The 57,671-nt window shown below is 71.4% G+C and carries 46 protein-coding genes (1 of these 46 running past the window's edge); 34 read left to right on the top strand and 12 right to left on the bottom strand.

Annotated elements, in window-relative coordinates; all coding sequences use genetic code 11:
- Nucleotides 1–140, bottom strand: the 5' end (the start) of a protein-coding gene (locus ACFT9I_RS28560) for a TetR/AcrR family transcriptional regulator (RefSeq protein WP_382568895.1). 577 nt of this gene lie to the left of the window's left edge; 140 of the gene's 717 nt are visible here — the first part of the coding sequence; the start codon lies at nucleotides 138–140; its stop codon lies off the left edge, out of view.
- Nucleotides 141–468: 328 nt separating this feature from the next.
- Here ACFT9I_RS28560 and ACFT9I_RS28555 point away from each other — a divergent pair, with 328 nt between their 5' ends.
- The 3 genes from ACFT9I_RS28555 to ACFT9I_RS28545 are packed head-to-tail and all read left to right on the top strand — an operon-like array spanning nucleotide 469 to nucleotide 3,094.
- Nucleotides 469–1,140 carry a trimeric intracellular cation channel family protein gene (locus tag ACFT9I_RS28555; protein ID WP_382568893.1) on the top strand — a complete coding sequence of 224 codons (672 nt, stop codon included), beginning with the start codon at nucleotides 469–471 and terminating at the stop codon, nucleotides 1,138–1,140.
- A gap of 38 nt (nucleotides 1,141–1,178) precedes the next feature.
- Complete coding sequence (locus ACFT9I_RS28550) at nucleotides 1,179–2,054, top strand: thioesterase family protein (protein WP_382568891.1); 876 nt, start codon at nucleotides 1,179–1,181, stop codon at nucleotides 2,052–2,054.
- Between the two features lie 59 nt (nucleotides 2,055–2,113).
- Nucleotides 2,114–3,094, top strand: a complete 981-nt coding sequence (locus ACFT9I_RS28545; protein ID WP_382568889.1) for a helix-turn-helix transcriptional regulator — start codon at nucleotides 2,114–2,116, stop codon at nucleotides 3,092–3,094.
- Here the strand turns inward: ACFT9I_RS28545 and ACFT9I_RS28540 are convergent.
- Together ACFT9I_RS28540 and ACFT9I_RS28535 are read right to left on the bottom strand one after the other, a co-directional pair.
- Entirely contained in the window at nucleotides 3,054–3,890 is an 837-nt protein-coding gene (locus ACFT9I_RS28540; protein ID WP_382568887.1) for an alpha/beta fold hydrolase, read from the bottom strand. The two genes, ACFT9I_RS28545 and ACFT9I_RS28540, sit on opposite strands and share 41 nt — an antisense overlap.
- A gap of 75 nt (nucleotides 3,891–3,965) precedes the next feature.
- Nucleotides 3,966–4,517 (bottom strand): DinB family protein, encoded by a 552-nt coding sequence (locus ACFT9I_RS28535; protein ID WP_382568885.1) that lies wholly within the window; start codon nucleotides 4,515–4,517, stop codon nucleotides 3,966–3,968.
- Nucleotides 4,518–4,678: 161 nt separating this feature from the next.
- On the opposite strand from ACFT9I_RS28535, the gene ACFT9I_RS28530 reads away from it, so the two are divergent.
- Nucleotides 4,679–5,842 carry a cysteine desulfurase family protein gene (locus tag ACFT9I_RS28530; protein ID WP_382568884.1) on the top strand — a complete coding sequence of 388 codons (1,164 nt, stop codon included), beginning with the start codon at nucleotides 4,679–4,681 and terminating at the stop codon, nucleotides 5,840–5,842.
- A 571-nt stretch (nucleotides 5,843–6,413) separates the two neighbouring features.
- Here the strand turns inward: ACFT9I_RS28530 and ACFT9I_RS28525 are convergent.
- Nucleotides 6,414–7,184, bottom strand: coding sequence for an N-acetylmuramoyl-L-alanine amidase (locus tag ACFT9I_RS28525; protein WP_382568882.1), 771 nt, complete (start codon nucleotides 7,182–7,184; stop codon nucleotides 6,414–6,416).
- 60 nt (nucleotides 7,185–7,244) lie between these two features.
- Here ACFT9I_RS28525 and mnmA point away from each other — a divergent pair, with 60 nt between their 5' ends.
- The 3 genes from mnmA (at nucleotide 7,245) to ACFT9I_RS28510 (ending at nucleotide 12,268) form a co-directional block, all read left to right on the top strand.
- Nucleotides 7,245–8,375, top strand: coding sequence for a tRNA 2-thiouridine(34) synthase MnmA (gene mnmA, locus ACFT9I_RS28520; RefSeq protein WP_382568880.1), 1,131 nt, complete (start codon nucleotides 7,245–7,247; stop codon nucleotides 8,373–8,375).
- A 237-nt stretch (nucleotides 8,376–8,612) separates the two neighbouring features.
- Nucleotides 8,613–11,171, top strand: coding sequence for a beta-galactosidase (locus ACFT9I_RS28515; RefSeq protein ID WP_382568878.1), 2,559 nt, complete (start codon nucleotides 8,613–8,615; stop codon nucleotides 11,169–11,171).
- A 173-nt stretch (nucleotides 11,172–11,344) separates the two neighbouring features.
- Nucleotides 11,345–12,268 (top strand): acetamidase/formamidase family protein, encoded by a 924-nt coding sequence (locus tag ACFT9I_RS28510; protein ID WP_382568876.1) that lies wholly within the window; start codon nucleotides 11,345–11,347, stop codon nucleotides 12,266–12,268.
- 141 nt (nucleotides 12,269–12,409) lie between these two features.
- Here ACFT9I_RS28510 and ACFT9I_RS28505 read toward each other — a convergent pair whose 3' ends face one another.
- Together ACFT9I_RS28505 and ACFT9I_RS28500 are read right to left on the bottom strand one after the other, a co-directional pair.
- Complete coding sequence (locus ACFT9I_RS28505; RefSeq protein ID WP_382568874.1) at nucleotides 12,410–13,195, bottom strand: alpha/beta fold hydrolase; 786 nt, start codon at nucleotides 13,193–13,195, stop codon at nucleotides 12,410–12,412.
- A 97-nt stretch (nucleotides 13,196–13,292) separates the two neighbouring features.
- Nucleotides 13,293–13,622, bottom strand: coding sequence for a DUF427 domain-containing protein (locus ACFT9I_RS28500; protein ID WP_382568872.1), 330 nt, complete (start codon nucleotides 13,620–13,622; stop codon nucleotides 13,293–13,295).
- Nucleotides 13,623–13,734: 112 nt separating this feature from the next.
- Here ACFT9I_RS28500 and ACFT9I_RS28495 point away from each other — a divergent pair, with 112 nt between their 5' ends.
- From ACFT9I_RS28495 to ACFT9I_RS28440, 12 genes are all read left to right on the top strand, one after another.
- The gene (locus ACFT9I_RS28495) at nucleotides 13,735–14,274 is read left to right on the top strand and encodes a TIGR00730 family Rossman fold protein (RefSeq protein ID WP_382568870.1); all 540 of its coding nucleotides are present in this window, start codon (nucleotides 13,735–13,737) and stop codon (nucleotides 14,272–14,274) included.
- A gap of 108 nt (nucleotides 14,275–14,382) precedes the next feature.
- Nucleotides 14,383–15,072 (top strand): SDR family oxidoreductase, encoded by a 690-nt coding sequence (locus ACFT9I_RS28490; RefSeq protein WP_382568868.1) that lies wholly within the window; start codon nucleotides 14,383–14,385, stop codon nucleotides 15,070–15,072.
- Nucleotides 15,069–16,100, top strand: a complete 1,032-nt coding sequence (locus tag ACFT9I_RS28485) for a methionine synthase (RefSeq protein WP_382568866.1) — start codon at nucleotides 15,069–15,071, stop codon at nucleotides 16,098–16,100. Before ACFT9I_RS28490 ends, ACFT9I_RS28485 begins: the two co-directional genes overlap by 4 nt.
- 69 nt (nucleotides 16,101–16,169) lie before the next feature.
- Entirely contained in the window at nucleotides 16,170–18,434 is a 2,265-nt protein-coding gene (ligA, locus tag ACFT9I_RS28480; RefSeq protein ID WP_382568864.1) for an NAD-dependent DNA ligase LigA, read from the top strand.
- Nucleotides 18,435–18,668: 234 nt separating this feature from the next.
- A complete protein-coding gene (locus tag ACFT9I_RS28475) occupies nucleotides 18,669–20,795 on the top strand; it encodes a putative bifunctional diguanylate cyclase/phosphodiesterase (protein ID WP_382568863.1) in 2,127 nt (708 codons plus the stop codon).
- 141 nt (nucleotides 20,796–20,936) lie between these two features.
- Entirely contained in the window at nucleotides 20,937–21,233 is a 297-nt protein-coding gene (gene gatC / locus ACFT9I_RS28470; RefSeq protein ID WP_015036350.1) for an Asp-tRNA(Asn)/Glu-tRNA(Gln) amidotransferase subunit GatC, read from the top strand.
- A gap of 5 nt (nucleotides 21,234–21,238) precedes the next feature.
- Nucleotides 21,239–22,744 (top strand): Asp-tRNA(Asn)/Glu-tRNA(Gln) amidotransferase subunit GatA, encoded by a 1,506-nt coding sequence (gene gatA, locus ACFT9I_RS28465; protein WP_382568861.1) that lies wholly within the window; start codon nucleotides 21,239–21,241, stop codon nucleotides 22,742–22,744.
- Nucleotides 22,741–22,983, top strand: coding sequence for a hypothetical protein (locus ACFT9I_RS28460; RefSeq protein WP_382568860.1), 243 nt, complete (start codon nucleotides 22,741–22,743; stop codon nucleotides 22,981–22,983). The genes gatA and ACFT9I_RS28460 overlap by 4 nt, the downstream gene beginning before the upstream one ends.
- Before the next feature lie 25 nt (nucleotides 22,984–23,008).
- Nucleotides 23,009–24,526 (top strand): Asp-tRNA(Asn)/Glu-tRNA(Gln) amidotransferase subunit GatB, encoded by a 1,518-nt coding sequence (gatB, locus tag ACFT9I_RS28455; RefSeq protein ID WP_382568858.1) that lies wholly within the window; start codon nucleotides 23,009–23,011, stop codon nucleotides 24,524–24,526.
- A gap of 711 nt (nucleotides 24,527–25,237) precedes the next feature.
- Nucleotides 25,238–26,485 (top strand): SLC13 family permease, encoded by a 1,248-nt coding sequence (locus ACFT9I_RS28450; protein WP_382568856.1) that lies wholly within the window; start codon nucleotides 25,238–25,240, stop codon nucleotides 26,483–26,485.
- Nucleotides 26,482–26,946, top strand: a complete 465-nt coding sequence (locus tag ACFT9I_RS28445; protein ID WP_382568855.1) for a universal stress protein — start codon at nucleotides 26,482–26,484, stop codon at nucleotides 26,944–26,946. The genes ACFT9I_RS28450 and ACFT9I_RS28445 overlap by 4 nt, the downstream gene beginning before the upstream one ends.
- Before the next feature lie 58 nt (nucleotides 26,947–27,004).
- Nucleotides 27,005–27,517 (top strand): tetratricopeptide repeat protein, encoded by a 513-nt coding sequence (locus ACFT9I_RS28440; protein WP_382568853.1) that lies wholly within the window; start codon nucleotides 27,005–27,007, stop codon nucleotides 27,515–27,517.
- 16 nt (nucleotides 27,518–27,533) lie between these two features.
- Here ACFT9I_RS28440 and ACFT9I_RS28435 read toward each other — a convergent pair whose 3' ends face one another.
- Nucleotides 27,534–28,151 carry an NAD(P)-dependent oxidoreductase gene (locus ACFT9I_RS28435; RefSeq protein WP_382568851.1) on the bottom strand — a complete coding sequence of 206 codons (618 nt, stop codon included), beginning with the start codon at nucleotides 28,149–28,151 and terminating at the stop codon, nucleotides 27,534–27,536.
- 307 nt (nucleotides 28,152–28,458) lie between these two features.
- Between ACFT9I_RS28435 and ACFT9I_RS28430 the strand changes: the two genes are divergently transcribed.
- The 6 genes from ACFT9I_RS28430 to ACFT9I_RS28405 all read left to right on the top strand — a co-directional run bounded on the left by ACFT9I_RS28430 (nucleotide 28,459) and on the right by ACFT9I_RS28405 (nucleotide 37,858).
- Nucleotides 28,459–30,594, top strand: coding sequence for a phosphocholine-specific phospholipase C (locus ACFT9I_RS28430; protein ID WP_382568849.1), 2,136 nt, complete (start codon nucleotides 28,459–28,461; stop codon nucleotides 30,592–30,594).
- A 128-nt stretch (nucleotides 30,595–30,722) separates the two neighbouring features.
- On the top strand, nucleotides 30,723–32,990 hold the full coding sequence (locus ACFT9I_RS28425; RefSeq protein WP_382568847.1) for an MMPL family transporter: 2,268 nt from the start codon (nucleotides 30,723–30,725) through the stop codon (nucleotides 32,988–32,990).
- A 38-nt stretch (nucleotides 32,991–33,028) separates the two neighbouring features.
- Nucleotides 33,029–33,592 carry a GNAT family N-acetyltransferase gene (locus ACFT9I_RS28420; RefSeq protein WP_382568846.1) on the top strand — a complete coding sequence of 188 codons (564 nt, stop codon included), beginning with the start codon at nucleotides 33,029–33,031 and terminating at the stop codon, nucleotides 33,590–33,592.
- 46 nt (nucleotides 33,593–33,638) lie between these two features.
- Nucleotides 33,639–34,319 (top strand): hypothetical protein, encoded by a 681-nt coding sequence (locus ACFT9I_RS28415; RefSeq protein WP_382568844.1) that lies wholly within the window; start codon nucleotides 33,639–33,641, stop codon nucleotides 34,317–34,319.
- Nucleotides 34,320–34,515: 196 nt separating this feature from the next.
- Nucleotides 34,516–34,689: a hypothetical protein gene (locus ACFT9I_RS28410; protein WP_382568842.1), complete on the top strand. Its 174-nt coding sequence runs from the start codon at nucleotides 34,516–34,518 to the stop codon at nucleotides 34,687–34,689.
- A gap of 124 nt (nucleotides 34,690–34,813) precedes the next feature.
- Nucleotides 34,814–37,858, top strand: a complete 3,045-nt coding sequence (locus ACFT9I_RS28405) for an AAA family ATPase (RefSeq protein WP_382568840.1) — start codon at nucleotides 34,814–34,816, stop codon at nucleotides 37,856–37,858.
- 80 nt (nucleotides 37,859–37,938) lie between these two features.
- Here the strand turns inward: ACFT9I_RS28405 and ACFT9I_RS28400 are convergent, their stop codons facing one another.
- Both ACFT9I_RS28400 and ACFT9I_RS28395 read right to left on the bottom strand, forming a co-directional pair.
- Complete coding sequence (locus ACFT9I_RS28400) at nucleotides 37,939–39,147, bottom strand: PQQ-dependent sugar dehydrogenase (RefSeq protein WP_382568839.1); 1,209 nt, start codon at nucleotides 39,145–39,147, stop codon at nucleotides 37,939–37,941.
- A 38-nt stretch (nucleotides 39,148–39,185) separates the two neighbouring features.
- Complete coding sequence (locus ACFT9I_RS28395) at nucleotides 39,186–40,178, bottom strand: aldo/keto reductase (RefSeq protein WP_382568907.1); 993 nt, start codon at nucleotides 40,176–40,178, stop codon at nucleotides 39,186–39,188.
- Nucleotides 40,179–40,363: 185 nt separating this feature from the next.
- Here ACFT9I_RS28395 and ACFT9I_RS28390 point away from each other — a divergent pair, with 185 nt between their 5' ends.
- The 6 genes from ACFT9I_RS28390 (at nucleotide 40,364) to serA (ending at nucleotide 50,384) form a co-directional block, all read left to right on the top strand.
- Nucleotides 40,364–41,302: a 2-hydroxyacid dehydrogenase gene (locus ACFT9I_RS28390; RefSeq protein WP_382568837.1), complete on the top strand. Its 939-nt coding sequence runs from the start codon at nucleotides 40,364–40,366 to the stop codon at nucleotides 41,300–41,302.
- A gap of 428 nt (nucleotides 41,303–41,730) precedes the next feature.
- Complete coding sequence (locus ACFT9I_RS28385; RefSeq protein ID WP_382568905.1) at nucleotides 41,731–44,646, top strand: putative bifunctional diguanylate cyclase/phosphodiesterase; 2,916 nt, start codon at nucleotides 41,731–41,733, stop codon at nucleotides 44,644–44,646.
- 210 nt (nucleotides 44,647–44,856) lie between these two features.
- The gene (locus ACFT9I_RS28380) at nucleotides 44,857–46,740 is read left to right on the top strand and encodes an acetolactate synthase large subunit (RefSeq protein ID WP_382568835.1); all 1,884 of its coding nucleotides are present in this window, start codon (nucleotides 44,857–44,859) and stop codon (nucleotides 46,738–46,740) included.
- Nucleotides 46,741–46,775: 35 nt separating this feature from the next.
- Entirely contained in the window at nucleotides 46,776–47,303 is a 528-nt protein-coding gene (gene ilvN, locus ACFT9I_RS28375; protein WP_023538455.1) for an acetolactate synthase small subunit, read from the top strand.
- 149 nt (nucleotides 47,304–47,452) lie between these two features.
- Nucleotides 47,453–48,454, top strand: coding sequence for a ketol-acid reductoisomerase (ilvC, locus tag ACFT9I_RS28370; protein ID WP_382568834.1), 1,002 nt, complete (start codon nucleotides 47,453–47,455; stop codon nucleotides 48,452–48,454).
- Nucleotides 48,455–48,779: 325 nt separating this feature from the next.
- Nucleotides 48,780–50,384: a phosphoglycerate dehydrogenase gene (gene serA / locus ACFT9I_RS28365; RefSeq protein ID WP_382568832.1), complete on the top strand. Its 1,605-nt coding sequence runs from the start codon at nucleotides 48,780–48,782 to the stop codon at nucleotides 50,382–50,384.
- A 116-nt stretch (nucleotides 50,385–50,500) separates the two neighbouring features.
- Here the strand turns inward: serA and ACFT9I_RS28360 are convergent, their stop codons facing one another.
- Nucleotides 50,501–52,069 (bottom strand): MFS transporter, encoded by a 1,569-nt coding sequence (locus ACFT9I_RS28360; protein WP_382568831.1) that lies wholly within the window; start codon nucleotides 52,067–52,069, stop codon nucleotides 50,501–50,503.
- A 110-nt stretch (nucleotides 52,070–52,179) separates the two neighbouring features.
- Here ACFT9I_RS28360 and ACFT9I_RS28355 point away from each other — a divergent pair, with 110 nt between their 5' ends.
- Nucleotides 52,180–52,818 carry a TetR/AcrR family transcriptional regulator gene (locus ACFT9I_RS28355; RefSeq protein WP_382568829.1) on the top strand — a complete coding sequence of 213 codons (639 nt, stop codon included), beginning with the start codon at nucleotides 52,180–52,182 and terminating at the stop codon, nucleotides 52,816–52,818.
- A 46-nt stretch (nucleotides 52,819–52,864) separates the two neighbouring features.
- Here ACFT9I_RS28355 and ACFT9I_RS28350 read toward each other — a convergent pair whose 3' ends face one another.
- On the bottom strand, nucleotides 52,865–53,395 hold the full coding sequence (locus tag ACFT9I_RS28350) for a hypothetical protein (protein ID WP_382568827.1): 531 nt from the start codon (nucleotides 53,393–53,395) through the stop codon (nucleotides 52,865–52,867).
- A 124-nt stretch (nucleotides 53,396–53,519) separates the two neighbouring features.
- Entirely contained in the window at nucleotides 53,520–54,749 is a 1,230-nt protein-coding gene (locus ACFT9I_RS28345; protein ID WP_382568825.1) for a PucR family transcriptional regulator, read from the bottom strand.
- A gap of 175 nt (nucleotides 54,750–54,924) precedes the next feature.
- Here ACFT9I_RS28345 and ACFT9I_RS28340 point away from each other — a divergent pair, with 175 nt between their 5' ends.
- On the top strand, nucleotides 54,925–55,851 hold the full coding sequence (locus ACFT9I_RS28340; RefSeq protein ID WP_382568824.1) for a proline dehydrogenase family protein: 927 nt from the start codon (nucleotides 54,925–54,927) through the stop codon (nucleotides 55,849–55,851).
- A gap of 67 nt (nucleotides 55,852–55,918) precedes the next feature.
- Complete coding sequence (gene pruA, locus ACFT9I_RS28335) at nucleotides 55,919–57,550, top strand: L-glutamate gamma-semialdehyde dehydrogenase (RefSeq protein WP_382568822.1); 1,632 nt, start codon at nucleotides 55,919–55,921, stop codon at nucleotides 57,548–57,550.
- Nucleotides 57,551–57,671 lie beyond the last annotated feature (121 nt).

Below are 57,671 nucleotides of genomic sequence, written 5' to 3'. Positions count from 1 at the left end.
GCCACGATGTCGAGTGCCGCGTCGACGATGGCCTCCGCCGTGATCGGTTTCTTCCGCCGACCTCGCGCCGGCGGCGCGCCCGCATCGGGAACGGGCTGATGGTGCCGTGCTGCGCGCCGTTGCTGAGGGGTCGGTGGCATGTTCCGAGCATAGCGGATGGACGAACTTCGTTCCATGTGTGACGAACGTCGTTCGCGTTAACACGATCACTGTTCAAGTATCGAATGATGTTCGTGACTGTTGAGCGACGCTCCCCATCCCGTGACGTCAGCGCCGTGCTGCCGCCGCGCGCCGCGTGGCTCGTGCTCGTTGTCGTCTTCCTCGGCGAGATCATGGATGTCATCGACTCCGGCGTCGCCAACCTCGCCGGGCCGTCCATCCGGGCCGACCTCGGTGGCGGGCCCGGGGGCGAACTTCCCGCACCGTTAGGCCTGGGGCGGCCCCTCGTGTCCGGTGTAGAACTGTCGGGTGTTTCAGGAACTGTTCACCCCTTCCGTCCAGCACTCGCTCGACCTCGCCGGCATCTTCGTCTTCGCGATCTCCGGCGCCCTGCTCGCCGTCCGCAAGAACTTCGACGTCTTCGGCATGGCGGTGCTCGCCGAGGTCACCGGGCTGGGCGGTGGGCTGCTCCGGGACCTGATCATCGGAGCCGTACCGCCTGCGGCCTTCACTGACCTCGGCTACTTCACGATGCCGCTGGTCGCGACGGTCCTGGTCTTCTTCCTGCATCCGCATGTCGAGCGCATCCAGGGCGCGGTGAACGTCTTTGACGCGGCGGGGCTCGGGCTGTTCTGCGTGACGGGCACGGTCAAGGCGTACGAGTACGGGCTCGGCCTCACCGCGTCCGCCGCGCTCGGGCTCGCCACGGCGGCGGGCGGGGGTGTTCTGCGCGACGTACTCGCCAACGAGGTTCCGTCGCTGCTGCGTTGGGACCGCGACCTGTACGCGGTGCCCGCGATCGTCGGCGCGACGACGGTGGCGATCTGCATCCGCTTCGACGCGCTGAACGGACTGACGAGCGGGCTCGCGGCCCTCGCCGCGTTCGTGCTGCGGCTGCTGGCGATGCGCTTCCACTGGCGGGCGCCGCGCGCGTACAACCGCCGTTCGACGGCGGCCGAGGAGTCAGGCTCGAACACATAAGCTACCGCTTGGTAATGCATTGTTGTACCGTGCTGCTCATGGCACAGGCAGCGCCGATGGCACAGGCATCCATCGTGGACAGCGAGTTCGACCGCGACACCTCCGTCACCCTCCGTGAACCGGGTGTCTACGACGCCCACCTCTCCGACGGCTGGGCGATCCTCTCCGCCGTCAACGGCGGCTATCTGCTGGCGATCCTGGGCCGCGCCCTGCGCGACGCGCTGCCGCACCCCGATCCGTTCACGGTCACGGCGCACTACCTGACGCCGTCCAAGCCCGGCCCGGCGGTCGTCCGTACGGAGACGGTGCGGACCGGCCGTACCCTCGCGACCGGCCAGGCGTCGCTCTTCCAGTACGAGGCGGACGGCACGGAGGTCGAACGCGTCCGGGTCCTCGCGGCGTACGGCGCGCTGGACTCCCTCAGCGACGACATCCGCACCTCGGCGAAGCCGCCCACGCTGCCGCCGCCCGAGCAGTGCCTCGGTACGGAGGACGGGCCGGCCGCGTTTCCGGAGGACTCGGGCTTCGCGCGACGCGTGGTGATCAAGCTGGACCCGGAGACCGCGGGTTGGGCCGTCGGCGCCCCGTCCGGAAAGGGCGAGGTGCGCGGCTGGTTCTCCCTGGCCGACGGCCGCGAGCCGGACCCGCTCTCGCTGCTGCTGACGGTGGACGCCTTCCCGCCGACCGCCTTCGACCTCGGCCTCATGGGCTGGACGCCGACGGTCGAACTGACCACCCACATCCGGAGCCGCCCGGCACCGGGACCACTGCGGGTCTTCGTCACCACGCGAAACCTGGCGGGCGGCTATCTGGAGGAGGACGCGGACGTCTGGGACAGCACGAACCGCCTGGTCGCCCAGTCCCGCCAACTGGCAAGGGCCCCGAGGGCAGTCAGGGCGCCGGAGGCGCGGTAGCGGGAGCTGCGGGCAGGCGCGCCCGCGCCGCCTGGCACCCCGTGCGCGATCCTGGACCGGTGAAGTCCGATCGGCTCCTTTCGATTCTGTTGCTCCTCCAGACGCGCGGACTCGTCCCCGCCTCCGAGCTGGCCGAGCGCCTTGAGGTGTCCGTGCGCACCGTCTACCGCGATGTCGAGGCGCTCTCGGCCGCGGGCATCCCCGTCTACGCCGAGCGCGGCAGACACGGTGGCATCGCGCTGCTGCCCGGCTTCCGTACGGACGTCACCGGTCTGACCGCCGACGAGTCCCGCGCGCTGTTCGTCCTCGCCGCGCGGGGCGCCCACTCCGCGCTCGGTCTCGACCAGGCGCTCGGCTCGGCCCTGCGCAAGGTGATGGCCGCGCTGCCCGCCCCGCACCGCCCCGCTGCCGAGCGGACCAGCCGCCGCATCATCGTCGACCCGGAGCGGTGGATGCGCGCGGGGCGGCCCGCCGTCGACCTGGACGTGCTGAACACCGCGGTCTTCGCCGATCGCCGGCTGCGGCTGAGCTACCGGCACAGCGGCACCACCGAGACGAGGACGTACACGGTCGATCCGTACGGTCTCGTCGTCAAGGCGGGCGTCTGGTACCTGGTCGCCGACCACCGTGGCGTACCCGGTCTCTACCGCGCCGACCGCGTGCGCGACGCGACCCTGACCGACGCGCCCGTACGCCGCCGGGACGGCGTGGAGCTGGGCGACGTCTGGGACTTGCTGCGCCGGAAGGTCGAACTGCGGCCGGCGGACATCGAGGTGACCGCTCGGGTCCGCGTCACCCGGCTCGACATGTTCCTCCGTATCCAGGCGGCCCAACTGACCGACGAGGAACCGGTCGTGGAGGCGTCGGGGGAGTGGGCCCGGCTGGCCCTCGTCTTCACGGAGCTACGAGCGGTCCGCGCCCTGCTCGCCTTCGGCGAGAACGTGGAGGTGCTGTCGCCGCCCGAGGCCCGCGACGTACTCGCCGGGGCCGCCGCCGCGGTCACGGAGCTGTACGGAGGAAGTCACCCAGCGCCAGGGTGAGTTCGGCGGGAGCGTCCTCCTGTACGAGATGGCCCGAGCCCGCGATCAGCAGCAGCTCGGCCCCGGGGATCAGCCCCGCCAGCTGCCGCCCCTTCTCCTGCGGGATCCAGGTGTCGTCCTCGCCCCAGCAGATCAGCACCGGCAGGTCCAACTCGCCGTACCGGCACTCGATCTCGTCGGTGAATCGCTGGTCGTTCTGCACGATCTGCCGGTAGAACGCGCCCCGCCCCGCCTCCGTGCCGCACCACGGCTCCACCAGCGCGTCCAGGACGTCCGCGCGCAGCCCGGGGTGGCTGGCCGAACTGACGTACTCCCGCACGAGCGCGCGATGCAGGTCGGGCGGCAACCGGTCGAAGACCTCGCTGTTTTCGCCGATGAGCCGGTACGTGGGCGAGCCCCAGGGAGACAGCGCCACGGGATCCACGAGCGCCAGCCGTTCGTACCGCGCGCCGTGCAGCAGCGTCGCGCGCAGGGCGACGCATCCCCCGAAGTCGTGCGCGACGACGGCGGGCCGCTCCAGCCCCCAGTGCTGGAGCAGTTCGCCGAAGATCCGCGCCTGCGCACCCAGCGACACGTCCTGATCCCGCCGCATCTCGGACGTCCCGAACCCGGGCATGTCCCACACGTACACCCGATGCCGCCTCGCGAGCGCCCGCGCGGGGCCCCGCCACACGTACGACGAGAACGGAGTCCCGTGCAGCAGCACGACGGGAGCCCCGTCGACGGGCCCGAGGACATTCCACCGGACCTCACCGGAGGAGCTGTTGAACGTGTGGTCGAGAGTCCATCCATCCATGCCCACCAGGCTAGTTCCCGGGTCTGACATTCTCCGGGTCCGAACATCTCCCGGGCAGGTGCGGGGCGGGGCCCGTCACAGCCCCCGCGCGCCGTCGATCCGCTCGCGGAGCAGGTCGGCGTGGCCGTTGTGCCGGGCGTACTCCTCGACCAGATGGATCAGCACCCAGCGCAGCGACACCGTCCCGCGCCAGCCGTCCTCGCCCACGACGTCGAGGTGGGGCGCCGCCGCCACGAACCGGTCGGCGAAGGCCACCTCCTCGCGCCAGGCCTCCCACGCGGCGGCGACCACGTCCCGATCCGGCACGGCGCCGTCGAAGTCGCCGTCCGGGCGCGCCGGGGACGAGAACCTGGGCGGTGCGTCCTGCCCGGCCATGACGCACCGGAACCAGCGGCGCTCCACGTCGGCCAGATGACGCACGAGGCCGAGCAGCGAGAGCGTGGAGGGCTGTACGGCGCGCCGCGACAGCCGCAGATCCAGGCCGGCGCACTTCAACTCCAGCGTGGCCCGCTGGGCCGCCAGGAAGTCGGCGAGCATCGCGCGCTCGTCGCCGGTGGTACGGGCGTCGAGCCGGCTGTCGGACCCGGCGGTGACGAACATCTCGGCTCTTCTGCTGTGACCGGTCATACCGCCCATCATCCCTGCGGGAGGGCCCGCGCCACCGGCCCCGGAGGGCGCCCGAGCGCTGTCCGGACGGCCGCTCCCCGCCCCGCGCCCCGCCCGGCTTCCCGCTCACGCCCCGCCCACGGCGATCCGCGCCCACCGCGGCTCGTAGAATCGTGCACACCATGGCCTATCTCGACCACGCCGCGACCACCCCGATGCTTCCCGAGGCGATCGAGGCGATGACCGCTCGGTTCGCCGATGTCGGCAACGCGTCCTCGTTGCACGCCGCCGGGCGGCGGGCCCGGCGTACCGTCGAGGAGGCGCGCGAGGAACTCGCCGAATCCCTCGGCGCCCGGCCCAGCGAGGTCGTCTTCACCTCCGGCGGCACCGAGGCCGACAACCTCGCCGTGAAGGGCCTCTACTGGTCCCGCCGCGACGCCGATCCGGCCAGGACGCGTGTGCTCGCCAGCCCCGTGGAGCACCACGCCGTCCTCGACGCCGTCGACTGGCTCGGCGAGCACGAGGGCGCGAACGTCGAGTACCTGCCCGTCGACGGCTACGGCAGGGTCTCGCCGGAGGCGCTCCGCGAGGCCGTCGAACGCAACCCCGACGACGTCGCGCTGGCCACCGTCATGTGGGCGAACAACGAGATCGGCACGATCCTCCCCGTACGCGAACTCGCCGAGGTCGCCGCCGAGTTCGGCATCCCGCTGCACTCGGACGCCGTCCAGGCGTTCGGCCAGACCGAGGTCGACTTCGCCGCGTCCGGACTCGCCGCGATGACCGTCACCGGGCACAAGATCGGCGGCCCCTACGGCGTCGGCGCGCTGCTCCTGGGCCGTGAGTACACACCCGTCCCCGTCCTGCACGGCGGCGGCCAGGAACGCCACGTGCGCTCGGGCACCCTCGACGTTCCCGCCATCGCCGCGTTCGCCGTCGCGGGGCGGCTCGCCGCCGAACGGCGCGGCGAGTTCACACGCGACATCGGCGCCCTGCGCGACGAGTTGATCGCCTCCGTACGGAAGGCCGTGCCGGACGCGGTCCTCGGCGGCGACCCCGTCGACCGCCTCCCCGCCAACGCCCACTTCAGCTTCCCCGGCTGCGAGGGCGACTCCCTGCTCCTGCTGCTGGACGCGCAGGGGATCGAGTGCTCGACCGGGTCGGCCTGTACGGCGGGGGTCGCGCAGCCCAGCCACGTACTGCTGGCGACGGGCACCGACCCCGAACTGGCACGCGGCACGCTCCGGTTCTCCCTCGGCCACACCTCTACAGAGGCCGACGTCAAGGCGGTGGCCTCGGCGATCGGCCCGGCGGTGGCGCGGGCGCGGGCGGCGGGGCTGAGCTGAGGTGGCCCTGCGGGCGGGTTGCCGTCCCGGCGGGTTTCCGGGGTCTCGTTGCCCGGGGCGGGGTTCGGGGTCTCCGGAGGGGTATGTCCGGACGGCATGACTTACGCCGCGTGCAACGCTCGTTGGACCCGACGACCCGGCTTGTTCACGCGACACAAGTCAGCCTGAGTGTCCGAACACACCCCTCCTGCGCCCCCGCCCCCCTCACGCCGCCACGTGGCGCTGTTCAACCCCCACTCCCGCCGCGGGTTGGAAGGGGGACGCGCAGGGGTCGTGGCCGGACACTCAGGCTGATTTGTGCCGCGTGGAAAGCCCGGTTCCCTCGGGTCCAACGAACGGGGCACGCGGCGTAAATCATGCCGTCCGGGCATGACCCCGGAGCGGCACCCGGCCACCACCGCAACCACCCAGCCCGTCCGGCGCTTGAGGACACAACGACCACCGGCCCGCACGTGAACCCCGCAACAGCTCAGCGCTCAGCGTCCTCGCGGCACCCGGCCACCACCGCAACCACCCCAGCCCGTCCGGCGCTTGAGGACGAAACCGGCCGCCGGGCGGACCCGGCAACAGCTCAGCTCAGACCCACGCCCCGCACCAGCTTCATGTACCGGTCCCAGTCCCAGTGCGGCCCCGGGTCCGTGTGGTCCGTCCCCGGCACCTCCACGTGCCCGATGATGTGCGTCCGGTCCACCGGTATCTCGTACCGCTGACAGATCCCCGCCGTCAGCCGCGCCGACGACTCGTACATCTCGTCCGTGAAGTCCTGCGGCCGGTCCACGAACCCCTCGTGCTCGATGCCGACGCCGCGTTCGTTGTACGAGCGGTTCCCCGCCTGGTACGCCACGTCCAGCTCACGGATCATCTGCGCGACGTGCCCGTCCTTGCGCACCACGTAGTGCGTGGCCGCCTGGTGCGCCGGGTCCTTGAAGACCTTCAGGGCCGTCCGGTAGCTGCCCTGCACGACATGGATGATCACCCGGTCCACGGTGAAGTCGGCGGGGCGGTCCGCCCGGCGCCAGTTCGCCGACGACGCGGCCACCCACTCGGCACCCACGTGATCCAGCTCACCCGGCCTGCGCGCCTTCTCCACCCCCGGCACGCGGTACCAGAGCCGCGTCGCCTGGTCCTGGCCCGCCAGGACCGCGACCGTCCCGCCGCCCACCACGGCGGCGGCGCCGCCGATCAGAAAGGCGCGCCGCCTGATTTTCGCCCCGTCGCGGACCGGGGTCCCGCCCGCATCCGTACCGCTCGTACCGCCCGTACCAGGGGTGTCACCGCTCACGCCACCGCTCGTATCACCGGCCACGCCACCACTCTCGGCGCCCCGCCTTCTCTTGCCCATGGACTGTCAACGGATACTCGCGCGATTCTGGTTCCCCGGCACCCTTACGCTTGTGTTGCTATGACTCAGACACCCCAGCGCCCCCTCCGTGTGCTCGCCGCCATGTCCGGCGGCGTGGACTCCGCCGTCGCCGCCGCCCGCGCCGCCGAAGCCGGTCACGACGTCACCGGCGTCCACCTCGCGCTCTCCGCGAATCCGCAGTCGTTCCGTACGGGCGCGCGGGGCTGTTGCACCATCGAGGACTCGCGCGACGCGCGGCGGGCCGCCGACGTGATCGGCATCCCCTTCTACGTATGGGACCTCGCCGAGCGCTTCCGTGAGGATGTCGTCGAGGACTTCATCGCCGAGTACGAGGCCGGGCGCACCCCGAACCCCTGCCTGCGCTGCAACGAGAAGATCAAGTTCGCGGCGCTGCTCGACAAGGCGATCGCGCTGGGCTTCGACGCCGTCTGCACCGGCCACTACGCGACGGTCGTCACCGGCCCCGACGGGGCGCGCGAGCTGCACCGCGCGAGCGACATGGCCAAGGACCAGTCGTACGTCCTCGGTGTGCTCGACGAGCGCCAGCTCGCACACGCCATGTTCCCGCTGGGGGACACCCTCACCACGAAGGACGAGATCCGCGCGGAGGCCGAGCGCCGCGATCTGGCCGTCGCGAAGAAGCCCGACAGCCATGACATCTGCTTCATCGCCGACGGCGACACCCAGGGCTTCCTCGCCGCCCGTCTCGGCAAGGCCGAGGGCGACATCGTGGACGAGTCGGGGTCCAAGGTCGGTACCCACGACGGCGCGCACGGTTTCACCATCGGCCAGCGCAAGGGCCTGCGGATCGGCCACCCCGCGCCGGACGGCAAGCCGCGCTACGTGCTGGACATCTCGCCCGTCGACAACACCGTGACGGTCGGCCCGGTGGCCGCCCTCGATGTCACCGCCCTGACGGCCATCAGGCCCCGCTGGTGCGGCGGCACGGCCCCCGTCGGCCCCGGCGCCTACACGGCGCAGCTGCGCGCCCACGGCGACGAGACAGCGGTCACGGCGGAGCTGATCGACGGCACGCTGCACGTCGACTTCGCGGAGGCGGTACGGGGCGTGGCCCCGGGCCAGGCGATCGTGCTGTACGACGGCACACGCGTGGTCGGCTCGGCCACGATCGCGACGACGGCGCGTCGCGCGGGAGCCTTGACCGGCTGACCGGCTGACCGGCTGACCGGCTGACCGGCTGACCGGCTGACCGACGGACTCCGGCCCCGTCCCACGTGGGCGCCGGCTCCGTCGCGCCCGTTACGCAAGCGTAATCAGGCGCACTCTTGTGGCGCGTGAGGGGCTGCTCCAGGGTGCATGTATGCGCATACAGACAGCGCATACATGCCGCTCCGTTCCGATGAGCCCCCCACCCGTTCTGCTCTCCCTCCGAGGAAGTGCGACGCCATGACGCATGCCCCCGCCCCCCGCCGCCGCACCGTCCTGGGCGGAGCCGCCCTCGGTACGCTCGCCACCGCGGGCCTGTCCGCGCCGGACGCGCTGGCCGCCCCGGTTGCCCCCGCCGCCCCCGCCCCGCCCGGCGACACCACCCCGGCCGGCTCGGTCTCGTACCGGAACAAGCAGATCCTCGTCGGTGGCAAGCCCGCCCTCGTACTCGCCGGAGAGATCCACTACTTCCGGCTCAAGAAGGCGGACTGGCAGTCCAGGCTCGACAGGGCCAAGGCGGCGGGGCTCAACACCATCGCCTCGTACATCCCTTGGATGTGGCACGAGCTGCCCGACGGCACGATCGACGTCACCGGCCGTACCCGCCCCGAACGCGACCTCGGCGCCTTCATCGACCTCTGCCACCGCAACGGCTTCCTCTTCATCGCCCGCCCCGGCCCCTTCACCATGGCCGAGTTGAAGGGCGAGGGCGTCCCCGAGCGGGTGCGGAAGGACCACCCCGAGATCGTCTCCACCGGCTGGAACGACGCTCCCGCCACCACGCCCACGGTCGACTACCTCGCGCCCGCCTTTCTCAAGGAGATGCGCCACTGGTACGCGGCGGTCATGCCGGTGCTCGCGGAGCGGCTGCACGGCAGCGGCGGCCCCGTCGTCTCCGTACAGCTCGACAACGAGATCGGGATGCTGGCCTGGGTCAGCAACTCACCCGACCTCACCGACCACTTGACGGCCGACTTCGACGGCTGGCTGCGTGAGGAGTACGGGGACGGGCTCGCCGGGCGTTACCCCTTCGCGGGCGAGGACCTGGCCGGGCGGCGCAGGGTGATACGTCACCCGAAGGACGCGTACGGCGCGGCCCTGATGCACGACCTGGGCCGCTTCATGCGGGGCCGCTTCGCGCGGTACGTCGCCGAACTGCGGTCGGCCGCCGAGGAGTACGGGATCACCGGCGTCCCGTTCGTGATCAACATCCACGGCACCTCCGACAGCCGCGCCGAGCCGTTCCCCATCGGCATCAGCCAACTGATGGAAACCTACGCGGGGATCGAGGGAACGATCTCCGGTGCGGACTTCTACCTCGGCGATCTGACCCTGCGCAATGTCACCGACCTGTATCTCATCAACGCCTTCATGGACGCGGTCAACGACAAGGACCAGCCGGTCACGGCGCTGGAGTTCGACGCCGGGCACGCCGACTACGGGCAGAACATGGACAGCCAGACCAGCCCCTCGGGCGTTGATCTCAAGACCCGCCTGTGTGTCGCGCAGGGTGCGAAAATGCTCAACTACTACCTGTTCGCGGGCGGGTTCAATCCAAAACTCGACAAGCCCACGGGCGACGGGAACGACCGGATCGGTATCACGGGCGAGCGGCACGGCTTCGCCGCACCGGTCGATCCGGAGGGCCGGCCAGGAGTCAGCTACGCGTCGACGCGCCGGACGGTGCGCGCGATGGGCTCTCTCGCCGATGTCCTCGCGCCGATGCGTACGACCTACGACGACGTGGCGCTCGGTTTCGTACCCGATCACTATCTGACCGAGTACCACCCGCCGGGACTCGCCTCTGTACAGAAGGTGCTGGACGAGGCGGTGAACACACGCGGCGCCGGCCCGCGTGGCTCGCTGGCCCGCGCGATGCTGCTCGGCGGCTTCCGCTACCGGGCTGTGAACCTCCAGGCGGGCGATCTGGACCCGAAGGCCGTACCGGTACTCGCGCTGGCCACGGGCGAGCACCTGGGGGCCGAACTGCAGCGGCGCCTGGTCCGCTACGTCGAGGCGGGCGGAAAGCTGCTGCTGTCCGGAAGGCTGCCGGTCAAGGACATGGCCGACAGGCGCTGCACCGTGCTCGCGGACGCGCTGGGCCTCAAGGCCGGGAAGACGCTCACCGACGCGAACCGCTTCTGGCTGTCGGTGACCGCCCACGACTGGGCGGCGCCGCTGCCCGAAGTGCGGCTGTCACGTGCCCAGTTGTGCGAACCCTCCCGAGGAAGGACGGTGCTGCGCGAGCTGTCCACGGGCAAGGGCTGCGGCTTCGACATTCCCCTCGGGCGGGGGCGGGCCGTCGTGATCACCACCGACTACCAGTGCGACCTGACCTTCTGGGACCGTGCCTTCCGCGCCCTGGACGCCGCCCCCGCTCTCCGGCACAGCGCGACCGACCCGGGAGTCTTTCTGCTGACGACGGCCGACGGCGAGCGCGGCCGGCTGCTGCACGCCTTCAACGTCTCCTCGGGCTACGAGCAGGACTTCACGGTCACGGAGAACGGCAAGCCCCTCTTCGGCGGCGAGAAGCTGCACCTGCCCGGTCGTACGGCGGCGATTCTGCCGCTCGGGCTGACCGTGGGCGGCCTGCGCGTCGCGTACGCGACGGCGGAGCTGACCGGCGCCGCCGACGGCCGGGCGACGTTCCGCGCGCTCGGCGCCCCCGGCACTCCCGGCGGGGAATCGGTGGTCGCGGTGGAGGGCGCGGCGCGCTGCGACGGCGCTCGTATCTCGACCGAGGGCGGCCGGACCGTACTGCGTGTACGCCGAGCCGAGTTCACCGTGCGCCGCGGCTGACGCACCGCGCGGGCCCGGAGAAGCCCTGGCCGGGGGCGCCCCGTCCGGGACTGCCCCGGACGGTAAGGCCCCGGACCGCGCCGTCGCCTGTCGTGGGAGGCTGTGACCGGCCCGCCCGCAGGGCGGCGACCGGTCCGAACACCCCGCCCCGCCCTGACGGAAGGAAGCCCACCGTGGCCGAGCACTTCCTGGACTCCGTGCCCGGCACGGTCAGCAACGTCTTCTCGCGCGAACTGCCCCCGGTGCTGACCGTCGACCCCGGGGACACCCTCACCGTCCACACGCTCGACTGCTCGGGCCACCTGGAGCGGCGCCGTACGGCGGACGAGGACGTGCCCCGCATGTTCGGCGAGCGGCGCGGCCACTGCCTGGTGGGCCCGATCGCCGTACGCGGCGCCGAACCGGGCATGGCACTCTCCGTGACGCTGGAGTCCCTGCGCCCCGACGACTGGGGCTTCACCGCCGCCGCGACGTCCGACACCCCGCTAACCCGCCGGCTGGGCATGAGCGGCGAGGAGTCCGAGTGGCTGACGTGGGACCTCGACGCGGACAAGGGCACCGGGACCGACCAGTACGGTCACACGGTCTCCCTCGCGCCCTTCCTCGGCGTCGTCGGCACACCCCCGGACGAACCGGGCGAGCACTCCACGACGCCGCCCCGCACCCTTGGCGGCGGCAACATCGACTGCCGTGAACTGGTCGCCGGATCCACCCTGTTCCTCCCCGTCACCGTGCCGGACGCGCTGCTCAGCATCGGCGACGGCCACGCCGCGCAGGGCGACGGCGAGGTCTCCGGCACGGCGATCGAATGCGGCATGACGACCCGCCTCACCGTCGGTCTCCTGCCGTCCCCGCCGCTGACGACGCCGCACGCGGTGACTCCGGCGGGCCGGATCACGTTCGGTTTCGACGCGGACCTCAACGAGGCGTCGGCGCAGGCTCTGGACGCGATGCTGACGTGGATGACGTCGCTGTACGGCGTGAAGCGGGCGACGGCGCTGGCGTTGGCGAGTACGACGGTCGATCTTCGGGTGACCCAGGTGGCCAATCAAACGTGGGGAGTGCACGCGGTGCTGCCGCACGACGCGATCCGCTGAACCCCACGCGCCCATGTCTGCACCGGGCGTGATCGGCGAGCAGGCCGCCGACCGCCGTCACCCTTGTCCCTGACACCGGTCCCACCGTCCTCTCCTCACGAGCCCACGAGCCCACGAGCCCACGAGCCGATGTCCGCACGCTCACGCCGCCGCGGCGAAATACTCTTCGAGCACCGGCGCCAGCACGTGCGGCGCCACCTCGTGCACCTGACCCGTCAGGGTGCGGTGCCGCCCGCGCGGCAGCGCCTCGGCCACCGCCCGCGCCGCCACCCGCATCGGCGGCGGACTCGCGCCCCCGTCCACGACCATCACCCGCGCCGTGATCCGCGCGAGCCGTTCCGTGGGCACCGGTCCGGGGCCCATCACGGCGTTGTCGTACGCGAGGGTGTGCGCCAGCGCCGTCATGCTCTGCCACATCGCCGCCCGGCGCATCCCCGACATCACGTCGGGCGGCACCCCGACCACCGACAGGAACAGTTCCACGGCCTCGTCCCGCCGTCCCCGCGACAGCAGGTCGTCGAGCCGTGCCGTGTAGGCCGCGTTGTCCGTGACATCGGCCGGACCGGCGTCGTAAGGAGGCTCGTACACGGCGAGTTGGGTGATCGGCAGCCCCGTGGCGGCCGCCTCCAGCGCCAGGGCGGCGCCCGAGGACATGCCGTACACGGAGGCGCTGCCGCCCACCTCCGTAAGGAGGGCGGCGATGTCCTCCACCTCGCGATCCACCGCGTACGGCGCCGTGTCACCGCTGCCACCGCGCCCCCGCCGGTCATAGGTGATCACGCTGAAGCGCGGTGCGAGGAGCGCCGCCAGCGGTGCTTCCGCCGCCGCCGTGCTGAACGCCCCTCCCACCATGATCACCGGAGGCCCGTCGCCGCCCGTCCGCCGGTACGCGATGAGGGTGCCGTCACCCGACTTCGCCTTGCCCACTTGGTCCATAAGCGTTGAGACCGGCGGACTCACCGGAACTCATCGGCGGTGAGCGGAAATTGGAGAATTTTTCTTCGACGGACCCGGACCGGGAGGCTCAGCCCGCGACGACCTCAGTCTCGTAGAAGCAGAAGTGGTCCTTGATCTCGGCGACTTCGTCCTTCGGCTCGGGATACGCCCAGACCAGGTCGGGCGCGTCGGGCAGCGACCAGTAGGAGGCGTCGCCCTTGAACGGGCAGTGGGTCGTGGTGTCCGACGCGGTCAACAGCTCCGTACGGACGTCCTCCGGCGGCAGGTAGTAACGGACGGGCAGTCCGGTCTCGTGCAGCAGCAACGGCCGGCTGCTGTCCGCGACGACCTGTCCGTCGCGGACGACCCGTACGTGCTCCGTGCCCTGTTCGACGGTGATGGTGTGGCCCTTGGCCATGGCGATCGGCTCCTTCGGTGACTCGGTCCCTCTTCTTCTGCGGTCCCTTCTACCGTCAGCAACGGCCGACCACGCCCTCTTCCCAAAGAGGTCACCCGGATACCGTGGAGCCATGAATATCTGTGTCTTCCTCTCCGCCGCCGAGCTGGACGAGCGCTACACCCGCCCCGCCCGCGAGTTCGCCGAACTGCTCGGCAAGGGTGGCCACACGCTCGTCTGGGGCGGTTCGGACGTCGGGCTGATGAAGGTCGTCGCCGACGGGGTGGAGGAGGCGGGCGGGCGTCTCGTGGGGGTCTCCGTCGGCTTCCTGGGTGCCACGAAGCGGGCACGCGCCGACGAGATGGTGATCGCCAAGGACCTGGCCGAGCGCAAAGCGCTGCTCCTCGCCAAGTCCGAAGCCGTCGTGATCATGGTCGGCGGTACGGGCACGCTGGACGAGGCGACCGAGATCCTCGAACTGAAGAAGCACGGCCTGCACGACAAGCCCGTGGTGCTGCTCAACACGGCGGGCTTCTACGACGGCCTCAAGGAGCAGTTCAGCCGTATGGACAGGGAGGGCTTCCTCCCGCTGCCCCTGACCGACCTGGTCTTCTTCGCGGAGGACGCGGTCGGCGCCCTCGCCTATCTGGAGGAGTCCGCCGGGGTCGGCTGACCCCCCGCCGGGGACCGCGACGGGACGGCGACCGGACCACGACCGGACCACGACCGGACCGCGTCGGGACCGTACGGCCGTGCCATGGGGTGATGCGAACATGACCCCATGGCTACCCATCTGATCACCGGCGCGGGCTCCGGCATCGGCGCCGCTGTCGCGCGCCGGCTGCACGAGCGCGGCGACGACCTGCTGCTCTTCGCCCGCGACGCCGGCCGCGGCAAGGAACTCGCCGCTGCCTACCCCGGCGCCCGTACGCTCGTCGGCGACCTCGCGACGCCCGACCGGCTCTCCTGGGCGCTGTCCCACCAGACGCTCCCCGACCGCCTGGACTCGCTCCTGCACATCGCGGGCATCGTCGACCTCGGCCCCGTCGGCGAGCTGACCCCCAAGGCGTGGACCGGCCAGCTGAACGTGAATCTCGTCGCGCCCGCGGAGCTGACCCGCCTCTTCCTGCCTCAACTGCGCGCCGCGCAGGGCCAGGTGATCTTCGTCAACTCCGGCGCCGGCCTGACCGCCCACGCCGAGTGGGGCGCGTACGCCGCCTCCAAGCACGGCCTGAAGGCGCTCGCCGACGCCCTCCGTGAGGAGGAGCGGCCGAACGGCCTGCGCGTCGCCTCCGTCTATCCGGGCCGTACGGCCACACCCATGCAGGTCAAGGTGCACGGCCAGGAGGGCAAGGAGTACGACGCCGCCCGCTGGATGGACCCGGAGTCGGTCGCGACGACGATCCTCACCGCACTCGACCTGCCGCGCGACGCGGAGATCAACGACCTGACGGTGCGGCCGGGACGATGACCGAGACCACGAGTGACAGCGGGACCGACACCCCGGCGAAGCCCCTGTGGGGCGCCGCCACCGGCGTCGGCTCGATGCCGGGCGACGACGCGCGCGAGACGGCCAAGGGCGTCACCGGCACCTTCGAGGACTTCCCGCACCTCCCCGAACTGCCCGCGCGCGGCCCCGGCGCCGACATGATCGGACGGACCGCCGGGATGCTCGTCGAGGTCTTCGCCCGCGTGGAGCCCAGCGGCTGGCGGATCGGCGACCGCCCCGGCCGCGACACCCGGCGCTCCTGGTCCTGGCTTGGCGAGGACCTGGACGCGCTCGAAGAGTTCACCCAGGGGTACGAGGGACCGCTCAAGGTCCAGGTGACCGGCCCCTGGACGCTCGCCGCGGCCCTGGAGCTGCGCAACGGCGAGTCGGCACTCAGCGACCCCGGAGCCTGCCGCGACCTGACCGGATCCCTGGTGGAGGGCCTGACGGCGCACCTCGCCGACGTACGGCGCAGGGTGCCCGGCGCCACGCCCGTGCTCCAGCTCGACGAGCCGTCCCTCACCGCCGTACTGCGCGGGCAGATCAGGACCGCCAGCGGATACCGCACCCACCGGGCGGTCGACCGGCAGGTCGTCGAGGACGCGCTGCGCCAGGTGATGCGGGCGAACGACGGACCCGCCGTGGTCCACTCCTGCGCCCCGGACGTGCCGTTCGCGCTGCTGCGCCGCGCGGAGGCGGCGGCCGTGTCGTTCGACTTCTCGCTGCTCACTGAGCGTGACGAGGACACGATTGGCGAGGCGGTGGAGGGCGGCGTGAAACTCTTCGCCGGGGTGGTGCCGGGCACGGACACCCCGTTGTCAGACCCGGGAGGTAGCGTCATGGGTATCAGAACGCTGTGGCGCAGGCTGGGGCTGGATCCGGGGACTCTCGCGGAGTCCGTGGTGATCACTCCGGCGTGCGGGCTCGCGGGTGCCTCACCCACGTACGCCCGCGCCGCGATGGCGCACTGTGTCAGGGCGGCGCGATCCCTCGCGGACAACCCTGAGTGACATTGACGAGACATGGGTCGCGCTGATCGCGGTGCTCGCGGTGCCGCGGTGAAACGGGAGGACGAAACGGTGGCTGGCGAACAGCAGACGGCAGTACCCGCGGAAGCGCGGGAGCGGCACGCGCACCTCGCCGAGCAGGTCGAGGAGCACCGGTTCCGGTATTACGTGAAGGACCAGCCGGTCGTCAGCGACGGCGAGTTCGACAAGCTGCTGCGCGCCCTGGAGGCGCTGGAGGAGCAGTACGGGGAGCTGCGGACGCCCGACTCGCCGACCCAGAAGGTCGCGGGGGCGTACGAGACGGAGTTCACCGCGGTCGAGCACCGTGAGCGCATGCTCTCCCTGGACAACGCGTTCGACGACGAGGAGCTGGCCGCCTGGGCGGACCGCGTCGCCAGGGACGTGGGCGCCCCCGGCTTCCACTTCCTGTGCGAGCTGAAGGTGGACGGACTCGCCGTCAATCTCACCTACGAGCAGGGCAGACTGACGCGCGCCGCGACCCGCGGCGACGGCCGCACGGGCGAGGACATCACGCCCAACGTCCGTACGATCGCCGAGATCCCGCACCGGCTGAAGGGCGACCGCGTCCCTGACCTGGTCGAGATCCGCGGCGAGGTCTTCTTCCCCATGGAGGGCTTCCAGGAGCTCAACGCCCGGCTGGTCGAGGCCGGTGACAAACCGTTCGCCAACCCGCGCAACGCGGCGGCGGGTTCGCTGCGCCAGAAGGACCCCAAGATCACGGCGTCGCGCCCGCTGCACATGGTGGTGCACGGCATCGGCGCGCGCGAGGGCTTCGACATCGACCGCCTCTCGCACGCCTACGAGCTGCTGGAGGAGTGGGGCCTGCCGACGGCCCAGCACAACAAGGTCGTCGACGACCTCGCCGGCGTACGGGAGTTCATCGCCTATTTCGGTGAGAACCGCCACTCGGTCCAGCACGAGATCGACGGCGTCGTGGTGAAGCTGGACGAGATCGCCCTCCAGGGGAGGCTCGGTTCGACCTCCCGCGCCCCGCGCTGGGCGATCGCCTGGAAGTACGCGCCCGAAGAGGTCAACACCAAGCTGGTCGACATCTGGGTGGGTGTCGGACGCACCGGGCGGGTCACTCCGTACGCGGTGGTCGAGCCGGTCACCGTGGCCGGCTCCGAGGTCGAGTTCGCCACCCTCCACAACCAGGACGTGGTGAAGGCCAAGGGCGTTCTCATCGGTGACACGGTCGTGCTGCGCAAGGCGGGCGACGTCATCCCGGAGATCCTCGGGCCGGTCGCCGACCTGCGGGACGGCAGCGAGCGCGAGTTCGAGATGCCGGCCGTCTGCCCCGAGTGCGGTACGGAGCTGAAGGCCATGAAGGAGGGCGACATCGACCTCCGCTGCCCCAACGCCCGCTCCTGCCCGGCCCAGTTGCGCGAGCGGCTGTTCTATCTCGGCGGCCGTAAGTGCCTGGACATCGAGAACTTCGGCTATGTGGCCGCCGCCGCGCTGACGCAGCCGCTGGAGCCGCCGACGCCCCCGCTGCTCAACGAGGGTGACCTCTTCACCCTCACGATCGACCAACTGCTGCCCATCAAGGCGTACGTGCGCGATGCGGACACCGGCCTGCCCAAGCGGGACCCGGAGACCGGCGAGGAGAAGATCGCCACCGTCTTCGCCAACCAGAAGGGCGAGCCGAAGAAGAACGCCCTGGCGATGCTGGAGCACATCGCGGCGGCCAAGGAGCGCCCGCTGGCCCGCATCATCGCGGGGCTCTCCATCCGGCACGTCGGGCCGGTCGCGTCGGTGGCACTGGCCAGGGAGTTCAGGTCGATCGACCGTATCGAGCAGGCCACCGAGGAGGAGCTGGCGGCCGTCGAGGGCGTCGGCCCGACCATCGCCGCCTCGCTCAAGCAGTGGTTCGAGGAGGACTGGCACCGCGAGATCCTGCGGAAGTGGCGGGAGGCCGGGGTCCGGATGGAGGAGGAGGGCTCCGCCGAGGACGAGGGACCGCGCCCGCTCGCGGGCCTCACCGTGGTCGTAACGGGCACGCTCGAAAATCACACCAGGGATGGCGCGAAAGAGGCGCTCCAGACGCTCGGAGCGAAGGTGACCGGCGCCGTGTCGAAGAAGACCGCCTTCGTGGTGGTCGGTGACAACCCCGGCTCCAAGTTCGACAAGGCGATGCAGTTGAAGGTGCCGGTGCTCGACGAGGCAGGGTTCGCCGTCCTGCTCGCGGAGGGCCCCGACGCGGCGCGGGAGGCCGCTGTACAGGCGCCGGAGGCGGCCGAGGAGGGGGCGAAGGAACCGGCCAAGGACGTCCCGAAATCGGCTGACGAACCGTCTGCGGAGAGCACGAAGGAGTGACCGAACGGGCACAACGAGCCCTCGTAGGTCACCCGTTCGGCGCATACCAGATGGATAAGGAAGGGCGGGTTGCATTCGGGCAACAGCGGTAGAGCGCTGCCCGCCGACGCCGTTCGCGGCCTACTGTTGAGGGGTACGCCTGTCGTGCACGGCTGCGTGTGGGAAATCAGTCGTGGTGGCATGACAACGTGCCATCGCGTGGTAACGGCACTGCCGGCTGTGAGAGGGACGGGAATGAAACCGACCGAGAGCGCCGCCCCGGTCTCACGCCCGCGCGGATTCGCGGGACTTGGAGGCATGTCGGCCCGAGTGCCCCTCGTCGTGGTGGCGGTCGCCGCCGTCGTGCTGGCACTGGGCATCTTCCGGGAAGTACGGGACGGCCGGGCGCTCTTCCCGGACGGCACCACGGGCTGGGCGCTCGCCGTGCTCACCGGCATCATCGTGGGTCATCTCGTCGCGCTCGGCCGCGACCGCTGGTGGGGCGGCACGGGCTCCGGCGCCGCCCTCACCCTCGCGGTGCTGCTTCTGTACGGATGGGTCGCCGCCGGGCTGGTCAGCCTCGCCGTCGTGGTGCTGGTCGGCATCGCCCGCAGACACCGCTGGCGCCAGGGCGCGCTGCACGGCGCCGTGGACATCCTCGGCATCGGAGCGGCGGCGCTGGTCCTGCTCGCCTTCGGCGACGTACCGACGGTCGCGAAGCCCTGGCAGCCCCTCCACTGGGGGATCGGCACCGTCCCCGAGATCGTGCTGGCGGCCGGGGCGTATCTGTTGGTGACCCGGCTGCTCCTGTGGTATTCGCAGACCGCGCAGGGCGGCGGTCTGCCGACCGTCGCCCGCACCGCCCTGCTGCGACAGTGCCTGCTGGCCGTCGCACTGCTCGGTATCACCCCCCTGATCTGCGTCGTCGCCGTGTCCCGGCCGGTGGTGCTGCCGCTGTTCGCCGTCCCGCTGATCGCCCTCGACTCCACGCTCTGGATCGCCAGGGCACGGGCCGAGGAGCAGCTGCGCGACCCCCTGACGGGGCTGCCCAACCGGCAGTGGCTCCTTGAGCGGACGTGGACGGCGCTGGAGGAGGCCAAGACCCTCGGCGCGCGCTCGGCGCTGGTCCTGATCGACCTCGACCGGTTCCGTTCCGTCAACGACACACTCGGCCATCTCGCGGGCGACAGACTGCTGTTGCAGATAGCGGAGCGGCTCAAGCTGGCCCTGCCGCGCGGAGCGGAGGCCGCGCGGCTCGGTGGTGACGAGTTCGCCGTACTGCTGCCGCTGGTCGACTCCATCACCAGCGCGCAGCGCGTGGCCCGCCATCTCGCGGCCGAGCTGTCCTCGCCGCTCGATCTGGACGGACTGACGCTCGTCCTGGAGGCGAGCGCCGGCGTCGCGGTCCACCCCGAGCACGCGGTGGACGCGGAAGGGCTGCTCCAGCGGGCCGACGTCGCGATGTACCAGGCCAAGCGGGACCGTACGGGCGTGGAGGTGTACGAGTCCAAGCGGGACTCCAACACCCCCGACCGGCTCGGCCTGTTGGGCGATCTGCGGCGCGCCCTCGACACGGGCGACGTGGAGCTGCACTACCAGCCCAAGGTCCGCTTCGACGGCCAGGTCGTCGGCCTGGAGGCGCTCGTACGGTGGGTGCATCCGGACCGGGGGAGAGTGCCCCCGGACGAGTTCATCGCGATCGCCGAGTCCTCGGGCCTGATGCCGCATCTCACCGAGTACGTACTGGAATCGGCCCTCGGCCAGGTCGCCCGCTGGCGGGACCAGGGCCTGTTCGTGCCGGTCGCCGTCAACGTCTCGCCGCGTGACGTCCACACCGCGGGCTTCGCCGGCGCGGTCGCCGCGCGGCTCGCCCGGCACGGCGTCCCGGCCGGCTCGCTCCAACTGGAGATAACCGAGCACGTCCTGCTGGAGGACCCGCAGCGCGCCGCCGACACCCTGGCCGCCCTGACGGGACACGGCGTGAAGATGTCCCTCGACGACTTCGGTACGGGCTACTCGTCGCTGGTCCATCTGCGCCGCCTGCCGGTGAGTGAGTTGAAGATCGACCGTTCGTTCGTGGCCCGCCTCGCCATCGACAACGAGGACGCGGAGATCGTCCGTTGCACGATCGACCTGGCGCACTCGTTGGGCCTGGTGGTCGTCGCCGAGGGCGTCGAGGACGACGAGACCTGGGAGCGCCTGCGCGACCTGGGCTGCGACGCCGTCCAGGGCTGGCTCGTGGCCGCCGCGATGCCCCCGCACGAGGCGACGTCCTGGCTGCTGGCCCGCGGTGAGACGGGCTGGCGCCGCCCGCCGCGCACACCGGCCCTGGAACCGCCGCGTACCGACGCCTCCGGTCCCTCCAGCCGCGTCGTCCAGTAGCCGACGCCGACACCCTCGTCGGGCCGGGATCGAGACCCGGGCCGGGGCCGAAGCCTGGATGCGGGAAACCGTTTCGTTGGCACGGTGCCGCGCCCCATAGGATTGGGTCAAAATCCCGACACCCACCCAGAGGATCGCTGCATGCCTGGCATCACGCGCGAGGAGGTCGCCCACCTCGCACGGCTGGCGCGTCTGGAGCTGAAGGGCGAAGAGCTCGATCACTTCGCCGGTCAGCTCGACGACATCATCGGCGCGGTCGCCCGCGTATCCGAGGTCGCCGACCAAGACGTCCCGCCGACCTCCCACCCGCTGCCGCTGACCAACGTCATGCGCGCGGACGAGGTACGCCCGTCGCTCACCCCCGAGCAGGCGCTCTCCGGCGCCCCGGCCCAGGAACAGCAGCGTTTCAAGGTGCCGCAGATCCTGGGGGAGGACTAACAGCCATGACGGACATCAAGACCGACATCATCCGGCTCACCGCCGCCGAGATCGCCGAGAAGGTCGCCTCCGGCGAACTGACGGCCGTCGAGGTCACCGAGGCCCATCTCGCCCGCATCGAGGCCGTGGACGAGAAGGTCCACGCCTTCCTGCACGTCGACCGCGAAGGCGCCCTCGCGCAGGCCCGCGCCGTGGACGAGCAGAAGGCCAGGGGCGAGAAGCTCGGCCCGCTCGCCGGCGTCCCCCTCGCGCTGAAGGACATCTTCACCACCGAGGGCATCCCCACCACCGTCGGCTCCAAGATCCTCGAAGGCTGGATCCCGCCGTACGACGCGACGGTCACCCGGCGCCTCAAGGCGGCCGGCGTGATCATCCTCGGCAAGACCAACATGGACGAGTTCGCCATGGGGTCGTCGACGGAGAACAGCGCGTACGGCCCCACGGGCAACCCCTGGGACCTCACCCGCATCCCCGGCGGCTCCGGCGGCGGCTCGTCGGCCTCCCTCGCCGCGTACGAGGCGCCGCTCGCCATCGGCACGGACACCGGCGGCTCCATCCGCCAGCCCGCGTCCGTCACCGGCACGGTCGGCGTCAAGCCCACCTACGGCGGCGTCTCCCGCTACGGCATGGTCGCCTTCTCGTCCTCGCTCGACCAGGGCGGCCCATGCGCCCGTACGGTCCTGGACGCGGCCCTCCTGCACGAGGTCATCGGCGGGCACGACCCGCTCGACTCGACCTCCATCGACGCCCCCGTCCCGCCGGTGGTCGAGGCCGCCCGCAACGGCACCGTCGCCGGTATGCGCGTCGGCGTCGTCCGGCAGTTCTCCGGCGAGCACTACCAGGCCGGCGTCATGCAGCGGTTCGCCGAGTCCGTCGACCTCCTCAAGGAGCTGGGCGCGGAAGTGGTCGAGCTGGACTGCCCGTCCTTCGACCTCGGCCTCTCCGCGTACTACCTGATCGCCCCCTCCGAGTGCTCCTCCAACCTCGCGCGCTTCGACGCCATGCGCTACGGCCTGCGGGTCGGCGACGACGGCACCCGTTCGGCCGAGGACGTCACCGCCCTCACCCGTGAGGCGGGCTTCGGCGACGAGGTCAAGCGGCGCATCATGCTCGGTACGTACGCGCTCAGCTCCGGCTACTACGACGCGTACTACGGCTCCGCCCAGAAGGTCCGCACGCTCATCGTGCGGGACTTCGAGAAGGCCTTCGAGCAGGTCGACGTGATCGTCTCCCCGACCACGCCGACCACCGCCTTCCCGATCGGTGAACGCGCCGACGACCCGATGGCGATGTACCTTTCCGATCTGTGCACCATCCCGACCAACCTGGCCGGAAACGCCGCCATGTCGCTGCCCTGCGGACTGGCGCCGGAGGACGGTCTGCCGGTCGGACTGCAGATCATCGCCCCCGCGATGAAGGACGACCGTCTCTACCGGGTAGGCGCAGCGGTCGAGGCGGCGTTCGTGGAACGCTGGGGACACCCGCTGTTGGAGGAGGCACCGTCGCTATGAGCGCAATGACCAAGAAGGCCAAGGGCTTCAAGAAGTCGAAGTCCGGCATGTACCTGTCGATCGGCACGACCGCTTTCGGAGCGGTCAGCGTCATCAAGCAGGCCAGGATGGCCCGCGAGGACAACGACACGCTGCGGCTGATCGACGCCGCCGTCTCCGCCGCCGCCATCGTCACCGGCATCGCTCTGCTCTACCGCGAGCTGAAGCGGCTGGGCGACGACGACGTCCTGCTGGGCTGAGCCCGCAGAGAGGGAAAGTTTCACCGTGACCGTCACTGAACACGTGTCGCTCGTCCCGTACGAGGACGCTCTCGCGACGTACGACCCCGTCATGGGCCTGGAGGTCCATGTCGAGCTCGGCACCAGAACGAAGATGTTCTGCGGCTGCTCCACCGAGCTGGGCGCCGACCCCAACTCGCAGACCTGTCCCACCTGTCTCGGCATGCCGGGGGCGCTGCCGGTCGTCAACGCGATCGGCGTCGAGTCCGCCGTCAAGATCGGTCTCGCGCTGAACTGCGAGATCGCGGAGTGGTGCCGGTTCGCCCGGAAGAACTACTTCTACCCGGACATGCCGAAGAACTTCCAGACGTCCCAGTACGACGAGCCGATCGCCTTCAACGGCTATCTGGACGTCCAGCTGGACGACGGCGAGATCTTCCGGGTGGAGATCGAGCGCGCCCACATGGAGGAGGACACCGGCAAGTCGCTGCACGTCGGCGGCGCCACCGGCCGTATCCACGGCGCGTCCCACTCCCTGCTGGACTACAACCGCGCCGGCATCCCGCTCATCGAGATCGTCACCAAGCCGATCGAGGGCGCCGGGGCGCGCGCCCCGGAGGTCGCCAAGGCGTACGTGGCGGAGCTCCGCGAGCTGATCAAGGCGCTGGACGTCTCCGAGGCCCGTATGGAGCAGGGGCAGCTGCGCTGCGACGTCAACCTGTCGCTGCGCCCGCACGGCCGTTCGATGTTCGGCACCCGCTCGGAGACGAAGAACGTCAACTCCCTGCGCAGCGTGGAGCGGGCGGCGCGCTACGAGATCCAGCGGCACGCCGCGGTTCTCAACGGCGGCGGCACGATCATCCAGGAGACCCGTCACTTCCACGAGGAGGACGGTTCCACGACGTCCGGCCGTGTGAAGGAGGAGGCGGAGGACTACCGGTACTTCCCCGAGCCCGACCTCGTCCCGATCGCGCCCGCGCGCGCGTGGGTGGAGGAACTGCGCGGCGGACTGCCGGAGCTGCCCAGGCTGCGCCGTAAGCGGCTGCGCGAGGAGTGGGGCGTCTCCGAGCACGACATGCAGTCGATGCTCAACGCGGGCGCGGTCGAGCTGATCACCGCCACGATCGAGGCCGGTGCCCCCGCCGACCAGGCACGCAAGTGGTGGATGGGCGAGCTGGCGCGCAGCGCCAACGAGACGTCCACGGACCTCGCGGCGCTCCCGATCACCCCGCCGCAGGTCGCCAGGGTGGCGGAGCTGGTCACCGCGGGCGAGCTGAACGACAAGCTGGCCCGCCAGGTCCTGGAAGGCGTCCTCGCGGGCGAGGGCGACCCGGACACCGTCGTCGAGAAGCGCGGCCTGAAGGTCGTCTCCGACGAGGGCGCGCTGGGTACGGCGGTGGACGAGGCGATCACCGCGAACCCGGCCATCGCGGACAAGATCCGCGCGGGCAAGGTCGCGGCGGCGGGCGCGCTGGTGGGAGCGGTCATGAAGGCCACCCGAGGCCAGGCGGACGCGGCACGCGTACGGGAACTGATCCTGGAACGCCTGGGCGCGGAGGGCTGATACGTCGGCACGGGGCCGGCGAACCTGGGTTGAGTCCTGGGGGCCCGGCCCCGTACCGGCGGCTCCCCGGCCGGGCCGATGTGTACGCGGCGGCCCACTCGGGTTGCCGCGGTCGGTCCCGGTGCGGAAGTCCGTGCCGGTGTCCGACCACGCGGCGCCCGACGGTGGTGCGCCTCGGTCGCGGCGTCCGGCGCGCGTCGCGGACTGCGCAGCGCGGTGCCGTACGGCTACCGGCCGCGAAGGGGGACGACCCCGCCGAAGCCGCTCGGTGAGCCTCTCGTCGTCAGCCTCCGGGCGGGACGCACGGGCGGCGGTGTCCCTTGCGTACCAGGGGCTACCAGCGGCACGCAGGTGCTCAACGAGAATCCCGCGCCGGTCGGCCTTCGCCAACCGGGTCACGGCGTCGCCCGACTGCCCGCGACACCGCCGTACGGACCACGGGTGGTGCCCTCCCGTCGCGGGACGCCGCAGACCGGCCACCCGGGCGGAGCGGTACGGCAACGGGGCCGTACGAGCGCGGCCGAACACCCCTGCCGCCGCGCGCGGCCCACGAACCGGCGGGCAGCCCGGCCAACTCCCGGCCCAGGCAGGTCCGACTCGGGGGGCGTTGCCGGGCAGATCCCCGCGCGGGCCGTAGGTTTGGCGGGCGTCGCGCGGGTGCGCGGCCTGCGTGAATCCTCCGTCCGCCCACCAGAACCCTGGCGCCGCCCCGTGAACAGCCTCGCCGCCGAGATCGTGTCCGTCGGGCTGCTCCTCGGCGTACTCGCCTTCGCCGTCGCGCGGCCGAGAGGTCTGCCCGAAGCCGTCGCCGCCATCCCGGCCGCCGGGCTCGTCGTCGTACTCGGCGCCGTGTCGCCCGCCGACGCCTGGGAGCAGACGCATACGCTCCTGCCCGTCGTCGGGTTCCTCGCCGCGATTCTGGTGCTCGCCCAACTCTGCGACGACGACGGCCTGTTCGACGCGGCCGGCGACCTCGTCGCCCGGTTCTGCGGCGGGAACCCGCGCCGTCTGCTCGGCGGCGTGTTCGGCGTCGCCGCCGTCACCACCGCCGTACTCAGCCTCGACGCCACGGTCGTCCTCCTGACGCCCGTCGTCTTCGTGACGGCGAGCCGCGTCGGAGCGCACCCCCGGCCGCACGTCTACGCCTGCACCCACCTCGCGAACTCCGCGTCGCTGCTGCTCCCCGTCTCCAACCTCACCAACCTCCTCGCGTTCACCGCCAGCGGCCTGTCCTTCACCCGCTTCGCGGTGCTCATGGCGCTCCCGTGGCTGGCCGCGATCGCCGTCGAGTACGTCGTCCTGCGCCGCTTCTTCGCGGCCGACCTGGCCGCCGGGGCGCACCCTCCCAAGGAGGCCGAGCCGCGCACCGTACCGACGTTCACGCTCGTCGTCCTCGGCCTGACACTCGTCGCGTTCGCCGTCACCTCACTGATCGGCATCGAACCGCTCTGGGCGGCCTTCGTCGGTACGGCCGTGCTCGCCGCCCGCGCGCTGCGGCGGCGGCGCACCACGCTTCCGGCCCTCTTCCGCGCCGCGTCCCCGCTCTTCTGCCTCTTCGTGCTCGCACTGGGCATCGTCGTCAAGGCCGTCGTCGACAACGGCCTCGACACCGGGATCAGCCGGATCCTCCCGGGCGGCGAATCCCTCACCACCCTGCTCGCGATCGCCGCCGTGGCCGCCCTCCTGGCCAATCTGATCAACAACCTGCCCGCGATCCTCGCCCTGCTGCCCGTCGTCGCGCCCGCGGGACCGGGGCCCGTACTCGCCGCGCTCATCGGGGTGAATCTGGGGCCCAACCTCACGTACGTCGGTTCGCTCGCCACCCTCCTGTGGCGCCGTGTCCTGCACGAACACGACTCCGCGCCCTCGTTGGGGCAGTTCACCCGGCTCGGTCTGCTGACCGTGCCCGCGACGCTGATCGCTTCGACCGTTGCCCTGTGGGGCACGCTCCAGTTGTGAGTGACGTGAAGACAACCGCCCTCGTGTGGATCAGCCCGTCAACCTGGCCCGCCTGCGTCGACGCGGCGCGTGACAGGGCCCCCGACGACCATGTCGTCCTGCTGCACGTGGGCGACGACCGGATCGCCGCCGAGGCGCACCGCGCCTACGCGGGGCTTCTCGGCCGTGGCCACGGGCCCGAACGCGACCCCGGCAGCAGGCTGGAGGCGCTGTCCGGCGCGGCGGGCGCCGACCTCCTGGAGAAGGCGGCGCACCGGCTCGGCAGGCCCTGCGAACTGCTCGACCGGCACGGCCGTCCTCAGGAGGAGGTCATCCGCGCGGCGGCGGACGTGGACCTGCTGATCTGCGCGCGTGACGGCGACCGCGACCGACCGGGCCCGCACAGCCTCGGCCCGGAGTCCCGCTTCGTGGTCGACCACGCGCCGTGCCCGGTCCTGCTGGTGTGGCCGCACCAGGGCTGAGCGCCAGGGCCGAGCACCGAAGCGGGAGTCGAGCGCGCGCCGGTGCGACAATTCCCGCATGAACACAGCGAGTAGGGACGAGCTGCTGGCCGAAGCCGTCGAACTGCGCACACGCGGGGAAGCGGAACAGGCCCGGGAGCGGCTGGTGGCTCTCGCCGACCGGCATCCGGACGACGCCGAGGTGGCCTATCAGACCGCCTGGACCCACGATGCCCTCGGCCTGGAGGCGGAGGCCGTCGCCTACTACGAAAGCGCGTTGGCCGGAACGGACCTCTCGGCGGAGGACCGGCTCGGCGCACTGGTCGGTCTCGGCAGCACGTTCCGGATCCTCGGCCGGTACGAGAAGGCCGTCGAGACGCTACGGGGCGGGCTGGCCGAGTTTCCCGACGACGGCGCTCTGCGGACCTTCCTCGCGATGGCGCTGTTCAACACCGAGCAGCACGACGACGCGATGCGGATCCTGCTGGAACTGCTGGCCACGACCAGCGAGGACCGGGGCGTGCGGTCGTACCGGAGGGCCATCAGTCACTACGCGAAGGATCTGCGCGAGGTCGTTCAGCAGGGGCCGTGAGCGCGCGCGGTACGCGCTACGGGTACAGGTCCCGGCCGTACGTCGCGGGGTCGTCCAGCGCGTCCAGGACGAGGTCGGCGAGGTCCGCGTAGGTCGTACGGGGCGCGAGGCCCCGGTGCGGGGTGAAGGAGCGGGGGCGGTTGCCGCGTGCGGGGCCGTGGTGCAGCACCCCGGACCGTACGACGGTCCATTCCAGGCCACTGGTGAGGATCACCGCGTCCTGGGCCTCCCGCTCCCGCAGGAGGGGGCGGGCCGTCGCGCGGTAGAGGGCGGCGATGGTACGGCCCGAGAGACCGCGTACGTGGGAGCCGTATCCGGCCTCCGAGACGACGATCAGCCGCCGTACGGCCAGCTTCCGCATCGCGTCCACGACGAGTTCGGTGCCGCGTGAGTACAGAGGCGTCGTCCGGTTGCCCTTGAGGCCGAAAGCGATCACCGCCGCGTCGGCGCCGGTGAGGGCGTCGGTGACGGCGCTCTCGTCGAAGGGGCTGCCGGTCACCACCCGGTCGACGGGGGCGTCGCCCAGCCGCGCCGGCTCCCGCACCTGTGCGGTGGTGCGGTGCCCGGCGCGCGCGGCGGAGGCGAGGAAGGCTTGTCCGGTACGCCCGGTGGCGCCGAACACGGTGACGTTCATGGGCAGGCTGTCCCTGTCGTGATCATGGATTGACGGGTCATGGGTTCACGGGCTCACGGCAACACGGTTCACGTGTCCGATCGCCGGTCGCACCCGCGTGGAACCCGTAAGGAAGACAGGGCCCAGCTTGCGCCACACGGCCTCCGACCGCCACGGATCCGCCGGGACTCGCGGGTCCGGCACGCGCGCGGGGCGGCCCGGACGGGGGCGACTCTCGGACGTTCATCGCCGGGCCGCCCCTGGGTCTTCCCGTCGCCACCTACGGTGGCTAGCTTCCGGGCCGTACCACTTGACTTGGGAGGATCTCTTGGCCACTGACATTTCACGGCGCCGGCTGTTCGCGCTCGGCGGTGGCGCCGTCGGTGCCGCCGCGGCGGGTTCCGTACTGCCGCCGTCCCTGCGGGCCGCCATCGCCGCCGAGGCGCCGGCCGGGGGACTGGACGCCGTCAGGCATGTCGTGGTGCTCATGCAGGAGAACCGGTCGTTCGACCACTACTTCGGCACGCTGCGCGGCGTACGGGGCTTCGGGGACCGCAACGCGGTGGAACTGCCCACCGGCCGCCCCGTGTTCGAACAGCCGGGCGCCGTCGGCGGCGGCACCGTCCTGCCGTTCCCCGTGCGCGAGGCCGCCGAGGCGCAGAGCAAGGACCTTCAGTACATAGGCGACCTCGACCACTCCTGGAACGGTGGCGCCAAAGCGTGGAACAACGGCTGGATGGACGGCTGGGTCTCCGCCAAGACCGCCGCCACCATGGCGTACTACGACCGCGCGGACATCCCGCTGCACTACGAGCTGGCCGACACCTTCACCGTCTGCGACGCCTACCACTCGTCCATCCACACCTCGACCAGCCCCAACCGCAACCACCTGTGGAGCGGCTGGACCGGCTACGAGGCGGACGGACGACGCGCCGTCGGGAACGACGCGTACGCCGAGGGCACCCATCCCGGCTACGCGTGGCCGACGTACGCCGAGCGGCTGGAGAAGGCCGGGCGGAGCTGGAAGACGTACGCGGAGTGGGAGAACTTCACCGACAACAACATCGAGTTCTTCACCTCCTTCAAGAAGATCGCGCACAAGGCGCTCACCACGGCGCGCGGACTCGAACTCGAAGGCGCCGACGGCTTCACGTACATGGAGGCCTTCTACGCCGCGGTGCGCGACACCGACGACACCGCCGTACGGGCCCGGCTCCTCGCCGCGCTGGACGAGGGCGTCGCGGCCCTCACCGCCCACGAGCGGTCGCTCTTCGAGCGCGGGCTGCGGCGCGTCGAGTCCGGCACCCTCGCCGCGTCGTTCCGCGCCGACGTGGCGGCGGGCACGCTCCCCGAGGTGTCGTACCTGGTGCCCTCCGCCGTCGACTCCGAGCACCCCGGCGCGTCCTCGCCGGTCGCCAGCGCCGGGCTCGTGTACCAGGTGCTCGACGCGCTGGGCGCGCACCCGGACGTCTGGCGGCACACGGTCGTACTGATCAACTACGACGAGAACGACGGGTTCTTCGACCACGTCCCGCCCCCCGTGCCGCCCGTGGACGACGCCGACGAGCGCTGGGAGGGCCGCCCCACGGGGCTCGGCATCCGTGTGCCGCTGCTCGTCGTCTCGCCCTGGACCGTCGGCGGCTACGTCTGCTCGCAGGTCTTCGACCACACCTCGGTCGTCCGCTTCCTGGAGAAGTGGACCGGTGTGAAGGAGCCCAACATCACGCCGTGGCGGCGTGCCGTCAGCGGCGATCTGACGTCCGCCTTCGACTTCGGACGGGGCCGGCCGCGGCCCGACGTCGAGCAGCCGGGACCCGTGCCGCCGTTCACGGGGCGCTGGCGGCCGGTGCCGCCGGCCGTGCAGCGGATGCCGGTCCAGGAGCCCGGTGCGCGGCCCGCCCGCCCGCTGCCGTACCAGCCGGACGCCTACGGCCGCCTCGTGGCCGGCCGCGCCGGGGCGCGGGCCCTGCGGCTCGAACTCCGCAACACGGGGCGGTCGAGCGCCCACTTCGCGCTCTATCCGTACGCCGGTGAGTTCGACGTCCCGCAGCACCGGGACGTACGGGGCACCTCGCAGTGGACGGTGCCCCTCACCGGCGACGCGTACCGCTTCACGGTCACCGGACCCAACGGCTTCCGCCGCGAGTTCGCCGGCCCCGTCGCGGGTCGCGGCGCCGAGGTCACCTCGTCCGTCGACCACCACGACCGCGACCTGCACCTCACCCTCCGTAATGAGGGTGATCTGCCCGTCACCTTCACGGTGCGCTCGCTCGGGTACGCCGACGAGGCCGATCTCGGCGACTGGAAGCGCGAGTTCACGGTCAAGCCGGGACGCAGCCGCCAGGTCGTGCACTCGGCCGCCGACGCGCACGGGTGGTACGACATCGAGGTGACGGCGGGCCGGGGCTTCCGGCGCCGGCTGATGGGTCACATCGAGAACGGGAAGCCGAGCGTCTCCGGCTGAACCGGAATTCGCCGCTCCCATTGATCGAACGCCAGGTCAACACTGTGTGAGGAACCCCACCAAACGGGCAAACGATCACGATTCGATGTCAGAGTTGGCTCTCCGGGACCACGCAGGGGAGCAGACCGTTGGCAGCAGTCGCGCGGTGGTGCGTCAGGCACCGGCTCCTGGTCGTACTCCTGTGGCTGCTCGCCCTCGGTTCCACCGGCACCGCCGCCGTCGTGGCCGGGACGTCGTACTCCAACGACTACGAGGCTCCCGGCACCGAGTCCGGCCACGCCGTCGACCTCCTGGAGAGCGGATTCCCCGACCGCAGCGGCGACAGCGACACCGTGGTCTGGCACACCGAACGCGGCTCCGTCCGCGCGGACGACATCGAACTGCGCATGGGTGTCACGCTCGGTGAGATCGCCAAGCTGCCCGGAGTGGCCGGCGTGATGAGCCCCTACGTCATCACCGACGGCGCCAGGGGCTCCTCGTACACACCCGGCCCCGAGGACGGCGAGGGCGCCCGCCAGATCAGCGAGGACGGCCGCACCGCCTTCGCCGTCGTGACCTTCGAGCAGCAGGTCGACGACATCCCCGCCGCCCAGGCCCAGGCCGTCGTCGACACGGCGAAGAAGGCGGCCACCGACGATCTGCGGGTGGAACTCGGCGGCAGCGCCGTCGCCCTCACCGAAGGCACCACGGCGCACACGGCGGAGATCGTGGGTGTCGCCATCGCCGCCGTGGTCCTCTTCCTCGCCTTCGGCTCGCTCGCCGCCAGCCTGCTGCCCATCGCCACCGCGCTCGTGTCCGTCGGGACGGCCTACGCCGGCATCGCGCTCCTCGGCCACGTCATGACCGTGGCCGACTTCGCGCCCATGCTCGGTCTGCTCGTCGGGCTCGGCGTCGGCATCGACTACGCGCTGTTCATCGTCACCAGACACCGCAAGGGCCTCAAACAGGGCCTGACGGTCACCGAGGCCGCCACCGAGGCCGTCGTCACCACGGGGCGCGCCGTCGTCTTCGCCGGCGCCACCGTCTGCATAGCGCTGCTCGGCATGCTGGTGCTGCGGCTGAGCTTCCTCAACGGCGTCGCGATCGCCGCCTCGCTCACCGTCGCGCTGACGGTCGCCGCGTCCGTGACGCTGCTGCCGGCCCTGCTCTCGTACACCGGCGGGCGCGCGCTGAGCCGCCGCGAGCGCGCCCGGCTCGCCGCACACGGTCCGCGGCCCGAGCTGCCCACCGGCTTCGCCGCCCGCTGGTCCGCCTTCGTGGAACGCCACCCCCGGCTGCTCGGCGCCGCGGCCGTGGTCGTGATGCTGGTGCTCGCCCTGCCCACGTTCTCGCTCCATCTGGGCACCTCCGACCAGGGCAACAACGCGGCGTCCAGCACCACCCGGCAGGCGTACGACCGGCTCGCCGACGGCTTCGGCCCCGGCGTCAACGGCCCGCTGACCCTCGTCGCCGAACTGGACGGCGCCGACGACCGGCTCGCGATGGACCAACTCCCGGACATGTTGCGCGAGTCGGAGGGTGTGGCCTCCGTCGGGCCGATCGTCTTCAGCGGCAGCGGCGACCGGGCCCTGCTCACCGTGGTCCCCAAGTCGGAACCCCAGTCGAAGGACACCAGCGACCTCGTCGACCGCCTCCGTACCGAAGTGCTGCCCCGTGCGCAGGACGGCACCTCCCTGGAGGTGTCGGTCGGCGGAGTCACGGCCAGCTACGACGACTTCGCCGAGGTCGTCGTCGGCAAACTGCCGCTGTTCGTCGGCGTCGTCGTCGCCCTCGGCTGTCTGCTGCTCCTGCTCGCCTTCCGCTCCGTCGGCATCCCGCTGAAGGCGGCGGTGATGAACGTCGCGGCCGTCGCCTCGTCCTTCGGGATCGTCGTCGCGATCTTCCAGTGGGGCTGGGGGAGCGAACTCCTCGGCCTCGGCAGCGCGGGCCCGATCGAGCCGTTCCTGCCCGTGATCATGGTCTCGGTCCTCTTCGGCCTCTCCATGGACTACCAGGTCTTCCTGGTCAGCCGGATGTACGAGGAGTGGCTGGCGACCGGCGACAACAAACGGGCCGTGCGGGTCGGCCTCGCCGAGACCGGCCGCGTGATCAACTCGGCCGCCGTGATCATGATTTCGGTCTTCCTCGCCTTCGTCCTCAGCGGGGACCGCGTCATCGCGATGTTCGGCGTCGGGCTGGCCGCGGCGGTCGCTCTGGACGCGTTCGTCCTCCGTACGCTCCTCGTGCCCGCCCTGATGCACCTGCTGGGCGGCGCCAACTGGTGGCTGCCGAAGGGGCTCGACCGCTGGCTGCCCCGGATCAGCATCGAGGCGCCCGCCGCCCCCCGCGTCGCGTCTGGGAAGATCCCCGCGCGGCGCGACGAGCCCGCGGAGCGTGTGGAGCACGTGCCGCGGTGAGTGGGCCGTACCTGAGCCGACCGGACCGGAGGAGTGCGATGTTCGCGATATCACTGGGTGACGACGGGGCGGAACTGAGACCGCTGGAGCCGTGGCAGGCCGACGAGTTCCTCGCCCACATGGACCGCGCACGGGAGCTGGTCGACCGGCACGTCGGGCTCGCCGGGGTCGTGACCGACCTCGACTCGGCGCGGACGTTCCTCGGCAGATACGCCGAGAAGCAGGCCGCCGACGCCGGACGGATCTACGGAATCTGGCTCGACGGCACCCTCGTCGGCGGAGTGATGTTCCGGCTCTTCGACGCGGCGGAGGGCACCTGCGAGGTCGGCTGCTGGCTCGAACCGGCGGCGACGGGGCGGGGTTTGGTGACCCGCGCGGTGCGGGTCCTCATCGACTGGGCGGTGGACCGGCGCGGCATCCACCGCGTGGAGTGGGTGGTGTCGTCGGCCAACCTCCCGAGCGTCAGGACCGCCCAACGGCTCGGTCTGCGGCGCGACGGTGTGCTGCGGGGAGCCAGCCTCCACCACGGGCTTCGGCAGGACAACGAGATCTGGTCCGTACTCGCTCCCGAGTGGCGTGAGCAGCGACGCGACGCCGCTTGAGAAAACTCTCATGGATCTCTCATACGGGCCGCCTACCGTGCGGCGCATGAACCCCACGACCAAGCCAGAACAGCCCGCTGACGACAGCGGCGACAACGAGGCGGAGCGCGCCGTTCCGGCTACTGCCGAGAAGAACGACGCGCCGGGCCCGAGCCTGGCCAAAGAGCCTGGGGAGAGCCCTGAGGCGGGCGTCACCGACGGCGTGAGCAAGGACGGCACGACCGGTGACGGCGGCGCCCACCGCGCCGACGGTGACGGCGCCGCGGACGACGGCGACGACGGGGACCTGCTGGACGACGAACTGGAGGGCGGCTACACCCCGCCGCCCCCCAGCGGACTCGCCTCGGCGTCCGCCGCGCTCATCTCCGTACTGCTGTCGCTGGTCGCGCTCATCGGCACCTGGTCCGGCAAGGTGATCTCCGAGCGCGAGACACTCGTGGGCCAGATCGACCTCGGCCAGACCGGCACCGCGGAGCAGCAGATCTCCGAGATCTACGGCGACGCCTGGCACGCCATCGCCCTGACCAACGGCATCTTCGCGGTACTGGCGCTCATCGCCGGCCTGGTGGCGTTCGGCCTGCCGCAGCGCAAGAGCTGGGTGCGTCCGTTCGCCGTCGCCGGTCTCGTGCTCGCCGCGCTCGGCCTGCTGATCTCCATCGGCATGTACTTCGACGTCTTCGTGTCCCTGCCGGAGCCGCCCCCGGCCCAGGCCCCGCCGGCCGGCTGAGGCGGGCGGAGCACGCCTTAGACGCGCACCGACGGGGGCTGGGCAGGGCCTTAGGGCCCGGCCCGGCCCCCTGTCCGTCCGCCTAAGGCGCCCGCGTCGCGAAGATGCGGCACACGCCCGATGCGTGCGCACCCCCTGGGAGACGAATGTTGAGGCATCGCAGGACGCCACAACACTTCGTGACAGGGGAGTCGAGATGTTCGAGTACGAGATGCACCAGATGCGGGCCGCCGAGCTGATCCGTGAGGCCGACAACCGGCGGCTGATCCGCAAGGTCCGCAAGGCCCGCAAGGAGGCCGCGCGCAACGCCCGCAACGAGGGCGAGGGGCGGGTGGAATCGCTCCGTAGCCGGTTCGTGAGCGCGGCGTGACGGGCGTACGGAGATGGCCGCCCGCCCCGACCTCCTGAAGATGTCGGATCAGCGGTCGCCGCATGTGCCACCGGTACATGCGGCGACCGCGATAACGAGTGCCGCACTGTCGTACCCCTGTGCGATGCTCGGAGTTGTGGAGACCAAGTCAGTCAGCCCGGTGTTCGTCGGTCGCGACGGCGAGCTGACGGCACTCACCGATGCGCTCGCCCGCGCCGCCGCGGGCGAGCCACAGGCGCTGCTCGTCGCCGGTGAGGCGGGGGTCGGCAAGACCCGGCTCATCGAGGAGCTGATCTCGGTGGCCTGCCGGGACAACGCGGTCGTCGCGGTCGGCGGCTGTGTGGAGATCGGCGGCGACGGACTGCCTTTCGCGCCCTTCTCCGCGGCCCTGCGCGGCCTGCGGCGGCTCCTGCCCGAGGAGATCGCCGCGGCCGCCGAGGGCCAGGAAGGCGAACTGGCCAGGATCCTGCCCGAGTTGGGCCCCTCGGCGAGCGGCGCCCTGGGCGAGCACGGCACGGCCAGCCTCTTCGAACTCACCGTCCGGCTGCTGGAGCGCGTCGCCGCCGACCGCACGGTCGTCCTCATCCTGGAGGACCTGCACTGGGCGGACGCCTCCACCCGCCACCTGCTCGCCTATCTGTTCCGTACGCTGCGCCGCGGCAGGCTCCTCGTCATCGCCAGCTACCGCGCCGACGACATCCACCGCAGGCACCCGCTGCGCCCGCTCCTCGCGGAGCTGGACCGGCTGCGTACGGTCAGCCGGGTCGAGCTGTCCCGCTTCAGCCGCGCCGAGGTCCGGGGGCAACTGCGCGGCATCTTCGGGGACGAGCCCGCGCCGCAGCTCGTCGACGAGATCTTCGGCCGCTCCGACGGCAACGCGTTCTTCGTGGAGGAACTGGCCGTCGCCGTCGAGACCGGGTGCCGTTCCGGACTCACCGACTCGCTGCGCGACCTGCTGCTCGTCCGCGTCGAGACGCTGCCGGAGAACGCCCAGCGGGTGGTCCGGATCGTCGCCGAGGGCGGCGCCTCCGTCGAGTTCCCCCTGCTGCTGGCCGTCGCGCAGCTCTCCGAGGACGACCTGATCGAGGCTCTGCGGGCCGCCGTCGGCGCCAACATCCTCCTCACCACGGCGGACGGCGACGGCTACCGCTTCCGGCACTCGCTCGTCCGCGAGGCCATCAGCGACGACCTGCTCCCCGGCGAACGCTCCCGGCTCAACCGCCGCCTCGCCGAAGCCCTGGAGGCCGACCCCTCCCTCGTACGGGGCGACGAGCGCACCACCCGCCTCGCCAGCTACTGGTACTACGCGCACGACGCGGCGAAAGCCCTGCCCGTCGTCCTGCTCGCCTCCGTCGAGGCCCGCCGGCGCTACGCCCACGCCGAGCAGCTGCGGCTGCTGGAGCGCGCCATGGAGCTGTGGGACGCCGCGCCCGAGGACGTACGGGCCCGCCTCAGGCCCCCGGACGACACCGAGGTCTACCCGCTCACCGCCGAAGGCCCGAGCGGCCCGCTGCGCTATCTCGACCTGCTGGCCGAGGCGACCGTCGCGGCGCGCTCCGGCGGCGACCGCGAGCGGGCCCTGGCGCTGTCCAAGAAGGCCATGCGGGTGCTGGAGAAGGTGGACGACCCGCTGCGCGCCGCCTGGTTCTGGACCCAGCGCTCACGACTGGTGCAGGAGCTGACGCGCGGCGACGGTTGGCACGAACTGGCCACCGCGCAGGACCTGGTGCTCGGCCTGCCGCCGTCCGCCGTGCACGCCTCGGTGCTCTCCGACGTCGCGAGCTGGGGCGCCCTGCACCGGCCGGGCCCCAACAGCCTCGCCGCCGCCGACCGCGCCGTGGAGTACGCGCGCCTCGTCGGCGCGGAGAACATCGAACTGAACGCCAGACACACCCGCGGCTGGCTCACCACCGAGTCGGGATCCATCGAGGAGGGTCTCGCCGAGATGTACGCGGTACGGGACCGCGTCTTCGAACTCGGCGGTGACGGCACGCTCGGCATCCTGGGCCGCATCAGCATCAACCTGCCGTCCACGCTGGAGGGCGTGGGCCGCTCCGAGGAGGCGGTGACCGCCGCCGAACTCGGCATCACCCTCTGCCACCAGCGCGGCATGTCCGACAAGGAGGCCTGGGTCCGGGTCAACCTGACCGAATCCCTCTTCTCGCTCGGCCGCTGGACCGAGGCGCGGTCGGCCATCGACGAGGCGGCCCAGATCGCGTACGCCCCCAAGGCACGCGCCCTGGTGGCCGTACGGCGCGCGACGCTCGCCCTCGCGTGCGGGGACGCCGCGGAGGCCGAGAGCCAGGTGACACTGGCCCGCGCGGTCTTCGGTCCGCACGACCCGCAGCCGCAGCACGTCATCGCGCCGGCCAGGCTGGCGATGGTCAGCGCCGCGCGACAGGGGCGACTCGCCGAGGCCCGCGCCGAGTTCGAGCAGGTCGCCGCGCAGGGCTTCCCGCCGGGCATGCAGCGGTACGCGCTGCCGCTGCTCTGCTCGGCCGCGGGGATGGAGGCGGACGCGCGCGGACTGCCGGAGGCCGACGCGGGGCGGGAGGCGATCCTGGCGACCGTCCGCGACCACGCGAAACGGCTGCCCGCGATCGTCCCGGTCTGGCAGGCGTACGACCTGCTGCTCGAAGCCGAACTCGCCCGCGCCGACGGCATCGTCGCCCCGAAGCTGTGGGCCCGCGCCGTGGCGGCGTTCGAGGCACTGCGACGGCCGTACGAACTCGCCGACGCACGCCACCGCTGGGCCGCGGACCTCCTCGCGGCGTCCGCCGACCGGGAACAGGCCGCGGCGCTGCTGGTTCAGGCCCACACCACGGCCAAGAGGCTCGGCGCACGGCTTCTGGTGGAGCAGACCGAACTCCTCGCCGGCCGGGCGCGGATCAGCCTCGCCACCACCCCGCGGCTCGCCCCGGCGCCCGCCTCCGAGGCCGACGCCCTCGGTTCGCTGGGCCTGACCCCCCGCGAACAGGACGTCCTGCGCCGGGTCGCCGAGGGCCGCAGCAACCGCCAGATCGCCGAGGAGCTGTACATCTCGCCCAAGACGGCGAGCGTGCACGTCTCCAACATCCTGGCCAAGCTCGGCGTCTCGGGCCGCACGGAGGCGGCGGCGATGACGCACCGCCTGCACCTCTTCAACGACCTGGAGCCGACGCACTCCTAGGGCCTGGCGCCCCCAGGGGCGGTGGCGCTGCGCCGTCGGGCGGCCGGCCGCCGCCACCCACCGGCGTCACGTCACCCCTGTTAGGTCACATCCACCCGAAGGATCTTGTCGTCTCCCGACTTCGGGGTGCCCCGACCGTCCGTGTTGTTGGTCAGCAGCCAGAGCGCCCCGTCCCCGGTCGCCAGCACCGTACGCAGCCGGCCGTAGTCGCCCTCCAGGAAGGCCTGGGCGGCGGCCGACGGTTTCACCCCGGCCAGCGGGATCCGCCAGAGCCGCTCGCCGCGCAGGGCGGCCATCCAGATGGATCCCTTGGCGTAGGCGATGCCGCTCGGCGACGCGTCGCTCGTCCGCCACTCCTCCACCGGATCGACGAAGCCCGGCTTCCCGGCCTTGCCCTCGGCCTCCGGCCAGCCGTAGTTCTTCCCCGGCTCGATCAGATTCAGCTCGTCCCACGTGTTCTGGCCGAACTCCGACGCCCACAGCCGCTTCTCGGCGTCCCAGGCGAGGCCCTGCACGTTGCGGTGCCCGTACGTGTACACCACCGAGTCCGCTTCCGGATTGCCGTGCACCGGCTGCCCGTCCGGGGTCATCCGCAGAATCTTCCCGCCCAGGGACTTCTTGTCCTGCGCGAGACCCGTCTCACCCGTCTCGCCCGTGCCCGCGTAGAGCATCTTGTCCGGGCCGAAGGCGATCCGGCCGCCGTTGTGGATGGTGCCCTTCGGGATGCCCCGCAGGATCGTGTCGGGGGCGCCCAACTGCCTGCCCACCGGCCGCTTCGGGTCGTACAGCATGCGGGCGATGCGATTGTCCGAGACCGTCGTGAAGTACGCGTACACATACGTGTCCGAGGCGAATGACGGGGAGATCGCGAGGCCCAGCAGACCGCCCTCGCCACCGGGGGAGACCCCGGCCACCTCGCCCACCTCGGTCTTCTTGCCGCTCTCCGAGTCGATCCGCTTGATCGTCCCCTCGTCACGCGAGGAGACCAGCAGATCGCCCTCGGGCAGCGCCGCCATGCCCCACGGCGACTTGAGGCCCTCGGTCAGCGTGGACACCACCTTCGCCGAGCCCTTGGCGGGCGGCGCCGACGGCTCCGCCTCGTCGTCCGGAGGCGTCGAACCGGCGGACACCGACGCGGACGGGGAACCCGCCGGGCCCTCCGACTTCGCCGTGCCGTCGGAGGACGAGCACGCGGTCACCACGAATAGCGCCGCTGCGGCCAACACGGCCGTCACTGGAGCACGTTGCACGGTCTTGATCCCTTCGACGGCTGCGTCTCTACGTTTCATACACCGCGGCCTCCGTCCAGGTTCCCATCGACCCGGTATCAGTGCCACGACTCCCACGCCGCGGGCAGCGCGGCGATTTCCGCCAGATCCGCCGCCGACAACGTCAGCCCGGCCGCCCGCGCGTTCTCCACCGCCCATCGCTCCCGCTTCGCGCCCGGCACGGGCACCACCTCGGGGCCGCGCGCCAGCACCCACGCGAGCGCCACCTGCGCCGGCGTCGCCCCGTGCCGCTCGGCGACCCGCCGCAGCCCCGCCACCACCGGCTGGTTCGACGCCATCATCTCCGCGGTGAAGCGGGGATGCCTGGCCCGTACGTCGTCCGGCTCGAACCCCTGCCCGGGAGTGAGCGTGCCCGTCAGATAGCCGCTTCCCAGCGGCATCGCCGCCAGGAACCCGACGCCCCGCGCCGCGCACCACGGCAGCAGCCGCTCCGTCGCCTCCCGCGACCACACCGACAGCTCCGCCTCCACCGCGCTCACCGGAAACACCTGCTGCATCCGCTCCAGCAGCCGGATCGTCGCCTCGTACCGATCCGTGCCGGTACGGCGCGACGCGCGGGCGTCCACCGCGCACATCCCCAGGGCCCGCACCTTCCCCGCCGCCACCAGCTCCGCCATCGCACCCCAGGTCTCCTCGACCGGCACCTCCGGATCGGCCCGGTGCAACTGGTAGAGGTCGATCACATCCGTCCGCAGCCGCCGCAGCGACGCGTCGCACGCCCGGCGCACATAGCCGGGACGGCCGTTCGCGACGATGTGCTGATCGCCCACCAGCAGACCGCACTTGGTGGACACGAAGGCGTCGCCGCGCCGCTCCTTCAGCACCCGCCCCAGCAGCAGCTCGTTGGTGAACGGGCCGTACATGTCGGCCGTGTCGAGCAGTGTCGTACCGGCGTCGAGCGCCGCGTGCACGGTGCGCGACGAACGGTCGCCCCGCTGCTCGGAGGCGCTGTAGGCCCAACTCATCGGCATACAGCCGAGTCCCACGGCGCCCACCGTGAGTGCCGTCGCACCGATCGCCCTGCGCTCCAACTGCCCCGCCCCTCCCGCTTCCTTCCGCTTCTTCCCGCGCCCGCTCCCGCCGGACGAACCGCCCCCGGACACACTCCAGCTAACCTCATGGGCCCGCCGACGCCGCGCCGCCCCGACGCCGGACCGTGTTCCGGTCCCCGGAACGCCCTTCAACACCCCCATGGGCTTCGCATAGCCTCCTGACCATGACTTCAGACGTGTGGCTGCCGATCCCCGCCGACGAGATCGAAGGGCTCCCCGGAGGCCTGGACTACCGCCACTGGGACGGGGCCGCGGACTATCCCGCCGATCCGGCCGACTGCGCCTTCTACGTAGTCCCGTACATGAAGGGCATGGACGTCGCGCTCCGGCCGCTCGCCGCGATGACCTCCGTACGCGTCGTACAGACCCTCTCCGCCGGCATAGACCACGTCGCGCCCGGTCTCGGCCGGCTGCCCTCCGGCGTACGCCTCTGCAACGCCAAGGGCGTCCACGAGGCCAGCACCGCCGAACTCACCGTCGGGCTCGTCCTCGCGTCCCTGCGTGGCATTCCCGGCTTCGTCCGGGGCCAGGACGCCGAGGAGTGGAAGTCCGGCTTCTACCCGGCGCTGGCCGACAAGTCCGTGCTGATCGTCGGATACGGGTCGATCGGCGCCGCCATCGAGGACCGGCTCGCGCCCTTCGAGTGTGCGCGGGTGGCGCGCGTGGCGCGCTCCGCCCGTGCCACCGAGCGCGGTCCTGTGCACGCACTCGCCGATCTGCCGGATCTGCTCCCCGAGGCCGACATCGTGATCGTGTCGACGCCGCTCACCGAGGAGACGAAGGGCCTGGCGGGCGCCGAATTCCTGGCCCGTATGAAGGACGGCGCGCTGTTCGTGAACGTCGCGCGCGGCCAGGTCGCCGACACCAAGGCGCTCCTCGCCGAGCTGGAAAGCGGAAGGATCAAGGCCGCTCTGGACGTCACCGATCCGGAACCCCTCCCGCCGGGGCATCCTCTCTGGCATGCTCCGGGTGTCCTCATCAGCCCGCACGTGGGCGGATCCACCTCGGCCTTCATGCCGCGCGCCAAACGCCTGCTCGCCGACCAACTCACCCGCTACGCCGCGGGGGAAGCCCTGCGCAACGAGGTGCTCACCACCGGCTGAGCCCCTACCGACCCCCACTCGGGAATGACAACTCCCTGCTCGTCACGGAGAGTAGAAGAACTATGTCCCTGAGTGACGAGTCTGGTGTATCGTCCCGATCTGGGGGCCGCGTCGTGCGAGGGACGGCGTGGCGGAGCGATCAGAATCCGAGGGGGGCGACGGGCGATGTACTGCCGATGGACGAACGATCCGACGCGGAAGGGCCGCCCACGGTGGCCTTCGGACCCACCGACGCACGGCCGGGCGACGACGCCCCGCGCCACGGCGCCGCGCCGCGCCACGACGGCCCGTTCCACGACGACCCACGCCCGGGCGGCCCACCCCTGGGCGACCCGCCTCTCGGAGACGCGCACCCCACCGACGCGTATCCCGCCGGCGCCGGGCCCCGGCGCGTCGGCGGTGACGGCGACACCCCCCGAGGTGACCCCGTGACCGCCCCGGGGGCGCTCCTCGGCCGCCGCACGACCCCGGGCGACGGCAGCGGTACGGGCAGTGGCACCGACGGCGGCGGAGGCCCCACCGGCCTCCTCGCACAGCTCCTCCTCGCCCTCGTCTGCGGCGGCTACGCCACCGGCGCGGCCCTCGGCTGGGGCTCCCGCGAAGTGGCCCTGTTCATGGGCGACTTCGGCCTCAGCATCGCCGCCCTCATCGCCGCGGTCTCCTGCTTCCTCTACGCCCGCGGCAACGACAGCCGTTTCCGGCCCGCCTGGCTGCTCTTCTCGCTCTCCTCCGCCATGGCCGCCGGAGGGAACGCGGTCTGGGGCTGGTACGAGGTGGTGCTCGACCGCCCCGTCCCGAGCCCCTCCCTCGCCGACCTGTTCTTCCTCTGCTTCGCGCCGCCCGCCATCGTCGGCCTGCTCGTCCTCGCCAAACGCCCCGTCAGCAAGGCCGGCTGGGTCTGTCTCGGCCTCGACGCCTGGCTGATCGGCGGCTCGCTCCTCACGCTCTCCTGGAGCCTGGCACTCGCGCACACCACGCACTTCGACGGCGAGACCGTCGCCCACGCCGCGCTCTCCCTCGCCTATCCGCTGCTGGACATCGTGCTCGTCAGCATGGTGCTCGCCCTGCACTTCCGGCGCTCGACCGGCAGCCGTACGGCGATCAACTCCGCCATCGCCGCCCTCGCCCTCACGGTCCTGTGCGACGCCCTGTTCACCTCCCCGCTGCTCCGGGAGACCTACCGCTCGGGCCAACTGCTCGACGCGGGCTGGTTCGCCGGGTCCCTGCTGCTCGCGTACGCGCCCTGGGGCGTCCGCAAGGCCGCCGAGAGCGCGCCCGCGCAGGTACGGGCTCCCCGCCCGCCCAGGCATCCCAGCAGGCCGATCGCGGGCTCCCTGGCCGCCCTCACGCCCTATCTCGCCGCCGCCGTGTGCACCCTGGGGATCCTGTACAACGTCATCGAGGGCCGCCGCGTCGACCGCGTGGTCGTCCTCACCGGCTGCACGGTCGTCCTCGCCCTGGTCGTACGGCAGGGCATCATGCTCGTCGACAACATCGCGCTCACCCATGAACTGGCCCAGAAGGAGAACCACTTCCGCTCCCTGGTCCAAGGCTCGAGCGACGTCATCATGATCGCCGGGCCCGAGGGCACCCTCGACTACGTCAGCCCCGCGGCGGTCGGCGTCTACGGACGCGAGGCGGACGGCCTCGTCGGCGCCGAGCTGGAATCGATCATCCACCCGGACGACCGCGGCCGGGTCAAACGCGAGGTACGCCGCTTCCTCGCCGCTCCTCCCACGGAGGAGCCCACCACCCGCATCGAATGCCGCTTCAAATCCGGCTCCGGCGACTGGCTGAACGTGGAGTCCACGGTCAACCGGCACCAGGGCGGCCTGATCCTCAACAGCCGCGACGTCACCGAACGCGTACGGCTCCAGGCCCAGTTGCAGCACAACGCCGAGCACGACCCGCTCACCGACCTGCCCAACCGCGCCCTCTTCACCGAGAGGGTCCGCCAGTCCCTCTCCGGACGGCGCGCGGGCGACCCCGGCACGGCGGTCCTCTTCATCGACCTCGACGGCTTCAAGGGCGTCAACGACCGCCTCGGCCACCAGGTCGGCGACGAACTGCTGATCCACGCGGCCCGCCGCCTCCAGGACTCGGTACGGGCCGGGGACACCGCCGCCCGCCTCGGCGGGGACGAGTTCGCCGCCCTCATCCTCGGCGACGGCACCGACGACCGGACCGCCCGGGAGTACCAGGTCCACGAGATCGCCGACCGGCTGCGCCTCAGGCTCTCGCAGCCGTACCGCATCGAAGGCAACGATGTCCGCGTCGCCGCCTCCATCGGAGTCGCCTTCGCCGAACCCGGCATCACCCCCACCGACCTCATGCGCAACGCCGACCTCGCCATGTACCGCGCCAAGGCCGGCGGCAAGGACCGCGTCGAGCTGTACGCGCCCCAGATGCAGGCCGACGTGGTCCGCAGGACCGAACTGGCGGTCAGGCTCCGCACCGCCCTGCGCGACGGTGAGTTCGCCCTGCTGCACCAGCCCGTGGTCGACCTGGCCAACGGACAGATCTCCGCCGTCGCCGCACAGGCCCGCTGGCGCTCCGCCCAGGGCATCCTCTTCACGCCCGCCGAGTTCTTACGGGTCGCCGACGACAACGACCGCACCGCCGAGTTAGGGCGCTGGCTGCTCGAAGAAGCCGTCGAGCAGGCCGCCGAGCGCGGCCGGACGGGCCACCTGGTGCCGGTCACCGTCCGCCTCTCCGCCCGCAGACTGCTCGACCGGTCGATGCCGCTCGGCTCCATCGAAGCCCTGCTGACCCGCCACGGGCTGCCTTCGGGCGCCCTGCTGATCGAGCTGGCCGACAGCGACCCCCGTACGTCCCTGGACGAGCTGGAGCACCGCCTGGTCGCGCTGCGCCGCCTCGGCGTACGGATCGCGCTGGACGGCTTCGGCAGCGGTTACGCGGCGATCAACGCACTGCGCAGGCTCCCCGTCGACGTACTGAAACTGGACCGCGGGCTGGTCGAGGGTGTCGTGGAGTCCGCCAGGCTGCACAAGATCACGGCGGGGCTGCTCCGGATCGCCGGCGATCTGGGCATGGTCTCGGTGGCCGACGGCGTCGACGTACCGGAACAGGTGCTCGCGCTCCGCGCCATGGGCTGCACGCACGGTCAGGGCATGGCTTTCTCCGGCCCCCTCGACGAGTACCGGCTGCGCCGCGCCCTGATCCGCGGCGACTATCCGCTCCCCGGCGCGGCCCCGCTGCCGGTGCTGACCGGCGGCTCCCTGCCCGTGCGCCGCACGCGCGCGGCCACCCCCGACATGATTCCCCGGCCCACCACCCGATCGTCCCTCCGCTCAAATGTTGAGACGCCAGTCCCACCCACTTGACAGTGGTGGCGCGTCGGAGGGAGGGTCAATGCCATGCGCACCCGAATTCTCGTACTTGGACAGCGCGTCGGCTGAAGCAGTGCCCATCACCGGCCCTGCAGACCGCACCGACGCGCTCCCCTCGCCTGCCTCCCGGCACGAGGGGTTTTTTGTTGCACCGACACAGCCCAAACCCCCGCAAAAACCCTCAGCTTCGAGAAGAGAATGACGATGACCGAGCAGGCCACCGGGGCCCACCCGACGCCGCGCGCCCGTAACGGCGGACCCTCGTCCGCCACCGTTGAGCACGTCACGGGCGCGCAGTCCCTCATCCGCTCTCTTGAGGAAGTGGGGGCCGAGACGGTATTCGGCATCCCCGGCGGCGCCATCCTTCCCGCCTACGACCCGATGATGGACTCCACCCGGGTCCGGCACATCCTGGTCCGCCACGAGCAGGGCGCCGGCCACGCGGCCACCGGCTACGCGCAGGCCACCGGCAAGGTCGGCGTCTGCATGGCCACCTCGGGACCCGGCGCCACCAACCTGGTCACCCCGATCGCCGACGCGCACATGGACTCCGTGCCGCTCGTCGCGATCACCGGCCAGGTCGCGAGCAAGGCGATCGGCACGGACGCCTTTCAGGAGGCGGACATCTGCGGCATCACGATGCCGATCACCAAGCACAACTTCCTGGTCACCAAGGCCGAGGACATCCCGCGCACCATCGCCGAGGCGTTCCACATCGCCTCCACGGGCCGCCCGGGACCCGTCCTGGTGGACATCGCCAAGGACGCCCTCCAGGCGAAGACCACCTTCAGCTGGCCGCCCACCCAGGAACTGCCCGGCTACCGCCCCGTCACCAAGCCGCACGCCAAGCAGATCCGCGAGGCCGCCAAGCTGATCACCCAGGCCAAGCGGCCGGTGCTGTACGTCGGCGGCGGCGTCATCAAGGCCGGCGCCACCGCCGAACTGCGCGTTCTCGCCGAACTCACCAACGCCCCCGTCACCACCACCCTGATGGCGCTGGGCGCGTTCCCCGACAGCCACCCGCTGCACGTGGGAATGCCGGGCATGCACGGTGCGGTCACCGCCGTCACCGCGCTGCAGAAGGCCGACCTGATCGTCGCCCTCGGAGCCCGCTTCGACGACCGCGTCACCGGCAAGCTGGACAGCTTCGCCCCGTACGCGAAGATCGTCCACGCCGACGTCGACCCGGCCGAGATCGGCAAGAACCGTGCCGCCGACGTGCCGATCGTCGGCGACGCCCGCGAGGTCCTCGCCGATCTCGTCCAGGCGGTCCAGGCCGAGCACACCGAGGGCAACGTCGGTGACTACAGCGCCTGGTGGCGCGACCTCAGCCGCTGGCGCGAGACGTACCCGCTCGGCTTCGACCAGCCGGCGAACGGCAGTCTCTCCCCGCAGCACGTCATCCAGCGCATCGGCCAACTCGCCCCGGACGACACGATCTACGCGGCGGGCGTCGGCCAGCACCAGATGTGGGCCGCCCACTTCATCGACTACGAGCAGCCCGCCACCTGGCTCAACTCCGGCGGCGCGGGCACGATGGGCTACGCGGTCCCGGCCGCCATGGGTGCCAAGGCCGGACAGCCCGACCGCACCGTCTGGGCGATCGACGGCGACGGCTGCTTCCAGATGACCAATCAGGAACTGGTCACCTGCGCCCTCAACAACATCCCCATCAAGGTCGCGATCATCAACAACGGCGCGCTGGGCATGGTCCGCCAGTGGCAGACCCTCTTCTACAACCAGCGTTACTCCAACACCGTCCTGCACAGCGGCCCCGACGTCGCCGACGGCGGCTCCTTCGAGGGATCGGCCGCGGACGGCGCGAAGCCCAACGGCGGCACCCGTATCCCGGACTTCGTGAAGCTGTCCGAGGCCATGGGCTGCGTCGCGATGCGCTGCGAGTCCCCGGACGAGCTGGACGCCGTGATCGCCAAGGCCAACTCCATCAACGACCGCCCCGTGGTGGTCGACTTCATCGTCCACGAGGACGCCCAGGTCTGGCCGATGGTCGCCGCGGGCACCTCCAACGACGAGGTCCTGGCCGCCCGGGGTGTGCGCCCCGACTTCGGCGACAGCCTGGACGACTGAGCCGGATGCCGAGAGCGAGAGAAAGAACGACGAAAATGTCTTCCAAGCACACCCTCTCCGTCCTGGTGGAGAACACCCCCGGCATCCTGGCCAGGATCGCCGCGCTGTTCTCCCGCCGCGGCTTCAACATCGACTCACTGGCGGTGGGTGTCACCGAGCACCCCGACATCTCCCGCATCACCATCGTGGTCAATGTCGAGGACCTGCCGCTCGAACAGGTGACGAAGCAGCTCAACAAGCTGATCAACGTCCTGAAGATCGTCGAACTCGAGCCCGGCGCCGCGATCCAGCGCGAGCTCGTCCTGGTGAAGGTCCGCGCCGACAACGAGACCCGCTCCCAGATCGTCGAGATCGTGCAGCTGTTCCGCGCCAAGACCGTGGACGTCTCACCCGACGCCGTCACCATCGAGGCCACCGGATCGAGTGACAAGCTCGACGCGATGCTGAAGATGCTGGAGCAGTTCGGCATCAAGGAGCTCGTGCAGTCCGGCACGATCGCCATAGGGCGCGGCGCGCGGTCCATCACGGACCGCAGCCTGCGGGCGCTCGACCGCAGCGCGTAAGCCCTTCGGGCGTGGCGCGGAGCCCGGCCCTCGGAGCCGTACAGCATCCCGGTTCGTATGCCGAGACCGTGAGACGCCCTTTACCCGCCCCGCCGTACGGTGGGGCGCACACAGCGACACGTCAGTTTGCACACCAAGGAGAAGACCCAGTGGCCGAGCTGTTCTACGACGACGATGCCGACCTGTCCATCATCCAGAGCCGCAAGGTCGCGGTCATCGGCTACGGCAGCCAGGGCCACGCCCACGCGCTGTCGCTCCGTGACTCGGGTGTCGACGTCCGGGTCGGCCTGCACGAGGGTTCCAAGTCCAAGGCGAAGGCCGAGGAGCAGGGCCTGCGCGTGGTGACGCCCGCCGAGGCGGCCACCTGGGCCGACGTCATCATGATCCTGGTGCCGGACCCGATCCAGGCGCAGGTCTACGAGGAGTCCATCAAGGACAACCTGAAGGACGGCGACGCGCTGTTCTTCGGCCACGGCCTGAACATCCGGTTCGGCTTCATCAAGCCGCCCGCGGGCGTCGACGTCGCGATGGTCGCCCCGAAGGGCCCCGGCCACCTGGTCCGCCGTCAGTACGAGGAGGGCCGCGGCGTGCCGTGTATCGCGGCCGTCGAGCAGGACGCCACCGGCAAGGGCTTCGAGCTGGCGCTGAGCTACGCGAAGGGCATCGGCGGCACCCGCGCCGGCGTCATCAAGACGACCTTCAGCGAGGAGGCCGAGACCGACCTCTTCGGTGAGCAGGTCGTCCTGTGCGGCGGTACGTCCGCGCTGGTCAAGGCCGGCTTCGAGACGCTGGTCGAGGCCGGATACCAGCCGGAGATCGCGTACTTCGAGTGCCTCCACGAGCTGAAGCTGATCGTGGACCTGATGTACGAGGGCGGCCTGGACAAGATGCGCTGGTCGGTCTCCGAGACCGCCGAGTGGGGCGACTACGTCACGGGCCCGCGGATCATCACGGACCAGACCAAGGCCGAGATGAAGAAGGTCCTCGCCGAGATCCAGGACGGCACGTTCGCCCAGAACTGGATGGACGAGTACCACGGCGGTCTGAAGAAGTACAACGAGTACAAGAAGGCCGACAGCGACTCGCTGCTGGAGAGCACGGGTCGTGAGCTGCGCAAGCTCATGAGCTGGGTCGACAACGACGACGTCTGACGCGTTCCCGGTGCCGGGCCCGCGCGTCGGGCCCGGCACCGGACCGGTCGTTGAACCCGTTGTCGAAACGGCCGCGTTGTCGCTCGCCCCAAGGGCGTTCCGCGGTCGTCGGTAAGCGCTTGTGGCGGGGCCGACCACGTACGGGTGATCTGCCCGCCGAGGCGGGAAACCCCCGCCGCCCGCACCACTACACTGCTGGATACATCCGCGTCAGGCCCACAATGTCGTGCGTCTTCCACGCGATCAGGCCCGGACCAGGGCCTGGCACCCTCCGCCGCCTGCGGCCGTCGGGACGGCCGTCCGCAATGGACTTGTGAGGACCCACGTGAGCTCGCGTTCCAATCAAAAGCCGGTTGTACTCATCGCCGAAGAGCTGTCGCCCGCCACTGTCGACGCGCTCGGTCCGGACTTCGAGATCCGCCACTGCAACGGCGCCGACCGCGCCGAACTGCTGCCCGCCATCGCCGACGTGGACGCGATCCTCGTCCGCTCCGCGACCAAGGTCGACGCCGAGGCCGTCGCCGCGGCGAAGAAGCTGAGGGTCGTCGCCCGCGCCGGTGTCGGCCTCGACAACGTCGACGTCTCCGCCGCCACCAAGGCCGGCGTGATGGTCGTCAACGCGCCCACCTCGAACATCGTGACCGCGGCCGAGCTGGCCTGCGGTCTGCTGGTCGCCACGGCGCGCAACATCCCGCAGGCCAACACCGCCCTGAAGAACGGCGAGTGGAAGCGCAGCAAGTACACGGGCGTCGAGCTGAGCGAGAAGACGCTCGGCGTCGTCGGCCTCGGCCGTATCGGTGTCCTGGTCGCGCAGCGCATGTCGGCGTTCGGGATGAAGATCGTCGCGTACGACCCGTACGTACAGCCCGCACGTGCCGCGCAGATGGGCGTCAAGCTGCTCTCGCTGGACGAGCTGCTGGAGGTGTCGGACTTCATCACCGTGCACCTGCCGAAGACCCCCGAGACCCTGGGTCTGATCGGCGACGACGCGCTGCACAAGGTCAAGCCGACGGTGCGGATCGTCAACGCCGCGCGCGGCGGGATCGTGGACGAGGAGGCGCTGGCCTCCGCGCTCAAGGAGGGCCGCGTCGCGGGCGCCGGACTGGACGTGTACGCGAAGGAGCCCTGCACGGACTCCCCGCTCTTCCAGTTCGACCAGGTCGTCTGCACCCCGCACCTCGGCGCGTCGACGGACGAGGCGCAGGAGAAGGCGGGCGTGTCGGTGGCCAGGTCGGTGCGCCTCGCGCTCGCCGGTGAGCTGGTGCCCGACGCGGTCAACGTCCAGGGCGGGGTCATCGCCGAGGACGTACGGCCGGGTCTGCCGCTCGCCGAGAAGCTGGGCCGGATCTTCACGGCGCTGGCGGGCGAGGTCGCCGTACGCCTCGATGTCGAGGTCTACGGCGAGATCACGCAGCACGACGTGAAGGTGCTCGAACTGTCCGCGCTGAAGGGCGTGTTCGAGGACGTCGTCGACGAGACCGTGAGTTACGTGAACGCGCCGCTGTTCGCGCAGGAGCGCGGCGTCGAGGTGCGTCTCACGACATCGAGCGAGTCGCCCGACCACCGCAACGTGGTCACCGTGCGGGGCACGCTCTCGGGCGGCGAGGAGGTGTCGGTCTCCGGCACGCTCGCGGGTCCCAAGCACCTGCAGAAGATCGTCGCGATCGGTGAGTACGACGTCGACGTGTCCCTGGCCGACCACATGGTCGTCCTGCGGTACGAGGACCGTCCCGGTGTCGTCGGCACCGTCGGCCGGATTCTCGGTGAGGCGGGGCTGAACATCGCGGGGATGCAGGTCTCGCGCGCGGAGGAGGGCGGCGAGGCGCTGGTCGTTCTCTCCGTGGACGACAACGTGCCGCCGGCCGTGCTGGCCGAGATCTCGGACGAGATCGGCGCGAACTCGGCGCGCTCGGTGGATCTGACCGACTGATCGCTCTGTTTCGACTGATCGTTCTGTTTCGGCGGCGAGGGGCCCGGGAAATTTCCCGGGCCCCTCGTCCTTTCGCGCCACCGTGAGCGATCGGTGCGATCAGTCGGCGCGAGCGATCAGCCGGTGGCGACCAGTACCCGCGCCGGCTCGCCCTCTTCAGGAGAGTCCTCCCTCGGGCCCTGCTTCCCGCGCAGCAGTGTCGCGGCCAGGACGGCGGCGACGAGCAGCAGCCCCGCTCCGCCCAGCGCCGCGAGCTGCATGCCGTGGACGAACGCCTCGCGGGCCACTTCGAGCACCGATTCGCCAAGACGGTGCGGGAGTTGACCGGCGACGACGGTCGCGCCGCCGAGCGTCTCGCGTACGGATTCCAGTGCCGCGTCGGGCAGCCCCGCCGGGGCGGCGTCGGCGATGTCCTGGCGGTAGACGGCGGCGCCGATCGTGCCGAGGAGCGCCATACCCATCGCGCCGCCGAACTCCTGCCCCGTCTCCAGGACCGACGCCGCCGAACCGGCCTTCTCCGCCGGGGCCGCCGCCATCGCCAGGTCCGACACCAGCGCCATGACGGTGACGATGCCGCAGCCGATGACACTCGCAGCGCCCAGCAGAACCCACAGCGAGTCGGTGCCGCTGAGGCTCAGCAGGGCGTATCCGACGGCGGCGATCACGAAGCCGGCGGCGACCACGTACGCCCGCTCCACCCGCTGCGCGATCACCGTAGCCGCGGGGGCCGCGACACCGATGGCCAGGGACGGGGCCAGACTCCACAGCGCTGCTTCCAACGTGCCCATGCCGAGCACCGATTGGAGGTACTGCGTGGTGAAGTAGGCCGAGCCCATCATGGCGAAGGCGGCGATGGTGTTGAGTGCGACTCCTGGGCCGAAACCGCGGCCCCGGAACAGCTCGCGGCTGATCATCGCGTCGGTGCGGGTGCGCTGGCGGCGGACGAAGACGTAACCGGTCACCAGGCCGACCGGCAGGGAGATCGCCACCGCCGTGCCGAACCCCTCCGCGGCGAACTCCTTGAGGCCGTACACGATCGGCAGTACGGAGCCCATCGACAGCGGCACGCCGAGCAGGTCGAACCGGCCGGGCTCCGGGTCCTTGAACTCCGGTACCAGCAACGGCACCAGGACCAGCAGAAGCAGCATCGCGGGCACGTTGATCAGAAAGATCGAGCCCCACCAGAAGTGGTTGAGCATGACGCCGCTCAGCACCGAACCGAGCGCGACGCCGCCGGCCATGGCACCCGACCAGATACCGATCGCCTGACCGCGCTGTCCGGCATCACGGAACATGTTCCGTACGAGGCCCATGGTCGACGGCATCAGGGTGGCTCCGCCGATGCCGAGCAACGCCCTTGCGGCGATGAGCATTTCGGCGCTCTGCGCGTACGCCGCCGAGGCCGAGGCGACACCGAACGCCGCGGCGCCGATCAGCAGGAGCCTGCGGCGGCCGATCCGGTCGCCGAGCGAACCCATCGTGATGAGCAGCCCGGCGAGGGCGAACGCGTAGATGTCGAAGATCCACAGCTGCTGGGTGGCGCTCGGGGCCAGTTCCTCGGTGATGGCGGGGATCGCGAAGTAGAGGACCGAGACGTCCATCGAGACCAGGAGGAGAGGCAGCAGGAGGACGGCGAAAGCGGTCCACTCCTTGCGGCCGGCGCGGAGCGGGGCGGGGTTCGTCATGCGCTGCAATGTACAGCTGTCATAAACGCTTGTCTATGACGACCGTATGGAACGACCGTATGGGACGACGGTCTGGGACGGATGTATGAATTCGCGTTAGGCTTCCCCGCATGGGACATCGCGAAGATCTGCTCGAAGGTGCCAAGCGCTGCCTGCTGGAGAAGGGGTACGCCCGGACCACGGCGCGCGACATCGTCGCCGCGTCCGGGGCCAACCTGGCGTCCATCGGCTACCACTACGGCTCCAAGGAGGCGCTGCTCAACGAGGCGTTCATGGCCGTGACGGAGCAGTGGGGCGACCGGGTGACCGAGCCGGGCGAGGCGGCGGACGAGGGGGCCGATGCGGCTGAGGCCAACGCGGAGGCGCCGCCCGCGCGCGACGGTGCGGCACCCGCGCCACCCGCGTCGCTCGACCACTTCCGCGACGTCTGGGCGAAGGTCGTCGCCTCGCACGAGGAGAGCCGCCCCGTCTGGCAGCTTCAGTTGGAGGTCGCCTCCCGGGTCGAGATCGACCCGGTGCTCCAGAAGGCCCTGGCCGAGAAGCAGTTGGAGGGCCGAGAGGGCCTCGCGGAGGGCATGTTCGGCGTCGATCCGAAGGGCGACCCGGAGAAGGCCCGCGTGGTCGGCCTTCTCACGCAGGCGCTGCTCGCCGGCGTGATGGTGCAGTGGATTGTCGACCCGGAGACCGCGCCGTCGGCGCAGGACCTGACGGACGGCCTGCGCGCGATCATCGGCGACGACCTGGCCTGACCGCTCCCGTCCCGGGGACGGGGCGGCGTTCAGGCGGCCGTGGTGTTCACACGGTCGTGGCGTTCAGGTGGTACGTCGTGTCGACCCAGAAACCGCCGACGAACGCCGCCTTGATCTCCAGGACGTACTGCCCCGCGATCAGCGGCGTCATGGCCGCCCAGAGGCCCCACGCGTTGCGCCGGTACTGCCCCGCCCGGAACGTCGGCGAGGTGAACTCCCGCAGGGGGAGCGGCGCACCGTTGAGGGCGGCCTCGGCGCGCGCGACGGGCATGGCGAGGGGCTGCTTCACGTACACGACGGGGCGCTGGACGTTCAGGATCGGGAAGAACACCGGTCGCCCGGCGGGCAGATCGCACCGTCGCACGACGCGCCCGCCGTAGGTCCCCGCGAGGAACCAGAGGTCGTGCGGCTGGTTCCAGCCGGCGTGCTCGCCCGTCTCGTCCAGGACCGGGCTGTGGTCGTCGGGCGCCGACAGCGCCCACTGCCACCACCGGGCCGCCAGTTCCCCGCCCTGCTGGTCGGTCAGTTCCCAGGAACCGCCCTTGGCCATCTCGTTGCCCGCCGTCGCGTCGCTCACGTGCGTCCCCTCCCCGGAATCCACGAATGGCCTCAACTATCCCCGACGTCCGCACGGCGCTCCGAGGCGGCCGGGCTCAGGGCCCGGCTCAGGGCCTGACCCAGGGCTGGACTCAGGGCTGGACTCAGGGCCTGAGCCGCGCCGACTTCAGCGCCATGTGCAGCAGCAGCCGGTCCTCGCCGTCGGCCAGATCCAGGCCGGTGAGCTGTTCGATGCGGGACAGCCGGTAGTAGAGCGTCTGGCGGTGGATGCCCAGCTCCGACGCCGTACGGCCCGCCTGGCCCGCGCGGTCGAGATACACCTCCGCCGTGTGCGTCAGGTCCGCGTGCGCGGGCGTCAGCAGCGGGCGCACCGCCGGGTCGGCGCCGGCCGCGGGAGCCAGTGACGTCAGCAGCCGGTACGCGCCGATCTCCGACCACCGGGCGACGGGGCCGAAGCGTGGCTGCACCGCCACCGCGCGGGCCGCCGCGACCGACTCGTGCCAGGCGGCCGGGAGGTCGGCCAGGCCACGGCGCGGCCTGGCCGCCCCGGCGGTGGCTCCCGGGCCCGCGGCGTCCCGCAGCCGGGACGTCGCGTCGAGCGTGGGCGCGAGCGCGTCGGCCGAGCGGAGCCGTACGAGCACCGCCAGCGCCCTCGGGACCTCCAGGGCCTCCCTGATGCCTCCCGTGCGCGCCCCGTCCCCGGCGGCGTCGCCCGGCAGGCCAGCCGCCCCGTCCGCGGCCTCCCACGGATCCGGCAGCGTGCACAGCGCCGCCGTGCCGGCCACCGCGCGCACCGTCGGGTCGGCTCCCCGCCACGGCGCGACGCACACCACCACGTGCGTGCCGTCCCCGCCCGGCCCGAGCGCCGTACGCAGCGCCTCCACCGCCATGTCGCGCTGCCAGCCGCGCTCCGCCGTCAGTACGGCGCGGAACTCACGCGCCAGGTCGGCCCCCGCCTGCACCTCCTCCGCGAGCAGCGCCCCGATCCGCCCCGTCACGGCCATGGCCGCCGCCAGGCGGTCGTCCGTGGGGCCCTGGCCGGTGTCGTCGAGCAGCCATACGTAACCGAGCACCGTGCCCCGGTGCCGTACGGGCAGACAGATCCGGCCCCGGAAGACCCCGGCGTCCGGCGCGGCCGGGATCCGGACGGGGCCGGTCGCGCGAGTGATGCCGAAGCCCTCGAACCAGGCGCGCACCGCGGGCGTGGACTTCCGCGTCAGGATCGAACGCGTCCTGACGGGGTCCATCACGCCCTCGTCGTCGCTGTCGTGCACCCCGAACGCGATCAGCCCGAAGTCCCGGTTCTCCAGCGTCAGCGGCATGCCGAGCAGCGCCGAGATCTCGTCGACCAGCTCCTGGTAATCGTCCTTCATCCGGACATTCTCGCACCGCCTTCAGACATATGTCTGAGATCGCGGCCACGGATGCGTGACAGGTGTCGATGGCAGAGGATCGGACCGGTCCCTAGATTTCAGAGTGGTTCTCCGTGCCGTCGCCGGGCGTTCGCGCCCCGTACGGCCTGCTCGTTCTCTTCCGTGGAGGTGCCCTGTGCTGGGTCCCGTGATTCTCGCCGCGTCGCGCAGCGACATGATGCGGCGCGTCGTCTCGGCCGCGCCGGTCACCAGGCCCGTGGTGGACCGTTTCATCGCCGGCGAGACCGTCGACGGTACGACGCCGGTCATCCAGGACATGGCCGACAGCGGCCTCGAAGTCACCATGGACGTCCTCGGAGAGGACATCACCGACCCGGCCGAGGCACTGCACGCCCGCGACGCCTACCTGAAGCTGATCGAGTCCCTCGCGCCGCTGGGCCTCGGCCCCCGCGCCGAGATGTCCGTGAAGCTCTCCTCCTTCGGACAGGCCCTGCGCGGCGGCCACGACCTGGCGCTGCGCAACATCACCACCGTCGTCGAGGCCGCCACCGAGATCGGCACCACCGTGACCCTCGACATGGAGGACCACACCACCGTCGACTCGACGCTCGCCATCCACAGCACACTGCGTGAGCGCTTCCCCGAGACCGGCGCCGTCGTCCAGTCGTACCTCTTCCGTACGGAGGACGACTGCCGCACCCTCGCGGCGGCCGGCTCGCGCGTGCGGCTCGTCAAGGGCGCCTACAAGGAACCCGCGCGCGTCGCACACCAGGACAAGGGCGACGTCGACAAGGCGTACGTGCGCTGCCTCAAGACCCTGATGGCGGGCGACGGCTACCCGATGATCGGGTCCCACGACCCGCGTCTCATCGCGATCGCCCAGGAGCTCGCCGTACGGGCCGGCCGCAAGCCCGACGCGTACGAGTTCCAGATGCTGTACGGCATCCGCGAGGCCGAGCAGCGCCGCCTCGCCGCCGAGGGCCACCGGATGCGCGTCTACATCGCCTACGGCACCGACTGGTACGGCTACTTCATGCGCCGGCTGGCCGAACGCCCCGCCAACCTCGCCTTCTTCCTGCGCTCCCTCGCCACCCGCGGCTGAGCGCCCGCCCCTCCCCGCCCCGACCGCAGCCCGTAAACCGTCTACTGATCAAGGAGATTCGGCACCCATGGACGCTGTGACCCAGGTCCCCACGCCGGTCAACGAGCCGGTGCACGGCTACGCCCCCGGTTCCCCGGAGCGCACCCGCCTCGAAGCCAAGCTCAAGGAGCTGGCCGACCACCCCGTCGACCTGCCGATGACCATCGGCGGCGAGAAGCGGATGGGCGGCGGCGAGCGCTTCGACGTCGTACAGCCGCACAACCACCAGGCCGTCCTCGGTACGTACGGCAACGCCACCGAGCAGGACGCCCAGGACGCCGTGGACGCCGCGCTCGCCGCCGCCCCCGGCTGGCGCGCCATGGCCTTCGACGACCGCGCCGCGATCATCCTGCGCGCCGCCGAACTGCTGTCGGGGCCGTGGCGCGAGACGCTGGCCGCCTCGACGATGCTCGGCCAGTCCAAGACCGTCCAGCAGGCCGAGATCGACACCCCGTGCGAGCTGATCGACTTCTGGCGCTTCAACGTCTCGTACGCGCGCGGCATCCTCGCCGAGCAGCCGCCGGCCAACTCCACCGGCGTGTGGAACCGGCTGGACCACCGGCCGCTCGAAGGCTTCGTCTACGCGATCACGCCCTTCAACTTCACCGCGATCGCCGGCAACCTGCCGACCGCGCCCGCGCTCATGGGCAACGTCGTCGTCTGGAAGCCGTCGCCGACGCAGACCCACGCCGCCGTACTGCTGATGCGTCTTCTTGAAGAGGCTGGGCTGCCCAAGGGCGTCATCAACCTGGTGACCGGTGACGGACTCGCCGTGTCCGAGGTGGCGCTCAACCACCCCGAGCTGGCGGGCATCCACTTCACCGGCTCCACCAAGACCTTCCAGCACCTGTGGAAGACCGTCGGCGGCAACATCGAGAAGTACCGCTCCTACCCGCGCATCGTCGGCGAGACCGGCGGCAAGGACTTCGTCGTCGCCCACCCGAGCGCGGACCGCGGCGTACTCAAGACGGCTCTGACGCGCGGGTCGTTCGAGTTCCAGGGCCAGAAGTGCTCGGCTTCCTCGCGCGCCTACGTCCCGGCCTCGATCTGGAACGACGGCTTCAAGGAGGAGTTCGCGGCGGAGGTCGACGCCATCGCCATGGGCGACGTCACCGACCTGTCGAACTTCATCGGCGCCGTCATCGACGAGCGGGCCTTCGCGAAGAACAAGGCCGCGATCGACCGCGCCGCCGCCGACCCGACGTGCACCATCGTCGCCGGTGGCACGTACGACGACTCCGTCGGCTACTTCGTCCGCCCCACGGTCATCGCCTGCACCGACCCCGCCAACGAGGTCTTCACGACGGAGTACTTCGGCCCCATCCTCGCCGTCCACGTCTACGAGGACGCGGAGTACGACGCGATGCTGGCGCAGATGGAGTCCGTCTCCGCGTACGCGCTGACCGGCGCCGTCATCGCCGGTGACCGCGCGGCGGCGGCCGACACGATGGCCAAGCTCCGCTACGCGGCGGGCAACTTCTACATCAACGACAAGTCGACCGGCGCCGTGGTCGGCCAGCAGCCCTTCGGCGGCGGCCGTGCCTCCGGCACCAACGACAAGGCGGGCGCCCCGCAGAACCTGATGCGGTGGACCCTGACCCGGGCGATCAAGGAGTCGCTCGTGTCCCCGACGGACTACCGCTACCCGCACATGGGCTGAGACGCCCCGGGTCCGTCGGATCCCATGACCCCCGCCCCCGTGCCGGCCCCCAACCCGGTTCGGGGGCGGTGTCTTCCTCTTCAGAAGGATGACGCCGCGGCCCCCGCCTCAGTAAGGAGGG

Source organism: Streptomyces sp. NPDC057137, assembly GCF_042670825.1.
Classification (GTDB): Bacteria; Actinomycetota; Actinomycetes; order Streptomycetales; family Streptomycetaceae; genus Streptomyces.
Note: the sequence above shows the minus strand (reverse complement) of the source record. Positions and strands in the feature narration are given on the sequence as shown.

Excerpts from the sequence above, each read along its gene's own strand:
- ACFT9I_RS28390 (WP_382568837.1), top strand. The coding sequence starts at position 40,364 with ATGACTTCAGACGTGTGGCTGCCGATCCCCGCCGACGAGATCGAAGGG.
- ACFT9I_RS28485 (WP_382568866.1), top strand. The coding sequence starts at position 15,069 with ATGACCGAGACCACGAGTGACAGCGGGACCGACACCCCGGCGAAGCCC.
- ACFT9I_RS28525 (WP_382568882.1), bottom strand. The coding sequence starts at position 7,184 with ATGGGCAAGAGAAGGCGGGGCGCCGAGAGTGGTGGCGTGGCCGGTGAT.
- ACFT9I_RS28515 (WP_382568878.1), top strand. The coding sequence starts at position 8,613 with ATGACGCATGCCCCCGCCCCCCGCCGCCGCACCGTCCTGGGCGGAGCC.
- ACFT9I_RS28400 (WP_382568839.1), bottom strand. The coding sequence starts at position 39,147 with ATGAAACGTAGAGACGCAGCCGTCGAAGGGATCAAGACCGTGCAACGT.
- ACFT9I_RS28500 (WP_382568872.1), bottom strand. The coding sequence starts at position 13,622 with ATGGCCAAGGGCCACACCATCACCGTCGAACAGGGCACGGAGCACGTA.
- ACFT9I_RS28415 (WP_382568844.1), top strand. The coding sequence starts at position 33,639 with ATGAACCCCACGACCAAGCCAGAACAGCCCGCTGACGACAGCGGCGAC.
- ilvN (WP_023538455.1), top strand. The coding sequence starts at position 46,776 with ATGTCTTCCAAGCACACCCTCTCCGTCCTGGTGGAGAACACCCCCGGC.
- ACFT9I_RS28440 (WP_382568853.1), top strand. The coding sequence starts at position 27,005 with ATGAACACAGCGAGTAGGGACGAGCTGCTGGCCGAAGCCGTCGAACTG.
- ACFT9I_RS28475 (WP_382568863.1), top strand. The coding sequence starts at position 18,669 with ATGAAACCGACCGAGAGCGCCGCCCCGGTCTCACGCCCGCGCGGATTC.
- gatA (WP_382568861.1), top strand. The coding sequence starts at position 21,239 with ATGACGGACATCAAGACCGACATCATCCGGCTCACCGCCGCCGAGATC.
- ACFT9I_RS28360 (WP_382568831.1), bottom strand. The coding sequence starts at position 52,069 with ATGACGAACCCCGCCCCGCTCCGCGCCGGCCGCAAGGAGTGGACCGCT.
- mnmA (WP_382568880.1), top strand. The coding sequence starts at position 7,245 with ATGACTCAGACACCCCAGCGCCCCCTCCGTGTGCTCGCCGCCATGTCC.
- ACFT9I_RS28535 (WP_382568885.1), bottom strand. The coding sequence starts at position 4,517 with ATGACCGGTCACAGCAGAAGAGCCGAGATGTTCGTCACCGCCGGGTCC.
- pruA (WP_382568822.1), top strand. The coding sequence starts at position 55,919 with ATGGACGCTGTGACCCAGGTCCCCACGCCGGTCAACGAGCCGGTGCAC.
- ACFT9I_RS28345 (WP_382568825.1), bottom strand. The coding sequence starts at position 54,749 with ATGAAGGACGATTACCAGGAGCTGGTCGACGAGATCTCGGCGCTGCTC.
- ACFT9I_RS28495 (WP_382568870.1), top strand. The coding sequence starts at position 13,735 with ATGAATATCTGTGTCTTCCTCTCCGCCGCCGAGCTGGACGAGCGCTAC.
- ACFT9I_RS28355 (WP_382568829.1), top strand. The coding sequence starts at position 52,180 with ATGGGACATCGCGAAGATCTGCTCGAAGGTGCCAAGCGCTGCCTGCTG.
- ACFT9I_RS28460 (WP_382568860.1), top strand. The coding sequence starts at position 22,741 with ATGAGCGCAATGACCAAGAAGGCCAAGGGCTTCAAGAAGTCGAAGTCC.
- gatC (WP_015036350.1), top strand. The coding sequence starts at position 20,937 with ATGCCTGGCATCACGCGCGAGGAGGTCGCCCACCTCGCACGGCTGGCG.
- ACFT9I_RS28550 (WP_382568891.1), top strand. The coding sequence starts at position 1,179 with ATGGCACAGGCAGCGCCGATGGCACAGGCATCCATCGTGGACAGCGAG.
- ACFT9I_RS28380 (WP_382568835.1), top strand. The coding sequence starts at position 44,857 with ATGACCGAGCAGGCCACCGGGGCCCACCCGACGCCGCGCGCCCGTAAC.
- ACFT9I_RS28490 (WP_382568868.1), top strand. The coding sequence starts at position 14,383 with ATGGCTACCCATCTGATCACCGGCGCGGGCTCCGGCATCGGCGCCGCT.
- ACFT9I_RS28530 (WP_382568884.1), top strand. The coding sequence starts at position 4,679 with ATGGCCTATCTCGACCACGCCGCGACCACCCCGATGCTTCCCGAGGCG.
- ACFT9I_RS28435 (WP_382568851.1), bottom strand. The coding sequence starts at position 28,151 with ATGAACGTCACCGTGTTCGGCGCCACCGGGCGTACCGGACAAGCCTTC.
- ACFT9I_RS28405 (WP_382568840.1), top strand. The coding sequence starts at position 34,814 with ATGCTCGGAGTTGTGGAGACCAAGTCAGTCAGCCCGGTGTTCGTCGGT.
- ACFT9I_RS28420 (WP_382568846.1), top strand. The coding sequence starts at position 33,029 with ATGTTCGCGATATCACTGGGTGACGACGGGGCGGAACTGAGACCGCTG.
- ACFT9I_RS28410 (WP_382568842.1), top strand. The coding sequence starts at position 34,516 with ATGTTCGAGTACGAGATGCACCAGATGCGGGCCGCCGAGCTGATCCGT.
- ACFT9I_RS28540 (WP_382568887.1), bottom strand. The coding sequence starts at position 3,890 with ATGGATGGATGGACTCTCGACCACACGTTCAACAGCTCCTCCGGTGAG.